We start from the raw sequence: 55,557 nt of genomic DNA, 5'->3' as shown, positions 1-55,557 counted from the left end.
TTGCGCGGTCTGCGCGCACTGCGCCGGACGTCATAGCCGATGGTGATCGTCTTCCTGCTGCTCGCGCTGACCGTGCTGGTCGGCGCCAACTGGTATCTGTGGCGGCGTCTGTTCCGCGACACCACCCGCGGCCCCGGCTGGGCGCGCCGCGCCGGCGCCGTACTGATCGCGGGCGGCTGGGCCCTGGCGATCGGCGCCCTCGTCGCCGAACGCACCGGCGCCCCCTTCTGGCTCCAGCGCACCCTGGCCTGGCCGGGCTTCCTGTGGCTGGCCCTGTCGGTCTACCTGCTGCTCGGGACCGTCGCGGGGGAGGCCGTACGACCACTGCTGCGCCGGTTCCTGGAACGGCGGGAGAAGCGGACCCGGCCGGTCGAGGAGCCCGTGGCCGTCGGGGCCGCCGTGCCGGCCGGGGTGCCCGCCGAGGAACGGCCGGAATCCGCCGAGGCGCCCGAACCGCCGTCCACCCCCTCCCGCCGTCTCTTCGTCTCCCGGGTCGTCGGAGGCGCGGCCGCGACCGTCGCCGTCGGGACCGTCGGCCAGGGCACCTACGGCGTCCTGCGCGGCCCGCGGGTCAAGCGGGTGACCGTCCCGCTGGCCAAGCTCCCGCGCGCCGCCCACGGCTACCGGATCGCGGTCGTCAGCGACATCCACCTCGGCCCGGTCCTCGGCCGGGGCTTCGCGCAGAAGGTCGTCGACACGATCAACGCGACGCAGCCCGACCTGATCGCGGTCGTCGGCGACCTGGTCGACGGCAGCGTGAAGGACCTGGGTCCGGCGGCCGCACCGCTGTCCCGACTGCGGGCCCGCCACGGCAGCTTCTTCGTCACCGGCAACCACGAGTACTTCTCCGGCGCCGAACAGTGGGTCGAGGAGGTGCGCCGGCTGGGCATCGACCCCCTGGAGAACGCCCGCACCGAACTCCCCTGGTTCGACCTGGCCGGCGTCAACGACATCGCGGGCGAGAGCGAGGGCCAGGGCCCCGACTTCAGCCGGGCACTGGGCGACCGGGACACCACGCGCGCGTGCGTGCTCCTCGCCCACCAGCCCGTCCAGATCCACGACGCCGTACGCCACGGTGTCGACCTCCAGCTCTCCGGCCACACCCACGGCGGCCAGCTCTGGCCCGGCAGCCTGATCGCCGAGGCCGCGAACCCGACCGTGGCCGGCCTGGAGCGCTACGGCGACACCCAGCTGTACGTCTCCCGGGGCGCCGGCGCCTGGGGCCCGCCCACGCGTGTGGGCGCCCCGTCGGACATCACGGTGATCGAGCTGGCCGCACGGAAAACCTGAGAAGGAGCGGAAAACCGAGAAGGAGCGGAAAACCTGAGAATGCGCTGTGAAACCCGGCCGAAACAGCGCGTCGGTAAGTTCTTTCTCATCTCCCCGGAATCCCTTCCCCCGCCTCAAACGCCTGTGATTAGGTGAGCCGCGCCACCAAGGGGGGTGGCTCGCTGCGTAGTTGTGGGAAGTACTGGGGCCTTTTGGGCCTGGGGAGGGCAGGACATCACCATGCGATCAGTTCGCATGCGGATCCTCGTGACGCTGTTGGTTCTCGCGATTGTCGGAGTGGGCGGCTGGCAATTGCTGCCGTCCGACGACAACAGCGGCGCCACCATCACGGTGGGTACGACGGACACCATCACCTCACTCGATCCGGCAGGCGCCTACGACGCCGGTTCCTGGGCGCTGTTCAGCAACGTCTTCCAGTCGCTGCTGACGTACGCGCCGGGCGGCGTCTCGCCCGTGCCGGACGCGGCCAAGAGCTGCTCCTTCGCGAAGGGCGGGCTGACGACGTATACGTGCGAACTGCGCGACGACCTCACCTTCCCCAGCGGCAACAAGGTCACCGCCGAGGACGTGAAGTTCTCCTTCGACCGGGTCAGGAAGATCAACTCCGATGTCGGTCCGGCCTCGCTGTTCTCCACGCTGAAGTCGGTCGACGCCAACGGCCTGAAGGTCACCTTCCACCTGTCCACGCCGGACGCCACCTTCCCGTTCAAGGTGGCCACCGGCGCCGGTTCGATCGTCGACCACACCCGCTATCCGGCGGACGGCCTGCGCACCGGGAACTCCGTCGACGGCACCGGCCCGTACACGCTGACCTCGTACAAGAAGGGCAAGCAGGTCCGCCTCGAGCCCAACTCGCGCTACAAGGGCGCGGTGAAGACCGGCTCGCCGATCGCGCTGCGCTACTACTCCGACCCGGACGCGCTGGAGAAGGCGTGGAAGGCCAAGAAGGTCGACGCGGCCACCCGCCAGCTGCCGCCCGCGACCCTCGCCGCCCTCAACGCCAGCGACCCCGACCAGCGCGTCAGCGAGGCCGACAGCTCCGAGACCCGCAACCTGTACTTCGACACCCGGGCCTCCTCGCCGCTGCACTCCACGAACGTGCGCAAGGCGATGGCCTGGCTGATCGACCGTGAACAGCTCGCCGCGACCGTGTACGACGGCACCGTCGACCCGCTGTACTCGCTGATCCCGGCCGGCCTCACCGGCCACACGACCTCGTTCTTCGACACCTACCCGGACCAGAACTCCGAGAAGGCCCGCAAGCTCCTGGAGGAGGCCGGCGTCAGCATCCCGGTCCGCTTCACCTACGGCTACGGCCTGGGCAGCGGCGCGGCCGCCGCCGAGGCGAAGGAGCTCAAGCGGCAGCTGGAGGCCAGCGGCCTGTTCAAGGTGAACGTCAAGGGTTACGAGTGGACCGATTTCCAGAAGCGCTGGGCCACCGGCAAGCTCGACGCGTACGCCGTCGGCTGGGTCGCCGACTATCCCGATCCGGACACCTACGCGGGCCCGCTCGTCGGCAGCGGCTCCACCATGAACACCGGCTACAGCAACAAGACCGTCGACCGGTACATCACCGACAGCCAGCGGTACGCCGACCGCAGCCAGGTCTCCGACGACTTCAAGAACCTCCAGCAGCTCATCGCCGACGACGTGCCGGTGATCCCGCTGTGGCAGCGCAAGGAGTACGTCGTCACCACCTCGGACATCGGCGGCGGCCAGTACCTGGCGGACGGCAACGGCGTGTTCCGCCTGTGGGCCCTGGACTGGATCTGAACCGCGGGGCATGCGCCCCTCCCACACCGGGCAGTCACCCGACAGGGTGAGTGACGGAGGTGTGCACGGGGTGAGGAGCAGATGTGCTGAGACGCAACTCCTTTCGGCTGCCCCGGCATCCGGCGTCCGTCGGCCTGGCCCGGCACCGGGTGCGGGACCACCTGACGGAGTGGGGCCACGGCCCGGACGACCGGGCGCTGGCCGACGCGGTGCTCGTGGTGTCCGAGCTGGCCACCAACGTCATACGCCACGGGCCCCTGCGGGAGCGGGAGTTCGAGGTCGCGGTCACCGCGCTCGCGGACGGCTCCTGTCTCATCGAGGTCTCCGACGAGGGCCGGCACGAACCCCGGCTGCGGGCGGTCGACGAAGGGGACGAACACGGCCGCGGCCTGCACCTCGTGGAACACCTGGCCACCGCGTGGGGCGTATGGAGCAGGGGGCGGCACGGCAAGACGGTGTGGGCCCTGGTCGTGACCGCTTGAGAGGCGACGACGCTTCGAGAGGCGGCAACATGTGAAAGGCAGCCCCCACCTTCGCAGTTCGGCGCCTGGCAGCGGCATCGCAACCCGCCGACGGGCATCAACTCATGCGCGGGGGCAGTCCGCGGCCAGGACTCGGCTCAGCCCGGCTCCTCGCCGCTGACCGCGGCCTCGTAAGCGAGCAGCGTGTCGAGGAAAATCTGCCGCTGACCCGGTGTCAGGGGGGCCAGTGCCTTGCGCCATGCAGCCGCGCCTGGGGCGAGCCAGGAAGCGATTGCGTCTTGTTGGTCGGCCGCGATGCCGATGATCCGCCGGCGCCGGTCCGCCTTGTCCTCGCGTCGCTCCAGGATTCCCTGCCGACTCAGGTCGCCGACCAGCAAGCTCACCGTCGTTGGGGCGACCTGGAGCCGAGCGGCCAGCTCGTTCACGGTCATCGGACCGTCAAAGAGCAGGTAGGAGAGCAGAGAAAGGTGGCGCGGCGCCAGCGACAGAACACCTAGACGCACGCCTTCGGCCGCGTCGGCAGTTCCACCGTCACCCCCAGCCCCTCGCCCGGCGCCGTCCGTACGCTCACCTCGCCGCCGTGCGCCCGCACCACCCCCTGCACGATCGCCAGCCCCAGCCCGCTGCCCGCGCCACCGCCCGCCCGGAAGAAGCGGTCGAAGACCCGCGCCGCGTCCTCCGCGTTAAGCCCCGGCCCCTTGTCCTCCACCGACAGCCGTACGACCCCGTCCGCACGCTCCGCCCCCAGCCGCACCGGCACATCGGCGGGCGTGTGCGTCCGGACGTTGGCCACCAGATTGCCCAGCACCTGCCGCAGCCCCGACTCGTCGGCCCGCACCAGCAGCGCCCCGTCCGCGTCGACCGTGACCGGCCGCCCCGGCTGCTGCGCCCGCAGGTCCTCGGCCGCGTCCCGCACCAGCCGGCTCACGTCCACGTTCCGCAGCCGCAGTTCGGGCCGCTGGTCGAGCCGGGCCAGGGTGAGCAGCTCGTCGACGAGCCGGCCCATCCGGTCCACCTCGCCGTTCATCCGGTCCCAGGCCCGCCTGCGCTCCTCCGGCTCGCGCAGCATCCCCTGGTCGTACAGCTGGAGATAGCCGCGGATCGCGGACAGCGGAGTGCGCAGCTCGTGCGAGGCGTCGGCGACGAAACGGCGCAGCTGGGTCGCGCTGCGCTCACGTGTCCGGTACGCCGTCTCCACCTGGTGGAGCATGGAGTTCAGGGCGACCCGCAGCTGCTCGACCTCCAGGGTGGCCTCCCGGCTGGAGGGCACCCGCCGGGTCAGATCGCCCTCCGCTATCGCCGACGACGTCTCCACCATGTCCTCCAGCGGCCGCATCCGCCGTCGCACGCTGAACAGGGTGAGACAGGCGAGCAGCGCCAGCAGCAGTGTGCCGACCGCGAGATCCAGCCTGAGGGCCTTGGCTATACCCCGGTGCAGGGCCTCGGTGGAGGTCGCCAGCAGCACATAGGGGCCGTCGGCGAGCCGGCTCGCGGTCACCCGGTACGGCGCCCCGTGCACGCTGACCTCGCGCGGGTCGGGGTCGGCGGCGAGGGCGCGCGGGTCGTCCACCGCGTCCGCCAGCCCGCGCTGGGCGTCGGTGGGCTTGATGTCGAACAGGGTCAGCGCCTCACCCCGCCCGTCGACGGCGGCGAAGATCGAGTCCGGGGTCGGCCGGTCGTCCGAGCCGGTGGGCACGATCCGGTCGCGGACCACACCGAGCACGCTCAGCGAGTCGATCTGCCGCAGCGTGAGCCGCGAACTGCCCAGCGAGTCACGCATCTTGGTCAGCTCGGCGTCGATCTGGCCGATCAGGTAGTGCCGCATGCCCATCAGGCTCACCGCGGTCGCCGCGACGATGCCGATGGCGAGCAGCGCCACGTTCGCCAGCGTCAGCCGCGCCCGCAGGGAGCGCGTCCCGCGTCCCCACCGCAAGGCCCGTGGCCTCCTCATGTCAGCCCGTATCCCACGCCCCGCCGCGTGGTGATCACCGGCGGTCCCAGGGCCTCCAGCTTGCGCCGCAGATAGCTGATGTAGGTCTCGACGACCGTCGACTCCGGCGGCGTGTGCTCGTACTGCCAGACATGGCGCAGGAGCTGCTCCTTGGGCACGATCCGGCCGCCGTTGCGCACCAGGAACCGCAGCAGCGCGTACTCCGTCGGGGTCAGCTCGACCGAGCGGCCCGCGCGGTGCGCGCTGTACGTCGTCTCGTCCAGCTCCAGGTCGCCGTAGCGCAGTGGCGGCCGCTGCGGCAGGACGTCCGCCGGGCGGGTCCGCCGCAGGACCGCCGTGATCCGGGCGACGACCACGTCGATGTCGAACGGCTTGGTGATGTAGTCGTCGCCGAAGCCGAGCGCGCCGACGATCTCGGCGGGCGCGTCCCGGGCGGTGAGGAACACCACCGCCAGGTCGGGCCGCCGCTCGCGCAGTTCCCGCCCGAGCGCCCGTCCGTCCCCGTCCGGGAGCATCACGTCGAGCAGCGCCACGTCGGGCCGGGTGCGCCCGGCGAGGGCGAGGGCCTCGCGCACCGTGCCCGCGATCATGACCTCGAAGCGGTGGAAGCGCAGCGCGATGGCGAGGACGTCCGCGATGCTCGGCTCGTCCTCCACGACCAGCACGGTGCCGGAAGCCGTCGACATGCCCCCAGTATCGACGGGCCCACCGACAATCCGGTCCGGTTCCCGCTTTGGAGTTCCTTGAGAGTCATGGCCGCGCGATGTCCACGCGCGCGTGCCGCCGCCAATCCTTGGTCCAGGACCTGGGGGACCCGTCGACTGTGTGTGAGGAGTTGCGAACGTGGCGGCATTGGCACGCTGGTGCTACCGGCATCGGCTGGTGGTCCTGTTGCTCTGGGTGGGGGCGCTGTTCGGCCTGGGATTCTCGGCCTCGACGGCGGGCACGGACTACGCGAACGTCTTCTCCCTCCCCGACACGGACTCCAAGAAGGCGTACGACCTGATGGAGAAGGCGTTCCCCGCGCGCGCGGGCGACACCGACACGGTCGTCTGGAAGGTCGACGAGGGCACGGTCCGCGACCAGGACGTACGGTCCCGGATCCAGCCCGCGCTCGACGAGATGGCGAGGATGAAGGGCGTCGGCGGGGTCACCGGCCCCTACTCGGACCAGGGCGCGTCGCAGATCAGCGGCGACGGGAAGATCGCGTACGCCCAGATCACCTTCGCCGACCAGGCGAACGCCGTGCCCAAGGAACTCGTCCAGGACGTCGTCGACACCGCGCGGGGCGCCGAACGGGACGGCCTGGAGGTCGAACTGGGCGGCCAGGCCATCCAGCGCGTGCAGGAACCGCCCACCGGTCTCGCCGAGATGGTCGGCCTCGCGGCCGCGGCGGTCGTCCTGTTCCTGGCCTTCGGCTCCCTCTTCGCGATGCTGCTGCCGCTCGCCGTGGCGGTCTTCGGCGTCGGCACGGGCCTGTTCTCCACCCAGTTGCTGAGCCACGTGACCGACATCCCAGACCTGGCCCCGCTGCTGTCCTCCCTCATCGGCCTGGGCGTCGGCATCGACTACGCCCTGTTCATCGTCACCCGCCACCGCAAGGGCATCCTGCGCGGGGTCGCCCCGGAGGAGTCCGCGGTCACCGCCCTGAACACCTCGGGGCGGGCGGTGCTGTTCGCGGGCGGCACGGTCTGCATCGCCCTCGCCGGCATGCTGGTGACGAACCTGCGCTTCCTCGACGGCGTCGTCATCGGCACCTCGCTGACGGTGGTCCTCAGCGTCCTCGCCGCCACCACCCTGCTGCCCGCCCTCCTCGGCTTCCTCGGCCCGCGTGTGCTGAGCCGCAGGCAGCGCAGGCGGCTGGCCGCCGAGGGACCCGAGGTGGAGAAGGCGAGCGGTCTCGCGGCCCGCTGGTCGGCGAGCGTGCAGCGCCGCCCCCGTACGATCGCCGCGCTCGCGCTGGTCGTCATGGCCGTCCTCGCGCTGCCCGTGCTGTCGCTGCGCCTGGGCGCCACCGACCAGGGCAACGACGACGCCTCCACCACCACCCGCAAGGCCTACGACCTGCTCGCCGAGGGCTTCGGGCCGGGCTTCAACGGGCCGCTCCAGGTGGTCGTGGACGGCGGCGACGCCACCGCGCTCGTCAAGGACATCGAGGCGACCTCCGGCGTCGCCCAGGTGGCCGCCCTGCCGCCCGCGCAGGGCGTCACCGTCATCCAGGTGGTGCCCACGACCTCGCCCCAGTCCGAGGAGACGGACACCCTGATCGACCGTCTGCGCGACGACGTCATCCCGAAGGCCGGGGCCGAGGCGCACGTCGGCGGGGTCACCGCGGTCTCCAAGGACTTCGCGACCGTCACGGGCGACCGGCTGCCCCTCTTCATCGCGACCATCATCGGCCTGGGCTTCCTGCTCCTGCTGATCGCCTTCCGCTCCCTGGTGGTGCCGCTGACGGCCGCCGTGATGAACCTGGTCGCGGCCGCGGCCTCCTTCGGCGTCCTCGTCGCCGTCTTCCAGTGGGGCTGGGGCCTGGACCTGCTCGGCCTCGGCAAGGAGGGCCCCATCAACGCCTTCCTGCCGGTCATCATGCTGTCCCTGCTCTTCGGTCTGTCGATGGACTACCAGGTGTTCCTGGTCAGCCGGATGCACGAGGAGTGGGTGCACACCAAGGACAACGCGCGCGCGGTGCGGGTCGGGCTGGCCGAGACCAGCAGGGTGATCAACTCCGCGGCCCTGATCATGGTCTGCGTGTTCCTCGCGTTCGTCCTGAGCGGCGACTCGGGCGGCGCGATGGCGGGCGTCGGCCTCGCGGCGGCGGTCGCCCTGGACGCCTTCCTCCTGCGCACGGCCCTGGTGCCGGCCGCGATGCACCTCCTCGGCGCGTCCAACTGGTGGCTGCCGGTCTGGCTGGAGAAGCGGCTGCCGCATCTGGCGGTGGAGCCGAAGGAGGAGGGGCAGGAAACGGTGACCGCGAACGGTGAGGGTCCCTCCTCGGTCGTCCACGGCTTCGTACGGGACGTCACCGGTGACCCCGTCGAGGGCGCCGAGGTCACCCTGATGTCCAAGGGCGGCCGTCGGCTGGACCATGTCACGTCCCTCGCCGACGGCTCCTACATCCTCACCGTCCCGTCGCCGGGGACCTACCTGCTGGCGACGACGGCACCGACGTACGCCTCCCACGCCCGGCAGGTGACGGTCGCGGACGAGCCGCTGGCGCACGACGTGGAGCTGACGGACGTACCGGAGTCGACCGAGGTGAACTGAGGCCGGGGGCCTGAACGGTTACTCGCGCTTGGCGTCCTTGTCGCCCTTCTTCCGCGGGTCCGGCAGGGCGTTGGTCATGCCGGGCAGGAAGTCCGTGAACAGCTCGTGGATCTCCAGCACGAGGGGACGCAGCACGCGGAACCGGGCGAGCGCCACACCCCGCGCGGTGAGGCGCGCGCCCCGTTCCGCGAGGCGGTAGCTGCGCTCGCGGCCCTCCGTACGGTCGTAGATCCAGTACATGACGAGGCCCATCTGCGAGAGCCACATCAACTCGGGGAGCACGTCCCGCAGTTCCTCCGGAACCTTCGCCTTCGAACCCGCGAGCACCTCCTTGTGGACGGCGATCGCCTCCACGCGCGCGTGCTCCGACTCCGCCGAGAACGGGCTGAGGGGGCTGTCCGGGTCGGCGGCGTTCTTGAAGAACTGCACCGCGAACTCGTGGTAGGGCGTCGCCACGTCCAGCCAGACCCGCAGGACGCCCGCCATCCGGGCCTCCAGGCTCGTCTCCCGGGCCAGGATCTCCCGGACCGCCTCGCGGTGTTCGGCCGCGAGACGGTCGTAGAAGCCCTGGATCAGCCACTCCTTGCCGGCGAAGTAGTAGTAGGCGTTCCCCACGGAGACGCCGGCCTCCTGGGCGATGGCCCGCATCGTCGTCTTGTCGTAGCCGCGTTCCTGGAACAGCCGCATCGCCGTCTCCAGGATCAGCGCGCGGGTCTGCTCCGACTTGCTGGCGGGCGGGACGTCCTCGCCGGGGTTCTCGATGTTCGCAGGCACGGGAGGGAGCCTAACGAGTGGCGCAGCTGCCGTCGGTACAGCCGGGCGGGGTGTAGGTCCAGCCCCCGTGCGGGTCGTAGGACCAGCCGTCGGCCGCGTAGTACGCGCCGCCGCCCCAGCCGGTGCCCTTGCGCTGCGCCCCGCGCCACTTCGCGGCGGCCAGGACCGCGCCCTTGGCGAGTTTCGCCCCGGCGGGGGTGCTCAGCCGGTGGGCGAGCGGCCGGTGCTCGCGCAGCGCCCACAGGGTGACGATCCAGGCGGCGGCACCCCGGTAGATCTGGCCGCCGTCGCCGACGACGGTGATCTCCTCGAGGGTGGTGGCGTGGTCGAGCCCGGGGAAGCGGGCGGCGGCCTCGGCGGATCCGGCCGCGACCAGCTCCAGCGGGACGAGCTGCGGCTGACGGTCCAGCCAGTCGCGGACGAAGGCGCACAGGGCGCAGTCGGCGTCGTAGAAGACGGTGAGCCGGCGGACCGGGACGCCGACGGCGTCCCGGTGACCGTTCGCTTCCGCGGTGGGCACGGGGGTCACGCCCCGGCCGAGGGAGCGGCCCAGCCCTGCGGGGAGACCGGCGGGACCTGCTCCCGCTCCATGACCCCGCGCCGCCGGATCTTGTTGAGCACGTACACGTTGCCCAGGTGCATCACGCCGAGCACCAGCAGCACCACGCCCAGCTTGGTCGACAGGGCCTCGAAGATGCCGCGGGTGTCCTCGATGGTGTCGTCGCCGCTCAGGTAGAGGGCGACGAAACCGAGGTTGACGAGGTAGAAGCCGACCACCAGGAGGTGGTTGACGGCGTCGGCGAGCTTCTCGTTCCCCTGCAGCACGTCGGCGAGGAAGACCCGGCCGTTGTGGCTGAGGGTCCGGGCGACCCAGACGGTCAGACCGATGCTGACGACCAGGTAGATGACGTAGGCGATGACCGTGCGGTCCATGTTCCCCACCCCTTCAAGGCGGACTTGAACGCGTTCAAAACGCTGTGGGGATGACTGTAGGGCTTCTTTTGAACGTGTTCAACTTTCTTGCGGCGGGGGTGGATGGGACCTGTGTCACACCCTCCGGCCGAGCTCGGGCCGCTTGGTGTAGTCGGTGAACCCCAGGACGTTCCCCCATGGATCCGCGACCTCGACCGTCCATCCCGTCGCCACGGAGAACGGCGGGTCGAGCGGCGTGATCCCGGCCTCGGTCAGCCTCCGGGCCGCCACGCGCGCGTCGGGCACCTCCAGCCACACCCGCGGCGACGCCCACGGCGGCGGCCGGTGCCTCAGCGCCTCCTCCTGTCGCAGCAGGACCCCCGGCGTCTCGCCCCCGACCTTCAGCAGCGCGATCCCGCCCTCGTCGAACCGGAACGCCACCGCGAACCCGGCCCGCTCGTAGAAACCCACGGCCTCGCCGAGGTCGCCGACGGGGAGCAGGACGTTGTCGAACCCGAGCAGTTCGTAGGACTCGTCATCTGACATACCGTCAGAATAGGTGGAGGGTCGGCACGGACCGGTGATTGTCGGTGCCGGCTCGTACGGTTGGGGCATCGAACGCCGTGCCGGATGCCTGCCGTCGAGACCGCCAACCCCACCCCGGCTTCTCCGGGGTTGGTTTTCTGCTGCAAGATGGCATCCACCCTCCTTGCACGCAGATAGTCCGCTCATCCGCTCATCCGCTCATCCGCTCATCCGCCCATCCGAACGGGGAGAACACGCCGTGACCGAACAGCCGCAGCACCCGCAGCAGCCCCAGCAGCCGCCCCAGCCCGGGTACGGCTACCCCAACGCCGGCGGCCCCGGCCCGTACGCCGGCCAGCCCGGCGGCCAGGCCGGCCCCTACGGGTACCCGCAGCAGGGCGCCCCCCAGCCGGGCTACCAGCAGGGCTACCCGCAGGGCGGTTACGCCGCCCCCGGTTACGTGCCGCCGGGCACCTTCACCGGTGACCCCAACGCGCCCTACGGCTACGACCCCTACGGCCGTCCCTACTCCGACAAGTCGAAGGTCGTCGCGGGCGTCCTTCAGCTCGCCCTGGGCAGCCTCGGCGTCGGCCGGTTCTACATCGGCCACGTCGGCATCGGCCTCGCCCAGCTCTTCACCTGCGGCGGCCTCGGCATCTGGGCCCTGGTCGACGGCATCATGATCCTGACGAGCAACGACAAGACCGACTCCAACGGACGGGTCCTGCGTGGCTGAAGCGGAGCGCCCGCTCGCGCTGCGACACCCGGCGGCAGCACCCCTCGCGGTGCTGGCCGCCGGCGCGGCGGGCTCCGCCTACCTCTACGGCACCAACCCCCACGACCCCGGCCACATCCTCCCGCAGTGCCCGTTCCGCCTGGTCACCGGCCTGCTCTGCCCGGCCTGCGGCGGCACACGCATGGCGTACGACCTGATGCACGGCCACTTCGACCAGGCCTGGCTGGACAACCGCGTCCTGCTCCTCGCCTCCCCCTACGCCCTCGCGCTCCTGGCCCGCTGGATCTGGGAGGGCCTGCACGGCCGCAGCTGGCATCCCCGTCTCGGCGGGCGGGCGACTGCCGTCGTCCTCGGTATCGCGGTCACGTGGACGGTGGTTCGGAACATCTTCTGAGCAGTTGACGTGTTTTGATCACGGAACAGGAACGATCCCTCCCGACTACTCCCATTCGCGCCACCGGTCTCTCTAGGCTCACGGGACACAGGGGGGACGTCCGCGCGTGGTCGGCGCCAGGCATGGACGTGGTCGTCGGCGACGGTCGACGCAGGTGAACATCTCGTCGCATCCCTCCTGGTTTTCGTCCGGAGCAAGCCGGCTCCGGTCACTCGAAGTCATCCCAGGAGCAGTTCTCATGACCGTCCCCACCCCCGAGGCCCCCTACGGCGTCGACCCGCTGGGCCGCCCGTACTCCGACAAGTCCAAGATCGTCGCCGGTATCCTCCAGCTCTTCCTGGGCACCCTCGGCATCGGCCGCTTCTACGTCGGCTCCGTCGGCGTCGGCATCGCCCAGCTCCTCACCTGCGGCGGCCTCGGCATCTGGGCCCTGATCGACGGCATCCTGTTCCTCACGAGCAACGACCGCACCGACAAGGACGGCCGCATCCTCCGCGGCTGACCCCCAGGCACCACCACGGCGGGCCCCACTCCTCGGAGGAGCGGGGCCCTCGCCGTCGCCGCTGCGGGACAGGGCCCGAACCCCATCGGCGTCCGGGCCAATGCCGGGCGTTGTCCCGCCCCTCTCAGCCGATCGCCATGCGTGTCGTCCAGTTGGCGTTCTTCCCGATGATCTCCGTTCCGGAGCCCGACAACGCGGTCTTGCTGCCGGGGTACAACCGCACGGAACCGTCGGCTCGTACGGTCCAGATGTCCGGGACGCCGTCGCCGTTGACGTCGGGCGTACCCATGATGTGCGGGATGTTGGTGCTGTTCCAGCCCGAGGCGCCGTACACGCTGTCGGCGCCGTCGCCGGAGTTCGCGGCCGAGGACAGGGATGTGAGGTCAACGCCGCCGGTGCTTGCGGCGATGCCCTTGCGCAGCAGCAGCTGGTTGGTGTCGTCACTGCGGTAGACCAGGTCGGCGACCTTGTCGCCGGTGACGTCCATGACGGTGACGAGGTCGCGCTTCGCCCAGGGGGACGAGGTCAGGCGCGTGGCCTGGTCGACGGTGGCCCCGTGGTAGCCGGTGAACGCCCACAGGGCCTCGCCGACAGTTGCCAGGAAGTCGGTGCGACCGTCACCGGTGATGTCACCTGCGGCGACGATCTGAGTGATCGTGTCAGGACTGGGGGCATTGGACGGCAGCAGGATCTGCTGACGCTTGTCGATGTTGACCGCGCCGTAGCCGTCGCCGGGATAGATCCAGAGTCTGTCCTTGATGCGGACTACGAGGTCCTGAAGGCCGTCGCCGCCGTAGACGTCGCCGTTGTGGGAGATCAGAGCGCCGTTGAAGTGACCCCTGGGCGCGGCTGTGTACGGAGGCAGGTCGTCCCCGTTGGGATCCTTGTCGGGGTTGGCCTGGTAGGCGCCCGCCATGGAGTAGTCCAGGTCGCCGGTGCCCTTGGCGAGGTCGTCCTTGTCCGCTTGCGACGGGTACAGGGCGAGGGTGCCGGCGGAGGTGACCACCATCATGTCGGGCAGCCCGTCGCCGGTGAAGTCGCCGGCCTTGTCGGCCTGGTCGCGCGGGGTGAGGGTGTGTCAATTTAACGGCTGATCTTGGTTGTTGAGTGGTCAGTTGTTGCTCGGGGTCAGGCGGCCCTCGAAGGCGATCTGGAACGCGTTGAGTGGTGCCTTCCAGCGCATGGTCCACCTTTTGCGGCCCTTGCCCGTCGGGTCCAGGCTCATCAGTGCCATGTAGATGCACTTGAGGGCGGCCGCCTCGTTGGGGAAGTGTCCGCGGGCGCGGACGGCCCTGCGGATGCGGGCGTTGACGCTCTCGATCGCGTTCGTGCTGCAGATGACCTTGCGGATCTCGACGTCGAAGGAGAGGAAGGGCACGAACTCGGCCCAGGCGTCCGACCACAGCTTCACGATCGCCGGGTACTTCTTCCCCCACGCCTCCTGGAACTCCAGGAACCGCTCGGTCGCCGCGTCCTCGCTGGGTGCGGTGTAGACGGGCTTGAGGGCCTTGGCGAACTTGTCCCAGTCCTGACGGGCGGCGTATCGGAACGAGTTCCGCAGGAGGTGAACCACGCACGTCTGGACAATCGTGCGAGGCCAGACGGCTTCCACTGCCTCGGGTAGGCCCTTGAGCCCGTCGCAGACCAGCATGAGCACGTCGTTAAGGCCGCGGTTCTTCAGCTCGGTGAATACGTGCAGCCAGTACTTGGCGCCCTCGCCGCCGTCGCCGGCCCAGATGCCGAGGATGTCGCGGGTGCCGTCCACGGTCACCGCCACCACGACGTAGATGGGACGGTTGGCGACCTGCCCGTCCCTGATCTTGACGTTGATGGCGTCCACGAACAGGACCGGGTAGACCCGGTCCAGCGGCCGGTTCTGCCATTCGGCCGTGCCCTCCATCACGGTGTCGGTGATGGTGGAGATGGTCTGTTTGGACACCTCCGCGCCGTAGACCTCGGCCAGGTGAGCGGCGATCTCGCCGTGCGTGAGTCACTTCGCGGACAGCGACAGCACCATCTCGTCGACTCCGGCCAGCCGCCGCTGCCGCTTCCTGACGATCTGCGGCTCGAACGTGCCCGAGGTGTCACGCGGGACCTTGACCTCGACCGGACCGACGTCGGTCAGCACGGTCTTGGCCCGGCTCCCGTTGCGGGAGTTGCCGCTGCCCCGGCCGCCGGCATCGTGCTTCTCATAGCCGAGGTGATCGGTGATCTCACCTTCCAGGGCAGATTCCAAGACCCGCTTGGTCAGCTGCTGCAGCAGCCCACCCTGCCCGGTCAGCTGCAGCCCCTCCGACCGGTCCCGCTCCACCAGCATCGCGACCAGCTGCTCATCGGACAAGGGCGCAGGCTGCCCGGACTGGGCACTCTCGAAAGGCTCTACGGTCTCCAACTCCACGACGGCGTCAGTCACTTGACGTCTCTCCCATGATCGTCGGATCCGCCGTTAGATTTACACTCCCAATTCCAGTTGCCCCAAGTGCCCCCGATGGTGAGCGTTTGAGCAGGCTGCTAGCGAAGAAACTGGGAGGCTTCCCGGAATTCGTTCGGCGGACGACATTTTCGACACTCCCTCAGCCCTTAGGAGGGGAGGACGAAACGCTGGGGGTAGGTTGGGTGATTCGTGAATACTCGGGTCGCGGAGATCCAACCGGTCGGATGCTCAGGTGGAATCTGGCGGGGGCCATCATAGCGAGGGTGCCTATTGTGGGTCGTAGCCCCTGAAGGAGATCTGGGAGGAATCATTCGGTGACCAGCGGTCGGAAGTTGACGGACTTTCGTCGGTGGACCCTTGACACGCTGGGCCTGCTCAGCGCGGATCCCAAAAAGCAAGTGGAGTACTTGCGGGCTTCAGGGGTGCAAGCAGAAGAAATCTTGCTTCAGTTCGACGACGTGTTTCACGTGGCTCGCGCCAGAGTGGCTGACGGTTCACTGAACCCGAAGGTTACCTCTTGCTTCATGCGGTCAGCTGCCCCGTGTCAAGATCCATGGAGAGTGACTGAAGTCGGCGAATGTACGGTTGGTCGTGAGTTCGCCCTTCGGGCGTGCTCGCCGACGGAGAGATCCGTTCGCTGCGGCACCTGATGGCAGGATTGAACGAGGCTTTCTATGCGCGCTGTTTGAGAGTGGCTATCAGCGCGCTTATCTGGCGGGGCGTGGTGGTGAGGATGGTTGTGGGGGTGTCACTTTCCCGGAGGAGGATCGTGCCGGTGGGGGTGGTGGCGAGGTAGACGCAGGAGGAGCCTTCTTCGCTGTAGGTCGACTTCTGCCAGTTCAGTTCGGTCATGGCTCGCCCTTCAGATGTCCTGGGTGATGCGGTGGATGAGGTCGCGAGAGGCGGCGGGTTTCTGCGCGACCGCCTCCATGCGGTCCAGGACGAGACGGTACTTCTCCAACTGTCCCGCTGCATCGACGAGTTCACTACCGTGTGCGGTGTCGACCTCCACGGTGTCCAGCGTCGGAACCGGACCGTGGAAGTAGTCGACGGCGTGTCCCGTGGTGGGGAACGAGGTGCCGTTGAACGGGATCACGCGGACGGTGATGTTGGGCAGCTCACTGGCCTCGGACAGGTGCGTCAGTTGAGCCTTGGCCACCTTCCGGCCGCCGAACTGCATACGCAGAGCCGCCTCGTGAACGATCGCCGTGTATGGCGGTGGTTGCTCGCGGTGTAGGAGGGCCTGGCGCTTGATGCGGTGGGAGACGCGGTATTCGATCTCATGCGGACGCAGAGCCGGGACGGCTTCCCGAAACAGCGCGCGGGCGTGTTCCGGCGTCTGGAGCAGTCCGGGGATGTTGATGACCTGGGTGACGCGCAGGGCCGTGGCGTGGTGTTCCAGCTCGGACAGGTCGAGTAGGCGGGGCGGCAGAGTGTCCCGGTACTCCTCCCACCAGCCACGTGTCCGGTCTGCCGCCATGTCGGCGAGGGCGTCGACGTGGGGTTCGTCCGTGCAGCCGTAGATGTGGGCCAGGGTGCGTACGCGTTCCGCGCTGATGCCGAAGCGGTTGGCCTCGATGTTGCTGACCTGTGCCTGAGTGGTGCCAAGGGAACGGGCTGCCTCGGCGGCAGTCATACCCGCCCGTTCCCGCAGGCGGCGAAGTTCGATGCCGATGCGGAGGCGGCGTGCGGTGGGGGCGCTTCGTGGTGCCATGTCCTCGCTCCGATCCGTACACCTGGTGTGGTGGTCACTCACATGAGGTAAATAACTGAACCTTTTGCAGTATTGAGCAAAAGGTTCAGTATTTGCACTCTACGGTGAGCCCCGAACCGCTCAACCGGACTAGCCAGCAAGCCGGAAGCGCACCGCGTCGCGGCACTGCCACCGCACGGCCGAGCCGTTGAGCGATCCAACACCCCCACCGCAGGAGGCGTTCATGGTCACCGTAGCCCCGTCCGAGTGCGAAGCGTCACCAACTTGGGCGTACGCCCTTCAACTGCCCCACGATCCCAGGGCCGCCCGCATCGCGCGCGTTACCCTGCGTGCCGTCCTTGCCGGACACGACATGTCCCAACTTCTGGACGCCGCCGAACTGCTGGCGACGGAACTCGTCACCAACGCCTATCGCTACTCCAACGGGCCTGCGACCCTTCGCCTGCGCGGAGTCGGCCGTTCCCGGCTCCGGGTGAGCGTCTGGGATGCCAATCCGTACATCCCACCACCCTTCGACAAGCGGTCCGGGCCGGTCGGGATCGTCCCGGCGGAGGCTGATCGCGGGCGAGGGCTGTTCCTTGTGTGCCACTACGCGGAGGCGTGGGGTGGGTATCCGCTCGGGGGCGACCTCTCCGGGGCGGGCGGGAAGCTGCTGTGGTGCGAGGTCGGGGCTCCGGCCGGCGGTTGGATCACTCGTTGAGGTGAGGCGGCCGGAATTCCTGCTGGGTACGCTGAATCGACAGGTGAGACTCCGTCCCTATGGGAGCACTGATGAGCGCCGCATCCGATGACGGGCTGGACGACGAGGCGGCGTACCGCTGGCCGATTCCGCCGCCCGAGGGATGGACTGCGGACGACCTCGACCGGATTCCGGGCCTCCCGCCGCACACGGAGTTGATCGACGGGAGTCTCGTTTTCATGAGTCCGCAGACCGCGTTCCACGCACGGTGTATGCGTCTGTTGGAGAACCGTCTCCTGGAACTGGCGCCGGATCACCTTGATGTCATGCGGGAGATGACGATCCGGCTGGATGCGAAGAACCGGCCTGAGCCCGACATCATCGTCTTCCGGCTGGAAGCGAACACGGGGACGAAGCAGACCTGGTACGAGCCCGAGGATGTTCTCCTCGCTGTCGAGGTTGTCTCCGCCGACTCGCGAGAGCGCGACCGTGACGTCAAGCCCCGTAAGTACGCGGCAGCAGGCGTCCCGAATTACTGGCGGGTAGAGGAGGGCGACGACAAGGGGTTGCCCGTCGTCTACGTTTATGAGCTGGACCCCGCCACGAAGTCCTACGGCCTCGCGGGCATCTTCCACAACCGCCTCGAGGTCACCCTCCCCTTCGACATCGAGATCGACCTGACGGCGATCGATCGGCGCAGGACCGGGGCCTGAGACAGAGGCGCGTGCGTGTGAATGTGTCCTTGTTTCCTCTGTCCGTGCAGGACATCGAGTCCGGGTTCAGTGAGGTGGTCGCACGCTTCCGGGCTCTGGAGGTGGATCCTTCCGCACTCGTCTGCGATGTGGGTGGGGAAGGGGACTGCTCGAGGAGTTGCTGCAGCATGCGCATGAGGGCGGCAAGCCGGAGCTGCCGGTATCCGGCGGGGTGCTCTCGGTGACGACGGTTTCGGAACGGTTTGTGGCTACTCAACTTGATTGGGTGATGTCGGATAGCATGGGCCCGGTCACCTGCGCCGATGGCCGCCGACCCAAATGGACCGGCCCTCGGTGTGCATGCTGTGACCGGCAGAGAGGCTGTCGTCCGACTGAACGGCGATGGGCGGGGCCGATAGGCCACGGGCTGAGCCGGACGATCAAGGAGCCCAGCGATGGATGTCAAGGAAAGCTTGCGCCGCTACGGGCTTCGCCCCGTCGGCGCGGATCTCGACGAGGTCCGCGCACTCCTCAGAGAGCACACGGCGCGTGAGCAACGCGCCCAGGGCGAGGGCGACACCGAGCTGATGAGGCTCTGCTGCTTCCAGCTGTTCAGCAGCGGCGACGTCGACGACGTGCTCCTGGTCTGGAGTGCGAAGCAAGCCAGCTTCGACGCAGCGTGCTCGATCGACATCGAATTCCTGCTTGGACACGGGCTCGACGCGACGAAGGCCCACCTCTCGGCCAACCGTGCACCTGCTGCGGCGGCGGCGCTAGACCGACTGCGCGAGCTCGAGGCGGACGGTGCATTCGAGAGCTTTTCAGTGGAGGAGCGCTCCGCCTCCTAGACCGGTACTACGGCGACTGACGATTCTCAGCGCAGCGCCGCTCAGTCGTCCGTGATGAGGCCGGTGCCCGCAAGGCAGCTGCCGACGAAGTCCGGGCGGTACTGGATCTGCTTGAGCCTGCGCTTCACGGCCCTGGTGATCTGGCCCGCGGCCAGACCTCCTTCTTTCACAGCTCAACCGCCGCATCGTCGCGCTCGATCGCCGGCGGGTGGGCTGCTGCCACGATCAGCCGTGCCGCTTCAGCAGCCGCCACGTGCCTCCACCGTGTACGAAACGTGGAACAGTCGACCGATCAGCATCTTGACCCGCGCCAGCGTCCACCGCTGATCGGCCCAGCCGTGGACGAGCGGTCCACGCTCCAACTCCCGCTCTAGTCTCGCAATCTGAGTCGGGTTGAGCCGGGGGCGTCCCGGAGATCCCTTCGACAGGATCCCGGTCTCGCCTCGCTCGCGCCAGGCCCGACGTCACCGCTCCACCGACCGCTCGCTCACCCGCAGCGCGGCAGCAATCTCTCGGTTCTTCACCCCGCCCTCGAAGCGTTCCACGGCCTGCAGCCGGATCCGCTCCCGCGCGGCCCTCTCGGTGTCGGTCAGCCCGCCGCCCTGCGCTTACCTCACAGCCCCATAGCTACCGCAGCCGACAGGCCGGCGTCAGGCAAACATCCCCGACATCACCCAATCAAGTTCAGTACCTGCCGGTCGATGAAGTCGCCCTCGTTGCCGGATTCCTCGTCGCCGTAGCGGTCGGGGAACTCACGAGTCGGGCTTCAGAGGTTCTCTCAGGGGTCATTCGTGGTGGGATCCCCGTCGGTTAGAGGGTTGTGTGTGGCGTGGATTCATGAAGGATGACCCTATGTGGATCGAGCTCATCTCCTCGCTGTCGGGTGACCTGGAACTCGCGGGGCAACCCGGTTGTGAGGAGGAGATGCGGGTGGCGGAAGTGGTGTTGGGGCATTCCCTGCCCGACGCGCTGAAGGATTTCTGGCGGGCGGCGGACGGCGTCCGGGACAAGTACGGGGCCGGAGTCGTGTGTTCCGTCGGTGAGGTCGTGGATCGGAATCTCGAATTCCGGAGTTCCGCGGACTTTCGGGGGCTCTATATGCCGTTCGACCCGCTGTTGCTGTTCGGGGAGAACGGCGGGGGCGACCTGTTCGCTTTCGTCGTCAAGCCCGAGCGGCCCGACATCTTCGTCTGGGAGCACGAGAGCGACAGCCGTCGGTGGGTGGCGAACAACCTGGAGGACTACCTGCGGCGCCGGCTCGGCAGCGGCGATCCCGAGTGGTACGCCTCGTGGTGAGAGCGGCTCAGTCGCTCGTCCTCGGCCGGCCCGCCGCGAGGATCTCGGTCGCGTTCAGTGTGACCTTGGCTCCGATGGAGTCCGGGAGGGTGAGGGACTGGCCGGGGGCGTAGAACTGGTGGCCTTCGTAGCCGCCCACGGTCGGCTGGGTGAGAACGTGCACGCGCTGGTGCTTGCGGTCGACGACGACATAGACCGGCACCCTGGCCTGGGCGTACGCGGCGACCTTGGTCTTGAGGTCGTCCTTCCAGTTGCCGGAGGTCACCTCCAGGACCAGACGGAAGGGGGCCGGATCGTACGCGTTGTTCTCCACCAGGTGGTCGTCGATGTCGGAGTCCACGATCACCAGGCCGGGGATGGCGTAGTCCTCCTCGCCGGTCGGCAGCCACAGGCCGACGTTCTGCAGGACCTCGGTTTCCCCGTCGTCCAGTCCGGCTGCGATGAAGGGGCGCATGAGCTTCGTCAGCACGCGGGCGTGCGGGGCATCCGGGGACGGGGTCACGAGGAGGTGGCCTCCGATGATCTCGACGCGGTACCCCGGATGGCGCTCCATGATCTCGTCGGCGATGGCCGTCAGTGAGAACGGCTCGTCGGTGTGGGGCTGCTCGACGGATGCAGCGGACATCGCGTGCCTCCTTGGGGCTGGTGCCGAGAGCATCATCGTAGGCCGGACTCCGCCCCGGTGTCCCTCTTGATCACGTTCACCCGATCGTGGCGCCGCAACGCCCGTGGGCCCCGCTTCCACGAGGAAACGGGGCCCACGACGACCTACTGGAACGACCTCAGAAGCGGCGCGTGATCAGCGCCTTCTTCACCTCGGCGATCGCCTTCGTCACCTCGATGCCGCGCGGGCAGGCGTCCGTGCAGTTGAACGTGGTGCGGCAGCGCCAGACGCCGTCGCGGTCGTTCAGGATCTCCAGGCGCTGCTCGCCCGCCTCGTCACGGCTGTCGAAGATGAAGCGGTGGGCGTTCACGATGGCCGCCGGGCCGAAGTACTGGCCGTCGTTCCAGAACACCGGGCAGGAGGAGGTGCAGGCCGCGCAGAGGATGCACTTCGTGGTGTCGTCGAAGCGCTCGCGGTCCTCGGCGGTCTGGAGACGCTCGCGCGTCGGCTCGTTCGTGTCCTTCGTGATGAGGAAGGGCATGACGTCGCGGTACGCCTGGAAGAACGGGTCCATGTCGACCACGAGGTCCTTCAGGACCGTCAGGCCCTTTATGGCCTCGACCGTGATCGGCTTCTCGGGGTTGATGTCCTTGATCAGCGTCTTGCAGGCGAGGCGGTTCTTGCCGTTGATCCGCATCGCGTCCGAGCCGCAGATGCCGTGGGCGCAGGAGCGGCGGAAGGTCAGGGTGCCGTCCTGGTCCCACTTGATCTTGTGGAGGGCGTCGAGGACGCGCTCCTTCGGGTCGATCTCCAGCTGGAAGTCTTCCCAGGTCGCCTCCGCCGAGACCTCGGGGTTGAAGCGGCGGATGCGGAAGGTGGCCGTGATGTACGGGGAGTCGGCGAAGCCGGGCTCGGGGGCGCCGGCCGCGTCCGCCTTGTCGAGAGTCGGGGTTGCCATCAGTACTTACGCTCCATCGGCTGGTAGCGGGTCTGGACGACCGGCTTGTAGTCGAGACGGACGGTCTCGCTGCCGTCGTCGCCCACCTCGCGGTACGCCATGGTGTGGCGCATGAAGTTGACGTCGTCGCGGTTGGGGTAGTCCTCGCGGTAGTGACCGCCGCGGGACTCCTTGCGGGCGAGGGCCGACACGGCCATGACCTCGGCCAGGTCGAGCAGGTTGCCCAGCTCGATCGCCTCGAGGAGGTCGGTGTTGAACCGCTTGCCCTTGTCCTGGATCGCGACGTTCCGGTAGCGCTCGCGCAGCTCCGCGATCTTCTCGACGGCCGTCTTGATCGTCTGCTCGGTGCGGAACACCATGACGTTCGCGTCCATGGTCTCCTGCAGCTCGCGGCGGAGGACCGACACGCGCTCCGTGCCCGTCGACGACCGCAGCCTCTCCACCTGGTCGATCACGAGCTCCGCCGGGTTCTCCGGGAGCTCGACGAAGTCCGCCTTCTGGGAGTACTCGGCAGCCGCGATACCCGCCCGGCGGCCGAAGACGTTGATGTCCAGGAGGCTGTTCGTGCCCAGGCGGTTCGCGCCGTGGACCGAGACGCAGGCGACCTCGCCGGCCGCGTACAGGCCCGGGACGACCGTGGTGTTGTCCGCCAGGACCTCACCCTCGACGTTCGTCGGGATGCCGCCCATGGCGTAGTGCGCGGTGGGCTGGATCGGGATCGGGTCCGTGTACGGCTCGATACCGAGGTAGGTGCGCGCGAACTCGGTGATGTCCGGGAGCTTGGCGTCCAGCTGCTCCGGCGGGAGGTGGGTGAGGTCCAGGTAGACGTGGTCGCCCTCGGGACCGCAGCCACGGCCCTCGCGGATCTCCGTGTAGATGGAGCGGGACACCACGTCCCGGGACGCGAGGTCCTTCATGACCGGCGCGTACTTCTCCATGAAGCGCTCGCCGTCCTTGTTGCGGAGGATGCCGCCCTCACCACGGGCGCCCTCCGTCAGCAGGATGCCCATGCGCCAGATGCCGGTCGGGTGGAACTGGAAGAACTCCATGTCCTCCAGCGGCAGACCCCGGCGGTAGACCGCCGCCTGGCCGTCGCCCGTCAGCGTGTGCGCGTTCGACGTCACCTTGAAGAACTTGCCGCAGCCGCCGGACGCGTAGATCACGGCCTTCGCCTGGAAGACGTGGATCTCGCCGGTCGCCAGCTCGTACGCGACCACGCCCGCCGACCGCTTGACGCCGTCCACCTCGGTGATCAGCTGGTCGAGGACGTAGAACTCGTTGAAGAACTCCACGCCCTCCTTCACGCAGTTCTGGTACAGCGTCTGGAGGATCATGTGGCCGGTGCGGTCCGCCGCGTAGCAGGACCGGCGGACCGGGGCCTCGCCGTGGTTGCGGCTGTGACCGCCGAAGCGGCGCTGGTCGATCGTGCCGTTCGGGGTGCGGTTGAACGGCAGGCCCATCTTCTCCAGGTCGAGGACGGAGTCGATGGCCTCCTTCGCCAGGATCTCGGCGGCGTCCTGGTCGACCAGGTAGTCACCGCCCTTGACCGTGTCGAAGGTGTGCCACTCCCAGTTGTCCTCCTCCACGTTGGCCAGCGCGGCGGCCATGCCGCCCTGCGCGGCGCCCGTGTGGGAGCGGGTGGGGTAGAGCTTGGTGAGCACCGCGGTGCGGCTGCGCTTCGTCGACTCGATGGCCGCGCGCATGCCCGCGCCACCGGCGCCGACGATGACGGTGTCGTACTTGTGGATCTTCATGATTCTCGCAGCCCCGTGCCTAGCGGATGTTCGGGTCGAAGGTGAAGATCACCAGCGTGCCCAGCAGGATGGTGAACACCGTGGCGGTGTAGAGCAGGCCCTTGAGCCACAGCCGGGTGTTCGCGCGCTCCGCGTAGTCGTTGATGACCGTGCGCAGGCCGTTGGCCCCGTGCAGCATCGCGAGCCAGAGCATGAGGAGGTCCCAGACCTGCCAGAAGGGGGAGGCCCAGCGGCCCGCGACGAACGCGAAGCCGATCTTCGACACGCCGCCGTCCAGCACCAGCTGGATCAGCAGGTGGCCGATGACCAGGACGACCAGCACGATGCCGGACAGTCGCATGAACAGCCACGCGGCCATCTCGAAGTTGCCCCGGGTGGACTTGGGGGACTTCTTCGTGCGCTTGCGCGGGGCCTCGATGAGGGGCGCCGGGTTGTCGACGTTGTAGACCGGGCCGCCCTCTACGGGGCCGATCCCGGACGCGGTGGTTTCAGTGGTGGCCATCGGTGTCAGCTCCCGAACAGTTCACGAGCGGCGTGGCCGAGGACGGGGTAGATCGCCCCGAGCATCAGCACGACCCAGACGCCTGCGACGGCCCAGAACATCTGCTTCTGGTAGCGCGGGCCCTTGGACCAGAAGTCGACGGCGATGACGCGCAGACCGTTGAGCGCGTGGAAGAGGATGGCGGCGACGAGGCCGTACTCCAGCAGCGCGACGATCGGCGTCTTGTACGTGGCTACGACCTTGTCGTAGTCCTCGGGGGAGACACGCACGAGAGCGGTGTCCAGCACGTGTACGAACAGGAAGAAGAAGATGAGGACGCCGGTGACTCGATGAGCCACCCAGGACCACATTCCTTCCCGGCCGCGGTACAGCGTTCCAGCCGGCACGGAAGAACCCTCCGGGAGCGGGGATTGGGGCCTGCCGGCTTCGGTGTCGGACGGGCCCGGCCGGGTACGGTCCACCGGCCCCCAGCATCGTAGCCACGCGTCGGCGCCGGGCTTACAGCGGGCCTACCGGTGTGATCAAAGTGGCACGCGTATGGGTGAGCATCCGCGGCATCTGTGCAGAGTTGTGCCGCTATGCACCGGGTGCGGGGCCGTTCGGGCTGGTCGCGGGCATGCGGGGGTGGCCGCACATGGATTACGGTCTCGCGCCCCTCAGGTGAGAAACCAGCCGCCCTCGTGCGAGGCGCCGGAGTTCCTCCGCGGCGACGACCCGTTCCTCCTCGGGATCGTTTGTCAATCGTGACCGGATGCTTTCCAGAGCGAAATCCAGCGTCTCGTCCGGGGGAACGCCGTCCAGGCATATGACGAACACGTGTCCGAAGCGGGTGAGGTACGCCGCCTGGGCCGCCCCCAGCGCCATGTGCGCCGCCTCGTACGCGTCGTCCGGCAGGGCCGGAAGGGCCTCGCTCGCCAGGGCCTCCGCCAGATCTGCCGCCGTCAGGTCGTAGGCCGCCTCGTCGGACGCGGCCAGGAGGGCTTCCACCGTCGGGTAGGGGCGGTGGTCACTCACGCGACGGGCCCAGCGGGGGCTGTGGAGACAGGCGAGGAGGGTGGTGTGGGCCTCTTCGGCGGGAAGCGTGTTGAAGGCGTCCAGCAGGGGTGCAGTGGACGTCCGGGTCTGCGCCGGTATCGGCAGGCGGCCGGTGAGCTGGGGGAGGCGGTGCGCAGGCAGCGTGGGTCCTATGTCACATGTGGTGTGGCAGGGGATGTGGTGAAAGGTGTGGCGCAACGTTATCGGTAGTGGTCATCACGTGTCCGACGCTTGCCCGAATTTCACCCGAACGGGAGAGTTTCAGAAAGGGTGCTGGACTCGTTCGGCGCGCTTCGGTCACCCGGGGGTCGTACGGTTGGCGGGGTGAGCAGGCACAGGCATCGGCGCCCGGCGCCACGGAGGAAGCAGGAGCGGAAGTCGCAGCGGAGCCCGCACCGGCGGGTCGCGCTGCGGGCGCTGACGGCCGGCGGGCTGGTCGCGGCCCTCGGGGTCGGCGTGGGGCTGTGGGCCTCGGACGGGGACGACAGCGCGCCGGCCGGATCGGCAGCGGGACAGCAGACCTCCCAGGGCGTCTCCACCGGCGACCGGCGGACCGTCGCGGCCGCCACCCCCTCCGCCAGTCCCACCCCCACCCGCAGCTACCCGCTCTCCACCGCCCCACGGACCATCCCGGCCGTGCGGACCCACACCGCGGCCCGCGGACCCGGGTGGCGTCCCGCCTCCCGGTACCGGGTGGTCGTCAGCGACCCGCGCCTCGCCGACGAGGGGCGGCTGATCGCCGGTGAGCTGGGGATGACGTACGCGGGGCAGCAGGGCGACTCCCGGATCGGGGACCTGCGGCTGACGCTGGGCGGAAGCGGCGATGCGGAGTCGTACGCCATGACGGTGCGGCAGGGGCGGATCACCGTCAGCGGGCCCTCCGACGCCGGGGTCTTCTACGGCACCCGCACCCTCAAGCAGGAGGTGCGTCAGGGAGGGACGGCGCCCGAGGGTGTCGTGCGGGACGCGCCCGCCAAGCCGCAGCGGGCCTTCTCGCTGGACATCGCCCGCAAGTACTTCTCGCCGGGGTGGATCGAGGACCGGGTGCGGGAGCTCGGCGACCTGAAGTACAACCAGCTCGCGCTGCACTTCTCCGACGACCAGGCCTTCCGGATCGAGTCCGCCACCCATCCGGAGATCGTCGCCCGGGAACACCTCACCAAGGCGCAGGTGAAGGAGATCGTCGCGCTGGCGGCCGAGCGGCACATCACCGTCGTCCCCGAGATCGACTCGCCGGGGCACCTCGGGGCCGTCCTCGCCGCGCACCCCGAGCTGCAGTTGCGCAATGTGAACGGGGTCGCCACCCGCGGGGCGATCGACATCTCCAAGGACGCCTCCGCGAAGCTGGTCGACGACCTGCTGGGCGAGTACGCGGGCCTCTTCCCCGGCGGGCAGTGGCACCTCGGCGGCGACGAGTACCAGGCGCTGACCGTGTCCAGCCCGGCCGCCTCCTACCCGCAACTCGCCAACGCCGCACGACAGCGGTACGGCCCCGGCGCGGGCGTCGCCGACCTCGCCACGGGCTGGCTCAACGACCGCGCCGAGACCGTCCGCGCCCACGACCGGACCATGCGGGTGTGGAACGACGGCTTCTTCCGCGATACGACGGTGAAGCCGGCCTCCGACCTGGTGGTCGCGTACTGGACGGGCAAGGAGATCGGGGCGCGCACGCCGGACGAGTATCTGAGCGCCGGGCGCAAGGTGCTCAACTACAACGACGAGTACCTGTACTACGTCCTCGGCGAGCCGCAGACCTTCGTCTACCCGACCGGACAGCGGATCTACGAGCAGTGGACCCCGCGGGTGCTGCGCCACACGACGGCGGTGTCCTCGCGGTACGACGCCCAGATACTCGGCGGGTCCTTCTCGGTCTGGTGCGACCTCGCGAACTCCCAGACCCAGGAGCAGGTCGCCGCCGGCATCCGGATGCCGCTGCGGGCGACCGCGCAGAAACTGTGGGACGCGCGGACGCCGTCGATGTCCTGGACGCAGTTCAAGACGCTGGCGGGGCGGCTGGGCTGACGCAGGACGCGCAGGCGCCCCCGGGGTCGCCCGCCGAGCCCATCGGTGGGGTGGCTGAAAACCCCCTCTGTGACACTCCCGGCCCGTCGCGCGCAGTAAGGGGAAGTGTGGGCTCCGTAAGGTAGGCGCCCTGGCGAGGGAGGCGTGGATGAGCCTGGTGGAACTGATCGCTCAGGCCGACGAACGCGGACTGGCCGCCAGTGGGCTGGCTTGTTTGGATCGGTGTGTGCCCCTGCTCGGCGGTGACGACGAGATCCTGCGGCCGCTGTGGGCCGCCCTCGCGGACTCCGGTGACTGGGGCGAGGGGCTGGAGGTCGCGCGCGGCAAGCTGGCCTCGGGCGAGGAGGGCGGCGAGGCCGCGCTGCTCGCCCGGCGGATGCTCGAAGCGGCCCCGGCCGACCGGTCCGCCGCCGGGCTGCGGGTGTGGGCCGACGCCTGCTCCGTCGCCTCCCTCCAGATCCACCGTCTCCTCGACCCGGCCGCGGACGCCTTCCCGGTCGACTCGCGCCGCGAAGGCCGTACGGAGGGCATGTCGCCGCTCGTAGCCGCCGAGCTGCGCCGCCAGGTCGCCGTGCTGGAAGTCCTCGCGAGCCACGGCGCGGGCGGGCTGCGCCGGGCGCTGGAGGTGTCCACGGAGGGACGCCGGGTCCTGCGCGCGGTGGTGTCACGGCGGGCGCGGGGGCGGGGCTGAGCCCTCGGCTCAGCGCGCCAGCCACTTCACCACCGCGTCCTGGTGGAGCGCGGTCGCGGTGTAGAAGGCGGTCAGGTCGCGGTGTGCCGCGGCGAACGCGGCCCGGGTGCGGGGTTCCTCGTCGGGGCCGCCGTGGCGGGGCAGCAGCTCCGCCCGGGCCGAAGGCCACAGCTCGTCGAAGTCGGCGGCCGCCAGGAACGCGGCGACCCGGGCCGTCTGGGCCGCGGTGAGCAGCAGGAACGGCGGTTCCTTGGGGCCGGCCCCGTACACCCGTCCGCCGCCGAGGACCGCGTAGGCCCCTGGGCCGGCGTCCGCGTGCTCCGGGGGAGTGTCGGAGTAGAGGATCTGCTGGTCACGGTCCACCCGGCTCATCCGGTCGCAGACCGTGTCGTGGTCGTCGTCGAACAGCCTTCGCAGCCACATCGCGCTGTTGCGCACTGCCGAAGGCGGCACGGCGCGGAAGTCGAGGTACGCGCTCATCACTCACAGAGCGCACGGGGACGCGGAACCGTCACTCCTGTGAGGTTTCCGCACCGGTTCCGGGGAGGCCCCCGAATCCGGGTGACGGATCATGGTCGCGGGGCGCTCTCCCGTATGTGACCAGTACGACTCGTGGAACCAGTACGACCCAGCAGACCCAGCAGACTCAGCAGCCCCCGGCCCGGCCACAGGCCGCCGCCAAGCCGGTGCGGTGGGCGGCCGACGTCGTGGCCACGCTGCGGGAGGGGGCCCGGCTCCATCTGGACTACTCGGCGCAGAGCCTGTGGCGTGTCGACCGGCTGATCGAGCAGCTGCGCGCCGAGGGCACGCCGTACCCGGCCGTGGAGAACGTGCTGCGCGGCCTCGGCGCCTACGCCGGTGAGGTGATCGTCCGCCAGACCGGCGCCGAGTGGTGGGCGAGCGGCGGCGACCACTGGGTGCGCACCCCCGACGGCCGCCTCTGGGACCCCGTCGAGGAGGCCCGCCGCTGCTTCGGCGGCCACGGCTCCCTGCGGTTGCTGTGCCGGGACGCGCTGCGCGCGAAGTGACGGGGGTCCGCACCGCTCTGTGACGCACGACACGTGTGGGACCTGTGATGTTCGGGCGCCGCCGTCCGCTGGGACAGCGGGGAGCCGAGCCGGTTCCCCCGGGTCGAGCAGAGGGGTGGAGACCCATGAACAGCGGGGCGGACACGTACACGCCGGACGCGCGGGACATGCGGGCGTGCGCCACGGCGTTCGTCACCCGGGTCACCGCACGGCATCGGCTGCCCCTCGACTACTCCGTGGCCAGCCTGCGCGTTGTCGACTTCCTCGTCGACGGACTGCGCAAGGGCGGTGCCGACCGGGAACGCGCCCACGACACGCTCGTGGGCCTCGGGGCGTACGTCGGCGAGGTGATGGTCCGCCGGGCGGGCGCGGTCTGGGTGGATCTCGACGAGCGGCAGCGTGCCTGGTTCGGGCAGCCGGTCGGGGTGCGGATGCCGGACGGCCGGGTCTGGAACCCGCTCGGCAAGGTCGTCAACCGGTTCGCGTCGGGCGGTCCCGAGGACTCTCTGCGGACCTTCTACCTGACCCTGCACGGCCGGGCCCGAGGGGCGGCGGCCTGAACGCGACCGCGCGCCCGCGCTGTGACACTTCCGTGCGGCCCGGCGCTGATGACCGTGGGGGCGCGGCCCCGCCCGGACCCGATGTCCGGCCGCAGAGCGAGGCGCCCGCAAGGAACTCCGTACGAACGCGGACAGTCTTGGGCCAGGGAGGGGAACCCCGGCGCGCACAGGCGTACGACGGGGAACTGGGCGCGGCCGTGGCGCGGGCCCAGGACGGCGACGAGACCGCGTTCGCCGTCGCGTACCGGATCGTGCAGCCGGGGTTGCTCGGCTACCTGCGCGGGATCGTCGGCGACGACGCCGAGGACGTGGCCTCCGACGCCTGGCTGGAGATCGCCCGGGACCTGGGGCGTTTCAAGGGGGACGGCGCGGGCTTCCGCGGCTGGACCGCGACGATCGCCCGGCACCGCGCCCTGGACCATCTGCGTCGGCTACGGGTGCGGCCGCGATCGGCGGCGCTGGAGCAGGACGCCGTACTGGACCTGCCGGGACCGCACACCACGCACGACCAGGCGCTGGAGTCCCTGTCCACCGAGCGGGCGCTGGAACTGGTCCGGGGGCTGCCGCGGGACCAGGCCGAGGCCGTGCTGCTGAGGGTCGTGGTGGGGCTGGACGGTCCGGCCGCGGCCCGTGTCCTCGGCAAGCGCCCCGGCGCGGTCCGCACGGCCGCGCACCGGGGCCTGAAGCGGCTGGCCCGGCAGCTGGGCGTCATGGACGCGAACGGCGAGGGTGTGACGGATGGCGGACCCCGCACGCTGGGGGAGTCGAAATGAACGGCGACGGCCACGGACCGTATGAACGGTGTGGGCCGAACAGGCGGCATCGGTCGGGCGGACCGTCCGGGTGGGACGGACCGGTGATCGTGGCATGGACGGGACAGAGGCGGAATCGGACATGGGTGAACGGCTGAACGACGGCGGAAAGCCGGTCCGACCGCGTGCACACCCTGTCGAGACGGGCTCGGCGGTGGACGCGGAGCTGGCGGCGCTGCTCGCCGAGGCCCTGCGCGGGCCCGGCGGTCATGGCGCGTCCGAGGCGGGCGGCCAGGGCGAGCTGCGGGCCGTGGCCGCGTTCCGGGCCGCACGGGACGCGGGCGAGCACCGGGTGCGTACCCGGCGCCGGGACGACTGGCGGCCCCGGACGCGCCGGCGCACGGCGCGCTCGCTGCGGGCCACGCTCTCCGTCGCGGTCGCGAGCCTCGCGCTGGGCGGGGTCGCCTTCGCCGCGATCGGGTCCGCCACGCACGACTCCGGCTCCGGCTCCGCGGACCGGGCGAAGCAGTCCGCGAGCGCCTCCGGGAGCGGCTCCGTCACGCCCTCCCTCACCCCGTCCCCGACCGCCTCGGCGGACCGTGACCGTCCGGCGAGTGCCCAGGAAACCGAGGCCCACTGCCGTGCGTACGAGCAGGTCGAGGGCCGGGGCAAGGCGCTGGACGCCACGGTCTGGCAGCGGCTGGTGCGGGCGGCGGGCGGTGAGGAGAACGTCGACGCGTACTGTGCGGCGCGGACCACGTCGGCCTCGGCGTCGGCCGGGAACGGGAACGGGAACGGCAACGGTCAGCAGAAGACCGAGAAGACCCCGGGAGCCGAGAACCCCGCCACGGGCAAGGGCAAGGGCAGGAATCAGTGACCCCTGCCGAGGCAACGGCCGGGGCCGCCACCCCCCACAGGAGAGGCCCCGGCCGTCGCGCGGCACGGGCCGCGCGGCGGCCCGTATTTTCTACAGCGCCTCGGGTGGGTTTTCTGTCACACCCCCACGGGTCACTTTTCGCAGTCGTTCCGGCGGTCACGAGTTAGTTGCATATTGTACGGACATGGACGACCGATGGTTTCAGGTCGTAACGTGCCTTTCGCGCCGGACGGCCAAGCGGCAGACCACCGCAACGACCTGCGGTCTCCGAACCGCGACCATCGACCGACCGAGGAACCACGACGTGGGGGACGACGCGGAGCTGACAGCCGCGGTGCTTGCGGCACAGGACGGAGACGAGACCGCGTTCCGGGCTGTGTACCGCACGGTGCACCCGCGGCTGCTCGGGTACGTGCGCACGCTCGTCGGTGACCTGGACGCCGAGGACGTGGCCTCCGAGGCCTGGCTGCAGATCGCCCGTGACCTGGAGCGGTTCAGCGGCGACGCGGACCGCTTCCGCGGCTGGGCCGCCCGGATCGCCCGCAACCGCGCGCTCGACCACATCCGCATGCGCGGGCGGCGTCCCGCGATCGGCGGCGACGAGACCGAGCTGACCGGCCGGGCCGCCGAGTCCGACACCGCCGGCGAGGCCATCGAGGCGCTGGCCACCGGCCGCACCCTCGACCTGATCGCCCGGCTGCCCCAGGACCAGGCCGAGGCGGTCGTGCTCCGGGTCGTGATGGGCCTGGACGCCAAGTCCGCCGCCGAGACACTCGGAAAGCGGCCCGGTGCCGTGCGGACGGCCGCGCACCGCGGGCTGAAGAAGCTCGCCGAACTGCTCGGCGAGGACCCTGAGGCGGCCGGTGTGCTCGACGCGCTGCCGCCACAGCGAGGGCCGCGTTCGCGCCCGGTAACGTCCGCGAGTGTGACGCAAAGTTGCGCGCGGACGCAGAAGGACATGTGATGGCCGACAAGCAGGACAGGTGGCTCGACCGCGAGACGACGGAGCGTCTGCTGCGCGGTGAGTCACCCACGGACGCTGTCGCCCCCGCAGCCCGGGAGGAGGCCGAACGCCTCGCCCGCACCCTGGGCGCGCTGGCCGCGCTGGGCGCCGAACCGTTCCCGGCCGACGAGGAGCTTCCCGGCGAGGCCGCGGCGCTGAAGGCCTTCAGCGAGGCTCGCGCGGCGCGCCCGGTGGCGGAGGGGCGGGCCGCTCTCTCCGGTGCCGGGGCGGTGGACGCCGGACTGGTCCGCATCGGCGGCCGTTTCCGTCAGAAGGGCCACGGCGGTTCCCGCTGGGGTCGCCCCGTACGGTTCGGGCTGGCCGCCGCGCTGGCCGCCGGCATGGTGGGCGGGGTCGCGGTGGCGGCCGGAACCGGGGTGCTGCCGAGCCCCTTCGACGGGGCCGAACCGGTGCCCGGGGTCTCCGTCTCGGCGGCCGCGAGCCCCGACCGCCCGTTGCTCTCGCCCTCGCCGGGCGCGTCCGGTGACGGGACGGAGGCCGTGAAGCCCGACGGCGGTACCGGCGGCCGGGACACCACCGGGAAGGCGAAGGGGAGCGAGGACTCCACCGCCGCCCCCGGCGCCGGCGGCGACTGGCCGGAGGGCGTGGCCTCGTCCTGCCGCGCCGTGCGCGACGGCAGGACGCTGGACAGCGGCCGCCGCCGGATCCTGGAGGGACTGGCGGGCGGTTCGTCGCATGTCTCGGCGTACTGCGCGGACGTCCTCGGCACCGACTCCGGCACGGGCGACCGCGAGGGCTGGGACGCGGGCAGCGACACGGACGTCACCGGCGGCTCCTGGGGCCGCGACGGTGACGGCGGGTCGGGCGGTCTGCCGGCCGGCCAGAGCGCCGGTTCGACCGGGACGGGCCTCGGCCAGGGCGGCACGTCCACCGGCAGCGGCTGGGGCGACGACGGCGGCAAGAACGGCGGCAAGGGCGACAACGGCAAGGGCGGCGGCCGGGGCGACAGCTCCTCCGGCGGCACCGGCCATCACTGACCCGGGCTTCCACCAGCACCCGCCGACCTGCGATTTCACGATTCCGGGAAATTTTTTCGCGACGGGTGTGACGTTTTCGGCGGCCCGGGCGCAGTAAGAAGTGAGCCGACTGGTCATCGGCCCTCGCACTGAGCCGGGGTTCCCCCCGTACCTACGGCTCGTGCACCTGGCGCGGGCGGGACACGTTCCCCCGGTCCCGCCCGCGCCCCGAACTCACCAGGACACCACCACCTTGTCGCCGGTGCGCACCTGCGCGAAGAGCGCCGAGATCGCCGCCTCGTCCCGTACGTTCACACAGCCGTGCGAGGCACCGGCGTACCCGCGGGCCGCGAAGTCGGCCGAGTAGTGCACGGCCTGTCCGCCGCTGAAGAACATCGCGTACGGCATCGGCGTGTGGTAGAGCGTCGAGACGTGGTCGCGGGACTTCCAGTAGACGTGGAACACCCCCTCGCGGGTGGGCGTGTACTGGGAGCCGAAGCGGACGGACACCGTCGAGAGGGTCCGTCCGTCGATCATCCAGCGCAGGGTGCGGCTGGTCTTGTCGATGCACAGCACCCGCCCGGTCCGACACCGGGCGTCGGGCGCGGCAGCCGGCTGACCGCCCATCACGTACAGCTCCCACTGCGCGGGTTCCCGGGTCATCCCCAGCAGCCGCCGCCAGGTGACGCTGTCCGTCTTCCCGGTCTGCGGCAGCCCGCGCTTGCCCTGGAACCCCCGTACCGCCTGCTCGGTGGCCGGGCCGTACGTCCCGGTGGGCCCCTCGAAGAGCCAGGCGACCTGCCGCAGCCTGGCCTGCAGCTCGCGCACGTCCCGCCCGGTGTCACCGCGCGACCACAGGACGGCCGGGGCGGGCGAGGGCGCGACGGTGGTGGGGGCCGCCCTCGGCTTGTCGTCGGGGGCGGTGGTCCCGGGGGCCGGCGCCGATGCCGTACCGGCGACGCCCGGGCGGGCGGGCGGGCGCGCCCGGCCGTCCTCCGCGTCGGGGGCCTGCACGGTACAGCCGCACACCGTCGCCAGGGCCGCCGTGCCGGCCAGGGCGGTGATCGATCTCCGCATCCGCATGCCTGAGATGTTCCCCCCGCGCGCCTCCGCGCGAACGGTCCGACGAGTAGCCGGACCGGCGAGTGACCGGCGACACTCGAACAGACGGAGCTCTTGCCCGTTCCTCAGTGCTCATCTGCTTGTTTGCTCATTTGCTCAGCGGGAGGCATCAGACCCATGGCGCGTGAGTCGGAGTCCGGACTGCCCATCGAGCCGGTGTACGGCCCTGACGCCCTGGCGGGCTGGGACCCCGCGGAGAAGCTGGGCGAACCGGGCGCGTACCCCTTCACCCGCGGTGTCTACCCGTCGATGTACACCGGCCGCCCCTGGACCGTGCGCCAGTACGCCGGCTTCGGTACGGCGACGGAGTCCAATGCCCGCTACCGGCAGTTGATCGCCCACGGCACGACGGGACTGTCGGTCGCCTTCGACCTGCCCACCCAGATGGGTCACGACTCCGACGCCCCGATCGCGCACGGCGAGGTCGGCAAGGTGGGTGTCGCCATCGACTCGATCGACGACATGCGGGTGCTGTTCGGCGGGATCCCGCTGGACAAGGTCTCGACGTCGATGACGATCAACGCGCCCGCCGCGCTGCTGCTGTTGCTGTACCAGCTGGTGGCCGAGGAGCAGGGCGTCGGCGCGGACCGGCTGACCGGGACGATCCAGAACGACGTGCTGAAGGAGTACATCGCGCGGGGGACGTACATCTTCCCGCCGAAGCCCTCCCTGCGCCTGATCGCCGACATCTTCAGGTACTGCAGGGCCGAGATCCCGAAGTGGAACACGATCTCGATCTCCGGCTACCACATGGCGGAGGCGGGCGCGTCCCCGGCGCAGGAGATCGCGTTCACCCTGGCGGACGGTATCGAATACGTCCGCACGGCGGTGGCGGCCGGTATGGACGTCGACGACTTCGCCCCCCGCCTCTCCTTCTTCTTCGTCGCCCGGACGACGATCCTCGAGGAGGTCGCCAAGTTCCGGGCGGCCCGCCGGATCTGGGCACGGGTGATGAAGGAGGAGTTCGGCGCGCAGAACCCGAAGTCGCTGATGCTGCGGTTCCACACGCAGACGGCGGGCGTGCAGCTGACGGCCCAGCAGCCGGAGGTGAACCTGGTGCGGGTGGCGGTCCAGGGACTGGCCGCCGTGCTGGGCGGCACTCAGTCCCTGCACACCAACTCCTTCGACGAGGCGATCGCGTTGCCGACGGAGCGGAGCGCGCGGCTGGCGCTGCGGACGCAGCAGGTGCTGGCCCACGAGACGGACGTGACGGCGACGGTGGACCCCTTCGCCGGGTCGTACGCCGTCGAGCGGATGACCGACGACGTCGAGGAGGCGGCGGTCGCCCTGATGCGGAAGGTGGAGGAACTGGGCGGTGCGGTCGCCGCGATCGAGCACGGCTTCCAGAAGGGCGAGATCGAGCGCTGCGCGTACCGCATCGCGCGGGAGACCGATTCGGGGGAGCGGGTGGTCGTGGGCGTCAACCGCTTCCGGCTGGATGAGCCGGACGACGAGGAGCCGTACGAGCCGCTCCGGGTGGACCCGGCGATCGAGACCCGGCAGGTCGAACGCCTCGCGCGCCTACGCGCGGAACGGGACGGGGCGGCGGTGACCTCGGCCCTGGACGCCCTGCGGACGGCGGCGGAGGGGACGGGCAACGTCCTGTACCCGATGAAGGAGGCGCTGCGGGCCCGGGCGACGGTGGGGGAGGTGTGCGACGCCCTCCGGGGGGTCTGGGGGGTGTATGAACCGTCGGAGGTGTTCTGAGCTGGGCGATTCCTCCGAACGAATGATCGGGGACGAAAGTCACGCGCTCCCGGTCACGCTCGTGAAGAGTGAGCGCCGAAAAGGAGGAGCAGGGGCTCGGAAGGCCGGGCTCCGGTATGCGCGGGCATCGGCCTGTGGCTGCCCACACTGGCTGACGACTTCGCGATCCCCGACTTCTCGGTCGTGGACGCGGACCGGACACTCTCCTGGACGACGGCGAATGACCATGTGACCGGGCGGGAACTCGTCACCCGGGAATCGCGGCGCGATACGGAGTTTCCTGAGAATCGTGCCGCAATTCACCGGGAATTCATCCGCGCGGGGCCGCCAGCGCCTTCCGCAGCCTCGGCGTGAGCCGTTCCTCCACCAGTTTGTTCATCAGCCAGGCCAGCGTCAGCATCGATGCGATCGTCAGCGGGAACGTGCCGTACGAGGGCACCCCGAGCCGGCGGTGCAGGGTCTCGACCACGACCCAGCCCAGGTGCTCGTGCACCAGGTAGAAGGGGTACGTCAGCGCCCCGGCGACCGTCAGCCAGCGCCAGTTCACCCGGTCCAGCCGGCCCAGCGCGATCGCGCCGACCGCGACGAAACCGAAGGCGACGACGGCGATGATGCCCCAGGACGTGCGGTGGGCGAAGGCGTTCGGGTCGGAGACGTTCCACAGGGAGCGGACCGCGTAGTGCTGGCCGAGCAGGAAGCTGACGCCGACGATCCCCCAGGCGTAGGGGTCCCGGCGGTCGCGGTGGACCAGATACAGGCCGACCCCGCCGACGAAGAACGGGGCGTACTCCGGCATCAGCACGATGTCGAGCAGTGGCTGGTGCGCGCCCTGCGCGATCGCCGCCGCCAGGATCCAGCCCATGCAGAACATGATCACGCGGCGGCGGCTCGCGCCCGGCAGGACCACGCACAGCGCGAACAGGGCGTAGAAGCGGACCTCGGCCCACAGCGTCCAGTCCACGCCCAGCACCCGCTCCACGCCCAGTGGCTGCTGAAGCAGGGTCAGGTTCACCAGGACGTCACTGGGTGAGACCGCCTCGTACACCACCACCGGCAGTGCGAAGACCGCCGTCACCAGCAGCACCGCCACCCAGTACGCGGGCAGCAGCCGGGCCGCGCGGGAGGCGAAGAACGAGCGCAGGGTGCGGCCCCAGCCGCTCATGCAGATGACGAAACCGCTGATGACGAAGAAGACCTGGACGCCGAGGCAGCCGTAGGCGAACGGGGTGTGCAGGGTCGGGAAGACCTTCGCCGCCGAGGCGCCCCAGGCGTGGGTGATCTCGCCGCCCCGGCCGCCGTAGTGGTAGCAGGCCACCATGAGGGCCGCGATCAGGCGGAGGCCGTCCAGGGCGCGCAGTCGCCCGCCGGACGAAGCCGCCTTCAGGGGGGCCACCACGGCGGTGCTCCCCTGTGCCGTGTTCACGACCGTCTGTGTCACGCCGGTGTCCCTCGGAATTCGAATGAGTGCCGTCCATGTGGACCCTATGGCGTCACCCGCGAAACTTCTGTTCGACGGCATCAGCATTCGCTTCGCTGTTTCGAGGGGTTCACCTGGGCGTCGTTTTCCTTTCTTACGTTCTCCCAACCTCCCATCGACGAGCAGTAGTTCCGTGTCATTTTCATACGTCAGTTCAGATGCCAGGAGAACCATGACGAGGGTCCGCAGCAAAGGGTCAGACACCAGGCCGGGAAGGCCCTCGTCAGCGCCTTCCCCGGTCACGCTGGACGACTGCCTGCGCGCGTGCTCGGCGCACAGCGGCAAGCTGGTCGGCAGCCTCGACCCCCGCCGTATCGCCCTCGCCGAGGCACTGCGCCAGCTCCTCGCCCTGTGGGCGACCCAGGAGACGGCCGCGCCGCCGGTCACGGCCACCAGTCTGCTCAGGCGCACCAAGGCCGCCGCCACCGGCGGCGGCAACCTCGGCAACGACGTCCTCGACGCGCTGCTCAACGTCGGCAACAAGGCGGTCGTCTGCGCCTACGACGACGAGCTGAACCTGACGCTCGCCATCACCGACACCATCCTCCACCAGCGCCGCAACTCCCGCGCCGGCTGGCGGCTGCGCGGCCGGCTGCTCGAGGCGATGGGCCTGCCCCAGGCCGCCGCCGAGGCCTACGAGCGCTACCTCGAGCTCACCAAGGAGGACGGCTTCGGCGTCCGCGCCCGCGTCGACGGCATCCACGCCGCCACCGAGGCCCGCACCGAACTGCTCACCCTCCTGGAGCGCACGGTCCCGGAGTCCGCCCGCTTCCGCGACGCCCCCGCCACCGACGTCTGGGCCGAGGGCCTCGCCGCGCACGCCGTCGGCGACCAGCCCGGCGCCCAGGCCCGCCTGGTCGGCGCGCTGCTCGCGATGGACCGCCAGGGCAGCCCCGAGCAGGAGGTCCAGGAGGCGCTCGCCCACTACCTCGACCTGGCCACCTCCCAGCAGCCCCGGCCCACCGCCGAGCTCACCCGGGCCCTCGCCCTGTACGCGGACACCCGCCGTAACCGGATGCGCGGCCCGGTCCCCGACCCCCTGTTCGGGGGCGTGCAGTGGCTCAGCCTCGGCGAGTTCCGCAACCGGATCGCCGGCAAGTCGATCTGCCTCGTCGCCAACTCCGGCACGGTCGGCGAGAGCTCGCTCGGCTCGCAGATCGACGGCTACGACCTCGTCGTGCGCTTCAACTCGTACCGCATCGACCCGGCGCACACGGGCAGGAAGACCGACATCCACGTCACCATCCACAAGCACAACTACAACTGGGACAAGCAGGTCGACACCCGGCTCGTCTTCAGCGGCAGCTCGCCCGACTGGAAGTACTCGGTCCGCAACAAGCTGATCCCGGGCGCCCAGACCCACGTCAACGACGAGTCGCTGCGCTGGCCGGTGCGCACCATCGGCGGCTGGACCACCGAGCAGTTCGCGGCCATCCCCACCTCCGGCTTCAACATGCTCTGGCTGCTCGACTTCCTCGACGTCAGCCCCACCCTCGACCTGATCGGCTTCGACTTCTACGAGAGCGGCGCCTACCGCCTCCCCGAGGCGATGAAGCTGGCCATCACCAACGTGCACGAATACGGCAGCGAGAAGGCGTGGGTCATGGAACGGGCCCAGAGCGTCTCCGGCATGAGGATTTCCCTGCGATGACCACTTCCATATCCGCCCCGGCGGCCCCCGTCACCGACGCCGCCGCCCTGACCGGCAAGCGCCGTATCGCCTTCGCGAGCTTCGTCGACGAGAACTACCTCCCCGGCTTCCTGGTCCTGCTGCGCTCCCTCGCGCTGTCCAACCCGGACGTCTGCGAGGACTTCCTCGTCCTCCACGACGACCTGCGCCCCGCCTCCGTCGCCGCCATCCGCGCCCTGCACCCGCGTGTGCGGTTCCGCCGCGTGGACGCCGACCACTACGACTCCTACGTCAAGGGCGACCAGGACAACTACCTCGTCCGCAAGGCGTACTTCATCCTCGACGTCTTCCGGATCCGCGACTACGACACCGTGATCACCCTGGACACCGACATGGTGGTCCTCGGCCCGATCACCGAACTCCTCACCCTGCGCCACGGCCTCGCCGCCGTCCCGCAGTTCTTCTACGGCGACAAGACCCGCATGCTCAACAGCGGGCTCCTCGTCATCCAGAAGGAGTACCTCACCGACGAGTTCTGCGCGAAGATCGACGCGATCGGCCGCGCAGGCACCTACGAGCTCGACAAGCACGACCAGGGCATCCTCAACGCCCTTCTCGACGGCGACTTCGTCGATCTCGACCCCAGGTACAACTTCGTCAAGCGCCGCCTCTCCGGCGATCTCCCCGTCCCCGAGGAGACGGCCGTCCTGCACTTCACCGGCCGCCACAAGCCCTGGCAGGGCGGCGAGGCCGGCTACGGCCAGGCGCAGGAGCGCTGGTCCGAGTTCGAGCTGACCGACGCCGAACTCCACGCCGCCTACCTGGAGGCCGGCGACACCCTCCACCACGACCTGCTCGTCCACTACGGCACCCCGCACGTCGAGCGCACCGGCGACGTCGACACCGCCCGCAAGGTGGCCCTCGCCCACATCGGCGCCGGCGACTTCCAGGCCGCCGTCGAGATCCTGGAGCGCGTGCACCTGCCGGTCGACGAGGCCTGGCCGCACGAGGTGTACGGCAACGCCCTGATGAGCGTCTCCCGCTACGAGGAGGCCAGGGCGCAGCTCCACCTCGCCACCGCCGCCCCCAACCGGGCCGCCACCGCCTTCTCCCGGCTCGCGCAGATCGCCTGGGTGCACGGCGACGACACGAAGGCCCGCGAGTACGCCACCGCCGGCCTCACCGTCGACCCCACCCACCGCGCCAGCCGCATCTGGCACCAGCGCACCACCGGCATCCCGGCCCAGTCGGCCGGCCGCCCCGAGGACCAGCTCGCGCACGTCGCGTTCTACATGGACCGCCAGGGCAACGCCGGCGACAAGCTGCTCCCGGAGAGCGTCCGGCTCGCCTTGGGCAAGGACACCACCTCCCGCCGCTGGCACTCCGTCCACGCCCACCGTCTCTTCGACGAGGCCGCCCTGGAGCGCGTCAACGCCCGCAAGGGCCTGGTCATCGGCGGCGGCGGGCTCTTCATCCCCGACACCATGCCCAACGGCAACAGCGCCTGGCAGTGGAACGTCCCCGACGACCTGCTCAGCCGCATCGACGTGCCGATCGCGGTCTACGCCGTCGGCTTCAACGCCTTCGACGGCCAGTCCTACCGCGCCAACCGCTTCAGCGAGTCGCTGCGCCTGCTCGTCGAGCGCTCCTCCTTCTTCGGCCTGCGCAACCACGGCTCCATCGAGAAGGTGCGGGCGATGCTCCCCGCCCACCTCCACGACAAGGTCCGCTTCCAGCCCTGCCCGACCACCGTCACCCGCCAGCTGGTCGACGGCTGGAAGGACCCGGCCTCCCGCGACGACACGATCCTCGTCAACGCGGCCTACGACCGCGCGGGCCTGCGCTTCGGCCACGACTACGGCCACTTCCTCGCCCAGATGGCGAAGGCCGTCAAGGACCTGGGCGCGCTGGCCGAGGTGCGGTGCGTGGCGCACTCCCTCGACGACGAGAAGATCGCCTTCGACCTGCGCCGCGAACACGGCGTCTCGCTGCCCGTCATCCCGATGTACGACTTCGACAACGACGAGATCCGCGAGCTGTACGCCCGCACCAAGCTGGTCATCGGCATGCGCGGCCACGCCGGGATGATCCCGTTCGGCTGCGGCACGCCGATCATCAGCCTCATCTCGCACCCGAAGATGGCCTACTTCCTGCGCGACATCGACCGCCCCGAGTGGGGTGTCTCGGTGCACGACCGCGACCTCGCCGCCGTCCTCGTGGAACGCTCCCGCGACCTGCTCGCCGACCACGACCGCACGGTCGCCGATGTGCACGGCCGCCAGCAGGAGCTGTGGAAGACCACCGAGGCGAACGCGGCCGACCTGCGCACCATCCTGGGCGGCTGATCGCATGGCGACGACGACCGTCCCGGTCGGCGCGCCGCCCGCCCCCCGCGCCCGCCGGTCACCCCTCTGGTGGCCGGTGGTCGCGGTACCGGCCGCGGCGGCCGTCGTGTACACCGTGCTCACGCGGCGCCTCACGGGCGATCTGCAGTACGTGCTGGCCGCCCTGCGCCTGGGCGGCGAGGCCGGCTACTCGCCGTCCGAGGTGTTCACCCACCGCCCGTTCTTCTACCGGTGGTTCATCGCCCTGCTGGACATGCCCACCTCCGGCGGCGTGGTCGTACGGGAGACGATCATCGAAGCCGAGGGCGCGGTCGTCGTGGCCGCGGCGGCCCTCGCCCTGTACACGGCGCTCCTGCGCCGGGCCGCCCCCCGCGAGGCGGCCCTCACGGCGGGCGCCACCGGACTCGTCCTGGTCCTGGCACCGCGCACGGACTTCCTGCAGCCCGAGTGGACCGCCGTGGTGCTGACGGTCTTCGGCATCGCGGCCGCGCTCGGCGTCCGCAGGCCCTGGCCGGCCGCCCTCCTCGCCGCGGTCCCCCTGGGGCTCGCGGTGATGATGAAGTACTCCACCGCCTCCACGGCCGCCTTCGGCGTCCTCCTCCTCTGGGCCGTCGACCGCGGCCGCGCGGTACGCGTCGCCCTGGTCGCCGCACCGGGCGCGATCGCGCTGTTCGGACTGAGCGTCCTCGTCGGCTCCCACGAGCTGCAGTGGACCGAGGACATGCCGCGGATCAACCAGTCGGCCCTCAGCCGCACCGGCATCCGCCCCGGCTTCATCCTCCACCGCTCCTTCGAGTTCCTCGGCGACCGGGCCCTCCTCACCCCGGTGCTGCTGCTCCTGCCCGGCGCGCTGCTGCTGCTCCTCAGCCGGGTGCCCGGCCGCGCCCGTCGCCTGGAACTGCTGACGATCGCCCTGCTCATCGGCTTGGGCTCGCTGGCCGTGGTGATCGTCCAGGGCAACTGGTTCCCGTACCACGCCGTCCAGCTGACCGTCTTCGCCGCCGCCGTGTGGGGCCTCGCGGTGGGCGGTGCGCCGAAACCCCCGTGGTGCTTCGGCGCGGTGTCCCTGCTGTACGGCACCCTGCTCGCGCTCTACACCCACTTGCCCAAGGGGGTACAGCGCCCGGCGACGATGTGGGTGCTCGGGCTGATCGCCCTGCTCGCCGCGGTGGCCGACGTCCGGCTGCGGGGCCGGCCCGGCCGGTCCGCCGCCCTGGTCGCGCTCGCCGGCGTCGTCCTGCTGGCCGGACCGATGTGGCCCAGCTCGCCGCACCTGGCCCAGTACGGCAAGGTGTCGCTGACCAACGCGGGGTTCCACCGGAACTCGGAGATCAAGAAGGAGGACGCCGACCGGCTGCGCGCGCGGCTCCCGGCCGGCGCCAGGGTGCTCTACCTGGCCTTCGGCGACACGGTGTACTACGTCGACCACCCGGCCCAGTGCCGCTACCCGATCGCCACCTTCCTCCAGCGCACCCGCTTCATCCCGGACGTGGCCGACCTGGAGTCGTTCAAGGAGAACGCGGACTGCGTCGACCACGATCCGGCGCCGTACGCGATCCTCGACCGGGCCTGGTTCCGGCTGGCGAACGTCGACGCCGGACTGCGCCTCCGCGTCCGGGCGACGTACGACTGCCCGCCGCTGGAGCCGAGGACACCGCTGGTGGTGTGCAAGCGGAAGTGACCACGAGGAAGGGGCCCCGGTCGACCGACCGGGGCCCCTTCCTCGTGCGGTGCGTCAGCGCAGTCCGAGGGACGCGGTCACCTTGCGCGCCATCTCCACCGAGTAGCTCTGCCCCCGGTCCTGCGGGTAGATCTGGGCCATCGTGGCCAGCGTGACCCGGCTCATCGGGGTCTCGTGCGGCGGGATCAGCGCCCGGTACCGTGGCGTCACGACGGGCTGGGCGAAGCCGGCCTTCGAGAAGTGCCAGTCCTTGATCCAGGACGGGTCGAAGGCGGGGTTGATCCGCTTCAGGTACGGCACGAACGCGTTCAGCAGCTCGCCGGGGTCGGTGGTGAAGCGCCAGTCCTCGCGCTCGACGTAGTTGCCGACGTAGAGGATGTGCCGTCCGCCGTACACGGCCGGGTCGATCATCTTGGTGTGCTCGACCACCGCGAGGAACGGGAAGTCCGGCTCGTTGATGTTGAGCCAGTAGTAGGGGATCACGCTGCGGTCCATCTCCAGCACGAAGCAGGTCGCGCCCAGGTACTGGTTCTTCCACACCGTGTCCTCGGCGGGCAGCCCGGCCGCCTTGGCGAAGGCGGGCTGCGGGGTGGTGACGATCAGGTGGTCGAAGACGTACGACGACCCGTCCACGCAGGTCACGACCGGGGTGTCGGCCTCCTGCCGGATCGTCTCGACGGCCTTGCCGAACTCGACCTTCCCGCCGCGCTCCTCGATCCCGTCCCGCAGGGCGGCGTAGACCCGCTCGAATCCTCCGTCCACATAGCCCAGTTCGAAGGTCCGGCAGTGGATACGGGCCCACAGCCACGCCATCGACACCTGCTCGGCGCGCTCGCCGAACTTGCCCTTCAGCAGCGGCTCCCAGATTGCCGCGGTGGCCTTCTTCCCGGCGTTCCTGCGCAGCCAGGCGAGGGCGGTGAGGTCGCTGTAGCGCTCGCCGTTCCGAACAGCCTTCAGCACCGCCGAGGAACCCGCGAAGCGCACCGCGTCCAGCGGGGAGAACTCCGGGAAACGCAGCATGTCGAAGGGGGTGGTGAAGTCGATCAGCTTCCCGCCGCGGTAGATGCCGGTCGTCGGCTTGTGGAAGCGCAGCGCGTCACCGAGACCGAGCTCCTCGATGAGGGAGATCATCGCCTTGTCGCTGCGGAAGATGTGGTGGTAGTAGCGCTCCAGCGGGACTCCGCCCACTTCCAGGGAGGCGGCCAGACCGCCGAGTTCGGCCGCCGCCTCCAGGATGGTCACCTGGTGGCCGGCGCGTACGGCGTCCCAGGCGGCGGTGAGGCCGGTGGCGCCGGCGCCGATGATGCCGAGGTTCACGCGAAACTCCATTTTTTGTTGAGCACGAACTGCAGCGCGAGGACCAGGGGCATCGAGCCCAGCTTCACGAGGTTCGCGCTGACCCCGAGGCCGTCGGTGAAGGCGAGGAAGAGCAGGTTCGTCAGGGCGATGCCGCTCAGGCCGACGGCGTAGAAGCGCAGGAAGCGGACGACGATCCGGTCCCGGGCCTCGAAGGTGAACCGTGCGTTGAGGACGAAGTTGTTGGTGATGGCGAGCGTGGTGCTGATCGCGTTGGCGAACTGCTCGTTCAGCCCCGCCCCGTTGTGCAGCAGCAGGAAGACGACGAGGTCGAGGACGACACCGCTGCCGCCGATGAAGGTGTAACGGACCAGTTGGCGCACGGTCCTCGACTCGGGCGCCTGGATCCTGGCCGTGGTCTCAGTCATCTGCCCCGGGCCCGCCGATCACCTCGCGCACCAGATACAGCGGACGCCCCTGCGCCTCGCTGTAGATGCGCCCGACGTAAGTGCCGATCACGCCCAGCGACAGCATCTGGACGCCGCCCAGGAACAGCACGACGACCATCAGCATCGTCCAGCCGGAGACGGTGATGTCGGGCCGGAAGAACTTCATCGCCAGCGCGTAGACGATGCCGAGCAGCGAGAGCGCCAGGACGATGAAGCCCAGCCGGGTGATCATCTTCAGCGGCACGGTGGAGAAGCTGGTCACGCCGTCGATGGCGAGCTTGGCCATCTTGCGCAGCGGGTACTTCGTCTCGCCCGCGAAGCGCTCGTCGCGGTCGAAGGACACCTCGGTCTGCCGGTAGCCCATCGAGGCGACGATCCCGCGCACGAACCGGCTCTTCTCGCGGTACTTGCGCAGCTCGTCGGCGACCCGCCGGTCAAGGAGGCGGAAGTCCCCGGTGTCCAGCGGGATGTCCACCTCGGTGGAGGAGCGCAGGACGCGGTAGTACAGGTGCGCGGTGGTCCGCTTGAACACCGTGTCCTGGCGGCTGCGCCGGCGCGCGTGCACGATCTCGGCGCCCTCGCGCCAGGCGTCCACCAGTTCCAGGCTCACCCGGGGCGGGTCCTGGAGGTCGGTGTCCATGACGATCACCGCGTCGCCCCGGGCGACGTCCAGACCGGCGGTGATGGCGATCTGGTGACCGAAGTTGCGGGCGAAGTCGACGATCCGGACCCGGTCGTCCTTCTCGGCGAGGGCCTTGAGGATCTCGAGCGAGCCGTCGGCGGAGCCGTCGTTGACGTACACCATCTCGAAGTCGAGCTCGGGGCGGCCGGCCAGAGCGGCGGTCAGCTCGGTGTGGAAGGCGGCGATGCCGTCCCGCTCGTTGTAGACCGGCAGGACGTACGAGATCAGGGGCCGGTCCTGCGGGGCCGCGGCGGCGGCCAGGGTGAGCGCGGCGGAAGCGGGCGGGCGTATGTCCTGCTGGGTCATGTCTGCCCGCCCGCCATCCTGAACGGGGCTTGGGAGAACGCTATGTGCAGCATTCCGGGAAGCTATGGAGCCAGGGTTAACACCTCCCCAACTCCTCACGTCCGAGGAGCAGCTTCCCCATTGCTCTTCAGCTTTTCAGGTTTATCCGGTCGGCTCGTGACACATCAGCGCTTGATCGCCTTCCGCAGTGCCTTGGCCCGCCGTGCGACCCGCCGGGCCGTCGAGTTGTGCGGAAGGAACGACAGCCGCTCCGGGATACCGCCGGGAAGCCCCAGCGAGGTCAGCCGCTTGCGCTTGAAGTAACGCTGGGTGCGCGGGCCGAGTTGGCCGCGCAGATAATCCTCGGCCGCCGGACGGAGACCGGAAAGGATCTGCGGCTGCATGACGAATCCGACGGCGGAGACCAGCCCGGTCAGCGTGTCGGCCGGAATGGTCCCGTCCTTCTCCGCGAGATCCGGCAGCAGCGCGTCCGCGAGCACCACCGGCACCCGGTTGCTGTTCTGGAACGGGGTGAGCCGTTCCAGCAGCGGTTCCGTGCCGATCCGGGCGACCGGAAGCTCGTAGAACGCGGAGGCGGTGAACAGCGCGGTGGAGAAACAGCCGACGACCAGCGCGGGCCGCGCCTTCTCGAACAGCACCTCGGCGAGCACCGGCGTGTCCAGGACGGTGAGCCCGACGCCCAGCTTCTCCGCCTCCGCCTCCAGCAGGCGGCTGTAGCGGGCGGGCGCGCTCGGATGCGGTTTGAAGACGACCGTGCGGTGCCCCCGGGCCACCGCGCCCCGCATCATCCGGACATGCAGGTCCTCCTCCTCCTGCGCGGAGAGGATGCCCAGCGCGGACAGATACTGGCCGAGCAGCAGCGCCGAGTCGTCGGGCAGCGGCGGCAGTTCCGGTACGGCGTCGGCGACCTGTCCGAGCACCTTCAGGAACGCGCTCGTCGGCACCGTACGGGCGGGCACCTCGAACTCGGTCAGCAGGAGCGGGACGAGCCCCGGCACCAGGTCCAGGTGGAGCAGCCGGCGCACCCGGGTCCCGATCAGCGGGTCGAGCTTGTTGCGGGTCGGGCCGTAGCTCATCAGGCCGTCGGCGTACACCTCGATCGGCGCGCCCGGGAACACCTGGGCGACGGCCTGGGCGGGGTTGACCTGGATGGACTCCAGGACGATCTCCACCCGGTCCTCGCCGAGGCCCCACAGCAGCCGCAGGTACCGCTCGAACAGCGGGACGTCGTCGGGGCGGGGCGACCAGGCGCCCGGGTGGAAGGGGCTGATGGCGTCGTTCCAGGACAGCACCGCGTCGAAGCGGTCCCGCAGCGGCTCGAAGCCCGGCATCTCGTCGACCGCCGGGGTGGTCTCCGGGTTCGTCGCGTTGTTGCACACCAGCAGCAGCCGCCGGTCCGCCGCCGGGAAGGAGTCGGCGTCGAGGGCGGCGGCCAGGGTGGCCGCGCCGTACAGCGTGGAGGCGCAGAAGATCTGCGTCGTCGTGGGTGCCATCAGGCGGCCGCCTTCGCGCTGGTGATCTGTCGCCTCAGCCGCCGCAGCTTGGCCGAGCGGCGCAGGTCCATGGTGTCGAGAACGTCGGTGAGCAGCTCCTGCGGCATCCGCTTTATGGCCGCCGAGCTCATCGTCCGCAGCTGCTTGGCCACGGCCGGCTCGAACTTGTCGATCTCCGCGAGGTGGTGGGCGATGATCGCGCAGTAGGTGCGCACCGCCTTCGGCAGCAGCCGGTCCGCCTCCCGGTCCTTCGCGGTCTCCTCGATCACCTGGTCGAAGGCTCGGATGAAGTCCAGCTGGCGGACGTCACCGATCTGGGTGAGGGAGGAGGCGACTCCCCGGCGGTAGAACACGCCGTGCAGGTTCAGCACCGCGAACGACTCCGCCTCCCGGTGCAGCCGCCAGATCCACGGCCGGTCCTCGGCGGTCCGCAGCCCGTGCGTGAAGTGCAGCAGACCGCGGTCGAGCAGCCGGCGATGGTAGGCGCCGGCCCAGGCGTAGGCGTAGTCGACGGACGTGGAGCGGTCGACGGGCAGGATCGCCTCGCGGGGGCTGAGCACCTCGTCGCGCCGCCCGAGCGGATGCCGTACGACGGTCCGGGTGCGATCGGTGGCCTGCACGTGGTCGGTCCGTACGAAGTCGCAGCCCAGCGACTCGATCGCGGTGACCAGCTCGGTCAGATGGCCGCGGGCGAGCCAGTCGTCGCCGTCCAGGAACGTCAGATACTCGCCCGTCGCCGCGTCCAGCCCGGTATTGCGGGCGGTGGCGAGTCCCCCGTTCTCCTCATGGCGGACATAACGAACCTGGGCGACCTCGGAAAGCTCCTCGACCGCACGCTGAAGAACGGCCGGAGTTTCGTCCTTCGATTTGTCGTCCACCAGTACGAACTCGAAGTCCGGCCGGGCGTTGAAGCGAAGGCTTCTGAGGGTGTCCGGTGCGTATTGCTGGACGTTGTAGAACGGCACGATCACGGAAAGCTTTGGCACGGCGAAATCCTAGGAGGGCCGCCGACAGCGGAACTTTCCGTTGGGGAGACAGGGGGTGAACTCAATGTGTCGGAACGGTGCATCCCGTGTGCGTGACCGTTTCCGGCGAGCCAGTTCGGTGTCCGGTGGGCTGCTGTTAACTTTTCGTTGAGTCGCGGTTGGGGCAACCCTGGGTTTTGCTTTCTAGCGTCTTCGGCGTGCCAGCAAGTACTGCGAACCCCCCACGGATTGCCGTCCTGGCGGACTCCGACACCCGCTGGAAATGGGGTGCGCTGACCGCCTCCAGGATCGTGCCCGGATCCCCGAGCGGGGTGCAACCCGCCCCCGTCCTCGACGGCTTCCTCCTGCGCGGCCGTGCCACCCCCACCCCGCGCCAGCTCGCGGAGGTGGGCGTGCGTGCCGACTCCCTGCGCGAGGTGACCGCCGTGGAGTTCCTGCGCGCCATGGCACAGACCTCGTACGACGTCCTCGTCCTCGCTCTGGTCGGTGGCGGCGTCCAGGCGGTCCTGCACGGCCTGAAGCGGGTCTGGGAGGGCGACGCCGACCGGCCCGTCGTCGTCACCGGGTACGTCGGCGTCGTCTACGAGAAGCTCGCCGACGGACTGCTGCTGCGGCACGGCGCCGACCTCGTCCTCGCCAACTCCCGCCAGGACGCCGACCGTTTCCGCGCGGTGTACGACGGCGTCGGCGCCGACTCCTCCTCGGTGACCGAGGTCGCCCTGCCGTTCCTCGGCGGCGCGCCCTACACCGGGGAGCACGACCCGTACACGGTCGTCTTCGCCGCCCAGCCCTCCGTACCGGAGAGCCGCAAGGACCGCACGTACCTCCTCGACCGGCTGGTCCGGCACGCCCGGCTGCACCCCGAGCGCGAGGTGCTGCTGAAGCTGCGCTCCAAGCCCGGCGAACACACCACCCACATCGAGGAGCTGCCGTACCAGAAGCTGGCGCAGCGGCTCGACCCGCCGCCCAACTTCCGCCTGGTGTACGGCAACATGGGCGAGGTCCTCGACCGCACCGACCTCATGGTGACGATCAGCTCCACCGCGGCCCTGGAGTCCCTCCACCGCCGTATCCCCACCGTCGTCCTCAGCGACCTCGGGGTGCGCGAGGCGCTCGGCAACCACCACTTCGTCGGCTCCGGCTGCCTCGCCTCCTGGGACCAGCTCGACGCCGGCCACCGCCCCACGCCCGACGAGGAGTGGGTGTCCCGGCAGGGCGTCGCCGCCGGGGGTGCCCCCTCCGGGGGAGGTTCGTACGCCTCCTCATGGGACGTGGCCCGTGAACGCATCGCCAAACTGCTCGACCGGCCCGGCGGACTGCCGCCCCTCACCCCCTACTACACGCCCGCCACCGCGCCCGGCTATCTGCCCGGCATCCTCGCCCGCCACCACCTCGGCCCCGACGGCAGCCCGCTGCCCGGCGCGCCCGCCGCCGACAGGGAGCCCGGCCCGGTCCGGCAGATCGTGCGCCGGGCGGCGCGCGGCGCCTACCGGCACGGGGTGCAGCGGGTGGCGCCCGTCATCCGGCGGATGGGGGAGCTGTGAGCGGTTTTCCGGAGTTCCTAGGAGAGAAGCCCATGACCGACTCACCAGCGAGGGTGCGCCGCGTCCTCGCCGTGATCCCCGCGCGCGGCGGCTCCAAGGGAGTGCCCGCGAAGAACCTGGCTCCGGTGGGCGGTGTCCCGCTGGTGGCGCGGGCGGTCCGCGCATGCCGGGCGAGCCGTCTCGTCACGGACGTGGTGGTGTCGACCGACGACCAGGCCATCGCGGCCGCGGCGCGCGAGGCGGGCGCCGAGGTGGTGCTGCGCCCGGCCGCCATCGCCGGCGACACCGCCACCTCCGAGGCGGCCGTCCTGCACGCCATGGACGCCCACGAGGCCCTGCACGGCTCCCCGGCCGACGTGGTCCTGCTCGTGCAGTGCACCAGCCCGTTCCTCCTCCGCGAGGACGTCGACGGGGTGGCGGCCGCCGTCGTGGAGCAGGGCGCCGACACGGCCGTGACCGTCGCGCCGTTCCACGGTTTCGTCTGGCGCCACTCGGACGAGGCGAGCGAGGGCGGCTTCGGCGTCAACCATGACAAGTCCTACCGTCCGCGCCGCCAGGACCGCCCCCAGGACTTCCTGGAGACCGGCGCCGCGTACGCGATGGACGCGGCCGGCTTCCGCAAGCACCAGCACCGCTTCTTCGGCCGCACCGAACTGGTACGGACGGACCCGGCGCGCGTGCTGGAGATCGACGACCCGCACGACCTGGCGCGCGCACGGGCGCTGGCTCCGCACTTCGACGCGGACCTCCCCGGCTCCCTTCCCGCCTTCGAGGACGTCGACGCCGTCGTCCTCGACTTCGACGGCACCCAGACCGACGACCGGGTGCTGATCGACTCCGACGGACGGGAGTTCGTCTCCGTCCACCGCGGGGACGGCCTCGGTATCGCCGCCCTGCGCAGGTCGGGGCTGCGGATGCTGATCCTCTCCACCGAACGGAACCCCGTCGTGGCCGCCCGCGCCCGGAAGCTCGAGCTCCCGGTCCTGCACGGCATCGACCGCAAGGACCTCGCGCTCAAGCAGTGGTGCGAGGAACAGGGCATCGCGCCGGAGCGCGTGCTCTACGTCGGCAACGACGTCAACGACCTCCCCTGCTTCGCCCTGGTCGGCTGGCCGGTGGCGGTCGCGAGCGCCCACGACGTCGTACGCGGCGCCGCACGCGCGGTCACCACCCTCCCCGGGGGCGACGGCGCGATCCGGGAGATCGCCGGCTGGATCCTCGGACCTTCTCTCGACACCCTCACCAAGTAAGGAACGTACTGCCATGAGCACCAACTTCCGTCTGCGCAACTTCGGTTCGCGCGAGGTGGGCCCCGGCAAGCCCGTCTACATCTGCGGCGAGATCGGCATCAACCACAACGGTGAGCTGGAGAACGCCCTCAAGCTCATCGACGTGGCCGCCGAGGCCGGCTGCGACGCCGTCAAGTTCCAGAAGCGCACCCCCGAGATCTGCACCCCGCGCGACCAGTGGGACATCGAGCGCGACACCCCCTGGGGCCGGATGACCTACATCGACTACCGCCACCGCGTGGAGTTCGGCGAGGACGAGTACCGCCGGATCGACGAGTACTGCAAGGAGAAGGGGATCGACTGGTTCGCCTCCCCGTGGGACACCGAGGCCGTCGCGTTCCTCGAGAAGTTCGACCTGCCCGCCCACAAGGTCGCCTCCGCGTCCCTGACGGACGACGAGCTGCTGCGCGCGCTCCGCGCCACCGGCCGCACGGTCATCCTGTCCACGGGCATGTCGACCCCGCGGCAGATCCGCCACGCGGTCGAGGTCCTCGGCTCGGACAACATCCTCATGTGCCACGCCACCTCGACCTACCCGGCCAAGGCCGAGGAGCTCAACCTCCGCGTGATCAACACGCTGGAGATGGAGTACCCGAACGTCCCGATCGGCTACTCCGGCCACGAGACCGGCCTGCAGACCACCCTCGCCGCGGTCGCCCTCGGCGCCACCTTCGTCGAGCGCCACATCACCCTCGACCGCGCGATGTGGGGCTCCGACCAGGCCGCCTCCGTGGAGCCGCAGGGCCTCACGCGCCTGGTGCGCGACATCCGCACCATCGAGGCCTCCCTCGGTGACGGCGTCAAGAAGGTCTACGACTCCGAGCTCGGCCCCATGAAGAAGCTGCGCCGTGTCTCCGGCGTCGTCGCGGAGGCGGAGATCGCCGCGGCGGCGGGCGAGCCGGTAGCGGTCTGAGCGGCCAGTCACGACAACGGGACGGTCATACGAGGATGAGCCCCCGCGCCGGCAAGAACACCGGCACCACCCCCCACACCCTCGCGTTCGTCGAGAGTCCGGTGCAGCTCCTGAACCTGCTCGAATGGGCGCACGCGCGGCATCCGCAGCCCGCTCAGGAGGAGCCCGGCGCGGAGCTCACCCTCGTCGTCCTGTCCCCGAACGACCCGATGACCCGCGGCCAGTTGCGGCGCATGGCCGAACTGGCCCGCGACGAGGGGCACACGGTCCGCTGGGAGGAGGCGCGGGGCGGTACGACGGCGCCCTTCCGCACGATCGGCGGACTGATGTCGCTGCTGCGGCGGGCGGAACGGGTGGTGATGGGGGACCCGTTCTCACGTTATGTGCAGTTGCTGCTCACCATCACCAAGGCCGCCGACCTGGTCGTGGTGGACGACGGCACGGCGACCATGGAGTTCGTGGAACAACTCGCCCGTGGCGAACGCCTGGTGCGCTGGCACCGCAAGGGCGGCCGCCCCGGCCCCCGCGACCTCCTCTTCGCCCCGGTGTCGTCCGCGGCCAGGCGCCGGCTGACGCCGACCGAGGGGCGGCGGGTGGAGGTGTTCTCCTCCATGCCGATAAAGGAGAGCCCCGAGGGCGTCACGGTGACGGCCAACGCCTTCACCTGGACCCGAGCCCGGTTCGGGCCGCCGCGGGTCACCAAGGGCGCGGACATGGTGGGGACGTCGCTGGTGGAGACGGGGGTGGTGGACGCGGACCGGTATCTGGAGGCGGTGCGGGGCCTGGCCGCTGCGCATGGCGCGACGCGCTACTTCGCCCATCGGCGGGAGAGCGCGGAGAAACTCCATCGGCTGGCCGTGGAGACGGGGCTCGAGGTGGTCCGGCCGGACCTTCCGCTGGAACTGATCGCCCGGCGGGGGCCGATCGGCCGTACGGTGCTCAGTTTTCCGTCGACGGTGGTGCACACGCTTCCGCTGGCCCTGTCCGGTACGGACGTCCGGGTGGCGGTGTGCGACATCGATCCGGGCTGGCTCACCGAGCACGCCTCACCGAGGGCGCAGGGGTTCTTGTCGGGAGTGACGGGGACGGCACGGGATGTGCATCGGCTGGCGGCGGTGAGCGTGGTCTGAGGGCCGCTCACGGGGACGGTTTGCGGGCCAGGAGGAAGGCGCGGGGACGTCGGGTGCCCTCGTCCGGCTCCAGTACGACACGGGCCTGGACCTCCAGGCCGGTTGCGGCGAGCCGGTCGGCGACGGCTTCCGGCTCCCGGAAGCAGTAGCGCAGCGAGACGCTGTGCCCGAAACGCTCAGTGATGTGCACCTCCTCGCCGTGGCCCGTCTGGAACGCCAGGAGCAGATAGCCGCCCGGGGCCAGGACGCGGTGGAACTCCCTGACGGTGGTGGGCACTTCGCGGTCGGGGACGTGGATGAGCGAGTACAGGGCCAGCAGACCCGCGAGGGAGCGGTCCGGCAGGTCGAGAGCGGTCATCGAGCCGACGTGGAAACGCAGGTGCGGGTGGGCCCGGGACGCCAGTGCCACCATGCGGGGGGAGACGTCGACTCCGAACACCGGTACGCCGAGGCCGGCGAGCCGGCGGGTCACATGACCGGGGCCGCACCCGACGTCGGCGACGGGCTCGCCGCCCTCGCGCGCCTTGACCAGGTCGACGAACCCGGAGACCAGCGCTCTGTCCAGGTGACGACGGCCGAGGCCGTCGGGGAACTCCTCGGCGTACGCGTCCGCGATGGCGTCGTACGAGGTTCGGGTGGCGTGGAGGAAGTCGACGTCCAGGTCGGTCATGGGGGCGCAGACTACCGGGGACGCGCCCTCGTCCTCCTACCAACGGCCGAACCCGTCGAAGGCCCCGATCCCGGGGCGGTCCTCGCCGGGACGGGTCCGGAACGTGGACAGGGGCGGCGTGGTCGTGGTGGGTCGTGGTATGCGTGGGGGAAGGAAGAGGGCGGGTGACAGGCAAAAGTGAGCGAGTTTACCCACCCCCTTCAGCAGCCATGCGTCGCGCGGCCAACTTTTCTTCCGCCAACGGGTTGAAATTTTGTTGATCGGGTCAGTTGACCGCCTCGGCGTCCTACCCTTCAGAGGGTGAACCGACTGATGTCCCGAGAGTCCGAGGCCGATCCTTCGAAGCGCGCCCTGCCCGGCACGCTGCCGGAAGCCCTGCGCGCAGAGCTTGTCGCCTTCCGCCGCGACATGCACATGCACCCCGAGCTCGGCAACCAGGAGTTCCGTACCACGGCCGCGATCAAGGCCCGCCTGGAGAAGGCGGGGCTCAAGCCGCGCGTCCTCACCATCGGAACCGGCCTCATCTGTGACATCGGGATCGAGGAGGGGGAGCCGGTCGTCGGCGCGCCCATCCTCGCCATGCGGGCCGACATCGACGCCCTGCCCATCCCGGACACCAAGACCGAGTGCGCGTACCGGTCCACCGTGCCGGACCGGGCCCACGCCTGTGGTCACGACGTGCACACCGCCGTCGTCCTGGGGGCCGGCCTCGTCCTCGCCGAGCTGCACCGGCAGGGTCGTCTGCCGCGGCCCGTGCGGCTGATCTTCCAGCCCGCCGAGGAGGTGCTGCCCGGCGGTGCCGCCGACGCCATCGAGTGCGGCGCGCTGGACGGGGTCGGGCGGATCATCGCCGTGCACTGCGATCCGCGCGTCGACGCCGGGATCATCGGCCTGCGGGAAGGGGCCATCACCTCCGCCTGCGATCGCCTGGAGATCACGCTGGACGGTCCCGGCGGGCACACCGCCCGCCCCCATCTGACGACGGACCTCGTCACCGCGGTCGCGCGGGTCGTCACCGACGTGCCCGCGCTCGTGGGGCGGCGGGTCGACACCCGGGCCGGGCTGGCCGTCACCTGGGGACGTATCGAGAGCGGGCACGCCCCGAATGTGATTCCGCAGCATGCCGAGCTGGCCGGCACCGTCCGCTGCCTGGACATCGACGCCTGGCGGCAGGCCCCGGACATCGTCGTCGCGGCGATCGACGAGGTCGCCAACCTGCACCGCGCCAAGTCCGAGATCAACTACGTGCGGGGGGTTCCGCCCGTCGTCAACAACGCCGAGGTGACCGGGCTGCTGCGCGACGCGATGGTCGCCCGGCGCGGTGAGGAGTCCGTGGAGGGCACCGAGCAGAGCCTCGGCGGGGAGGACTTCTCCTGGTACCTGGAGCGGGTGCCCGGAGCCATGGCCCGGCTCGGGGTCCGGCCGCCGGGTGAGCGCACCGTCCGTGATCTGCACCAGGGCGACTTCGACGCCGACGAGTTCGCGATCACCGTAGGCGTGGAGCTGTTCACGGCCGCCGCGCTGCTGGACGCGGAGACCCGCCTCACCTGACGGTCACCACAGCGAAGGGGTGACCGAAAGGCGCCCCTTCGTCCCCTTGTGTCACCGACCCGTAACCGCCAGGACGCGCTTGTAACCCGGGGTCGGCACGAATCGATAACGGGAGCGAGGAACCCCGTTCCCCTCCTCGTCTACGCGCGTTACTGTCCGACCCATCGCCACCGCGAACGGCTTGTTGGGGAGCCTTCACGGACGGCTCCACCAGGGGAAAGCGGGCCGGGTCACGGTGCCGTGGGGATTCGAAGGGG

Annotated in this window: 53 protein-coding genes and 4 pseudogenes (1 of these 57 running past the window's edge); 29 read left to right on the top strand and 28 right to left on the bottom strand. The window is 70.3% G+C overall.

The annotated features are described in order from the left end of the window. The 4 genes from ACIBVL_RS17805 to ACIBVL_RS17790 form a co-directional block, all read left to right on the top strand. A protein-coding gene (locus tag ACIBVL_RS17805; protein ID WP_399098097.1) for an SCO4848 family membrane protein crosses the window boundary here: on the top strand, positions 1-36 show its final stretch. Its footprint begins 204 nt before the window's first position; 36 of the gene's 240 nt are visible here — the last part of the coding sequence; the start codon falls outside the window, past its left edge; the stop codon is at positions 34-36. Between the two features lie 3 nt (positions 37-39). Next, positions 40-1,290: a metallophosphoesterase gene (locus ACIBVL_RS17800; RefSeq protein ID WP_399098095.1), complete on the top strand. Its 1,251-nt coding sequence runs from the start codon at positions 40-42 to the stop codon at positions 1,288-1,290. A gap of 219 nt (positions 1,291-1,509) precedes the next feature. Beyond that, a complete protein-coding gene (locus ACIBVL_RS17795) occupies positions 1,510-3,063 on the top strand; it encodes an ABC transporter substrate-binding protein (protein WP_399098094.1) in 1,554 nt (517 codons plus the stop codon). A gap of 83 nt (positions 3,064-3,146) precedes the next feature. Beyond that, the gene (locus ACIBVL_RS17790) at positions 3,147-3,545 is read left to right on the top strand and encodes an ATP-binding protein (RefSeq protein WP_399098093.1); all 399 of its coding nucleotides are present in this window, start codon (positions 3,147-3,149) and stop codon (positions 3,543-3,545) included. Positions 3,546-3,682: 137 nt separating this feature from the next. Here ACIBVL_RS17790 and ACIBVL_RS17785 read toward each other — a convergent pair. From ACIBVL_RS17785 to ACIBVL_RS17775, 3 genes and pseudogenes are all read right to left on the bottom strand, one after another. Continuing rightward, positions 3,683-4,033: pseudogene (locus ACIBVL_RS17785) on the bottom strand (MarR family winged helix-turn-helix transcriptional regulator); the annotation flags it as partial. Positions 4,034-4,038: 5 nt separating this feature from the next. Beyond that, positions 4,039-5,496, bottom strand: coding sequence for an ATP-binding protein (locus tag ACIBVL_RS17780; RefSeq protein WP_399098092.1), 1,458 nt, complete (start codon positions 5,494-5,496; stop codon positions 4,039-4,041). Then, positions 5,493-6,182 carry a response regulator transcription factor gene (locus ACIBVL_RS17775; protein WP_399098091.1) on the bottom strand — a complete coding sequence of 230 codons (690 nt, stop codon included), beginning with the start codon at positions 6,180-6,182 and terminating at the stop codon, positions 5,493-5,495. The genes ACIBVL_RS17780 and ACIBVL_RS17775 overlap by 4 nt, the downstream gene beginning before the upstream one ends. Before the next feature lie 166 nt (positions 6,183-6,348). On the opposite strand from ACIBVL_RS17775, the gene ACIBVL_RS17770 reads away from it, so the two are divergent. Further along, on the top strand, positions 6,349-8,760 hold the full coding sequence (locus tag ACIBVL_RS17770; RefSeq protein ID WP_399098437.1) for an MMPL family transporter: 2,412 nt from the start codon (positions 6,349-6,351) through the stop codon (positions 8,758-8,760). An 18-nt stretch (positions 8,761-8,778) separates the two neighbouring features. On the opposite strand, the gene ACIBVL_RS17765 is transcribed toward ACIBVL_RS17770, so the two are convergent. The 4 genes from ACIBVL_RS17765 to ACIBVL_RS17750 form a co-directional block, all read right to left on the bottom strand. Beyond that, the gene (locus ACIBVL_RS17765) at positions 8,779-9,534 is read right to left on the bottom strand and encodes a TetR family transcriptional regulator (protein ID WP_399098090.1); all 756 of its coding nucleotides are present in this window, start codon (positions 9,532-9,534) and stop codon (positions 8,779-8,781) included. 10 nt (positions 9,535-9,544) lie between these two features. Next, the gene (locus ACIBVL_RS17760; RefSeq protein ID WP_399098089.1) at positions 9,545-10,063 is read right to left on the bottom strand and encodes a thiol-disulfide oxidoreductase DCC family protein; all 519 of its coding nucleotides are present in this window, start codon (positions 10,061-10,063) and stop codon (positions 9,545-9,547) included. Beyond that, positions 10,060-10,467, bottom strand: coding sequence for a hypothetical protein (locus ACIBVL_RS17755; RefSeq protein WP_399098088.1), 408 nt, complete (start codon positions 10,465-10,467; stop codon positions 10,060-10,062). Before ACIBVL_RS17755 ends, ACIBVL_RS17760 begins: the two co-directional genes overlap by 4 nt. Positions 10,468-10,581: 114 nt before the next feature. Further along, positions 10,582-10,992 (bottom strand): VOC family protein, encoded by a 411-nt coding sequence (locus ACIBVL_RS17750; RefSeq protein ID WP_399098087.1) that lies wholly within the window; start codon positions 10,990-10,992, stop codon positions 10,582-10,584. A gap of 238 nt (positions 10,993-11,230) precedes the next feature. On the opposite strand from ACIBVL_RS17750, the gene ACIBVL_RS17745 reads away from it, so the two are divergent. The 3 genes from ACIBVL_RS17745 (at position 11,231) to ACIBVL_RS17735 (ending at position 12,603) form a co-directional block, all read left to right on the top strand. Continuing rightward, the gene (locus ACIBVL_RS17745; RefSeq protein ID WP_399098085.1) at positions 11,231-11,707 is read left to right on the top strand and encodes a TM2 domain-containing protein; all 477 of its coding nucleotides are present in this window, start codon (positions 11,231-11,233) and stop codon (positions 11,705-11,707) included. Next, the gene (locus ACIBVL_RS17740; RefSeq protein WP_399098084.1) at positions 11,700-12,101 is read left to right on the top strand and encodes a DUF2752 domain-containing protein; all 402 of its coding nucleotides are present in this window, start codon (positions 11,700-11,702) and stop codon (positions 12,099-12,101) included. The genes ACIBVL_RS17745 and ACIBVL_RS17740 overlap by 8 nt, the downstream gene beginning before the upstream one ends. A gap of 238 nt (positions 12,102-12,339) precedes the next feature. Beyond that, the gene (locus ACIBVL_RS17735; protein ID WP_399098082.1) at positions 12,340-12,603 is read left to right on the top strand and encodes a TM2 domain-containing protein; all 264 of its coding nucleotides are present in this window, start codon (positions 12,340-12,342) and stop codon (positions 12,601-12,603) included. 124 nt (positions 12,604-12,727) lie between these two features. Here the strand turns inward: ACIBVL_RS17735 and ACIBVL_RS17730 are convergent. The 4 genes and pseudogenes from ACIBVL_RS17730 to ACIBVL_RS17715 form a co-directional block, all read right to left on the bottom strand. Further along, a pseudogene (locus ACIBVL_RS17730) lies at positions 12,728-13,675 on the bottom strand (hypothetical protein); the annotation flags it as partial. Between the two features lie 39 nt (positions 13,676-13,714). Further along, a pseudogene (locus ACIBVL_RS17725) lies at positions 13,715-14,920 on the bottom strand (IS256 family transposase). 789 nt (positions 14,921-15,709) lie between these two features. After that, a complete protein-coding gene (locus ACIBVL_RS17720) occupies positions 15,710-15,889 on the bottom strand; it encodes a DUF397 domain-containing protein (protein WP_399098081.1) in 180 nt (59 codons plus the stop codon). A 10-nt stretch (positions 15,890-15,899) separates the two neighbouring features. After that, complete coding sequence (locus ACIBVL_RS17715) at positions 15,900-16,751, bottom strand: helix-turn-helix domain-containing protein (RefSeq protein ID WP_399098080.1); 852 nt, start codon at positions 16,749-16,751, stop codon at positions 15,900-15,902. A 223-nt stretch (positions 16,752-16,974) separates the two neighbouring features. Between ACIBVL_RS17715 and ACIBVL_RS17710 the strand changes: the two genes are divergently transcribed. From ACIBVL_RS17710 to ACIBVL_RS17700, 3 genes are all read left to right on the top strand, one after another. Continuing rightward, entirely contained in the window at positions 16,975-17,451 is a 477-nt protein-coding gene (locus ACIBVL_RS17710) for an ATP-binding protein (RefSeq protein WP_399098079.1), read from the top strand. A 71-nt stretch (positions 17,452-17,522) separates the two neighbouring features. Further along, positions 17,523-18,143 (top strand): Uma2 family endonuclease, encoded by a 621-nt coding sequence (locus tag ACIBVL_RS17705; protein WP_399098078.1) that lies wholly within the window; start codon positions 17,523-17,525, stop codon positions 18,141-18,143. 434 nt (positions 18,144-18,577) lie between these two features. Then, complete coding sequence (locus tag ACIBVL_RS17700) at positions 18,578-18,970, top strand: hypothetical protein (protein WP_399098077.1); 393 nt, start codon at positions 18,578-18,580, stop codon at positions 18,968-18,970. A gap of 41 nt (positions 18,971-19,011) precedes the next feature. Here ACIBVL_RS17700 and ACIBVL_RS17695 read toward each other — a convergent pair whose 3' ends face one another. Then, positions 19,012-19,140: a hypothetical protein gene (locus ACIBVL_RS17695; protein ID WP_399098076.1), complete on the bottom strand. Its 129-nt coding sequence runs from the start codon at positions 19,138-19,140 to the stop codon at positions 19,012-19,014. After that, positions 19,140-19,524 (bottom strand): annotated as a pseudogene (locus tag ACIBVL_RS17690) (winged helix-turn-helix domain-containing protein); the annotation flags it as partial. The gene ACIBVL_RS17695 and the pseudogene ACIBVL_RS17690, both read right to left, overlap by 1 nt. Positions 19,525-19,807: 283 nt before the next feature. On the opposite strand from ACIBVL_RS17690, the gene ACIBVL_RS17685 reads away from it, so the two are divergent. Continuing rightward, entirely contained in the window at positions 19,808-20,266 is a 459-nt protein-coding gene (locus ACIBVL_RS17685) for an SMI1/KNR4 family protein (protein WP_399098075.1), read from the top strand. 7 nt (positions 20,267-20,273) lie between these two features. Here the strand turns inward: ACIBVL_RS17685 and ACIBVL_RS17680 are convergent, their stop codons facing one another. The 6 genes from ACIBVL_RS17680 to ACIBVL_RS17655 all read right to left on the bottom strand — a co-directional run bounded on the left by ACIBVL_RS17680 (position 20,274) and on the right by ACIBVL_RS17655 (position 25,272). Beyond that, positions 20,274-20,891 (bottom strand): Uma2 family endonuclease, encoded by a 618-nt coding sequence (locus ACIBVL_RS17680; protein ID WP_399098074.1) that lies wholly within the window; start codon positions 20,889-20,891, stop codon positions 20,274-20,276. Positions 20,892-21,048: 157 nt separating this feature from the next. Beyond that, the gene (locus tag ACIBVL_RS17675; RefSeq protein WP_399098073.1) at positions 21,049-21,828 is read right to left on the bottom strand and encodes a succinate dehydrogenase iron-sulfur subunit; all 780 of its coding nucleotides are present in this window, start codon (positions 21,826-21,828) and stop codon (positions 21,049-21,051) included. Then, positions 21,828-23,582, bottom strand: coding sequence for a succinate dehydrogenase flavoprotein subunit (gene sdhA, locus ACIBVL_RS17670; RefSeq protein ID WP_399098072.1), 1,755 nt, complete (start codon positions 23,580-23,582; stop codon positions 21,828-21,830). Before sdhA ends, ACIBVL_RS17675 begins: the two co-directional genes overlap by 1 nt. A gap of 19 nt (positions 23,583-23,601) precedes the next feature. After that, the gene (locus ACIBVL_RS17665) at positions 23,602-24,084 is read right to left on the bottom strand and encodes a succinate dehydrogenase hydrophobic membrane anchor subunit (protein ID WP_399098071.1); all 483 of its coding nucleotides are present in this window, start codon (positions 24,082-24,084) and stop codon (positions 23,602-23,604) included. Positions 24,085-24,089: 5 nt separating this feature from the next. Continuing rightward, positions 24,090-24,470, bottom strand: a complete 381-nt coding sequence (gene sdhC / locus ACIBVL_RS17660) for a succinate dehydrogenase, cytochrome b556 subunit (RefSeq protein WP_399098070.1) — start codon at positions 24,468-24,470, stop codon at positions 24,090-24,092. Positions 24,471-24,723: 253 nt separating this feature from the next. Then, positions 24,724-25,272, bottom strand: a complete 549-nt coding sequence (locus ACIBVL_RS17655; protein WP_399098436.1) for a 2-oxo-4-hydroxy-4-carboxy-5-ureidoimidazoline decarboxylase — start codon at positions 25,270-25,272, stop codon at positions 24,724-24,726. A 255-nt stretch (positions 25,273-25,527) separates the two neighbouring features. Here ACIBVL_RS17655 and ACIBVL_RS17650 point away from each other — a divergent pair, with 255 nt between their 5' ends. Then, a complete protein-coding gene (locus ACIBVL_RS17650) occupies positions 25,528-27,141 on the top strand; it encodes a glycoside hydrolase family 20 protein (protein ID WP_399098435.1) in 1,614 nt (537 codons plus the stop codon). A gap of 148 nt (positions 27,142-27,289) precedes the next feature. Further along, positions 27,290-27,832: a hypothetical protein gene (locus tag ACIBVL_RS17645; RefSeq protein ID WP_399098069.1), complete on the top strand. Its 543-nt coding sequence runs from the start codon at positions 27,290-27,292 to the stop codon at positions 27,830-27,832. A 9-nt stretch (positions 27,833-27,841) separates the two neighbouring features. Here the strand turns inward: ACIBVL_RS17645 and ACIBVL_RS17640 are convergent, their stop codons facing one another. After that, entirely contained in the window at positions 27,842-28,312 is a 471-nt protein-coding gene (locus ACIBVL_RS17640) for a DUF1877 family protein (protein WP_399098068.1), read from the bottom strand. Between the two features lie 206 nt (positions 28,313-28,518). Here ACIBVL_RS17640 and ACIBVL_RS17635 point away from each other — a divergent pair, with 206 nt between their 5' ends. The 6 genes from ACIBVL_RS17635 to ACIBVL_RS17610 all read left to right on the top strand — a co-directional run bounded on the left by ACIBVL_RS17635 (position 28,519) and on the right by ACIBVL_RS17610 (position 33,050). Then, the gene (locus tag ACIBVL_RS17635; RefSeq protein ID WP_399098434.1) at positions 28,519-28,860 is read left to right on the top strand and encodes a hypothetical protein; all 342 of its coding nucleotides are present in this window, start codon (positions 28,519-28,521) and stop codon (positions 28,858-28,860) included. Positions 28,861-28,985: 125 nt separating this feature from the next. Next, a complete protein-coding gene (locus ACIBVL_RS17630) occupies positions 28,986-29,420 on the top strand; it encodes a hypothetical protein (RefSeq protein ID WP_399098067.1) in 435 nt (144 codons plus the stop codon). 137 nt (positions 29,421-29,557) lie between these two features. Then, positions 29,558-30,193 carry an RNA polymerase sigma factor gene (locus ACIBVL_RS17625; RefSeq protein ID WP_399098066.1) on the top strand — a complete coding sequence of 212 codons (636 nt, stop codon included), beginning with the start codon at positions 29,558-29,560 and terminating at the stop codon, positions 30,191-30,193. Between the two features lie 121 nt (positions 30,194-30,314). Next, positions 30,315-31,049, top strand: coding sequence for a hypothetical protein (locus tag ACIBVL_RS17620; protein WP_399098065.1), 735 nt, complete (start codon positions 30,315-30,317; stop codon positions 31,047-31,049). 304 nt (positions 31,050-31,353) lie between these two features. Beyond that, positions 31,354-32,013: an RNA polymerase sigma factor gene (locus tag ACIBVL_RS17615; RefSeq protein WP_399098064.1), complete on the top strand. Its 660-nt coding sequence runs from the start codon at positions 31,354-31,356 to the stop codon at positions 32,011-32,013. Continuing rightward, a complete protein-coding gene (locus tag ACIBVL_RS17610; protein ID WP_399098063.1) occupies positions 32,013-33,050 on the top strand; it encodes a hypothetical protein in 1,038 nt (345 codons plus the stop codon). Before ACIBVL_RS17615 ends, ACIBVL_RS17610 begins: the two co-directional genes overlap by 1 nt. A gap of 213 nt (positions 33,051-33,263) precedes the next feature. On the opposite strand, the gene ACIBVL_RS17605 is transcribed toward ACIBVL_RS17610, so the two are convergent. Then, positions 33,264-34,112 carry a L,D-transpeptidase family protein gene (locus tag ACIBVL_RS17605; RefSeq protein ID WP_399098062.1) on the bottom strand — a complete coding sequence of 283 codons (849 nt, stop codon included), beginning with the start codon at positions 34,110-34,112 and terminating at the stop codon, positions 33,264-33,266. A gap of 156 nt (positions 34,113-34,268) precedes the next feature. On the opposite strand from ACIBVL_RS17605, the gene ACIBVL_RS17600 reads away from it, so the two are divergent. Continuing rightward, a complete protein-coding gene (locus tag ACIBVL_RS17600) occupies positions 34,269-35,858 on the top strand; it encodes a methylmalonyl-CoA mutase (protein ID WP_399098061.1) in 1,590 nt (529 codons plus the stop codon). A gap of 310 nt (positions 35,859-36,168) precedes the next feature. On the opposite strand, the gene ACIBVL_RS17595 is transcribed toward ACIBVL_RS17600, so the two are convergent. Further along, positions 36,169-37,254 (bottom strand): acyltransferase family protein, encoded by a 1,086-nt coding sequence (locus ACIBVL_RS17595; protein ID WP_399098433.1) that lies wholly within the window; start codon positions 37,252-37,254, stop codon positions 36,169-36,171. A 253-nt stretch (positions 37,255-37,507) separates the two neighbouring features. Here ACIBVL_RS17595 and ACIBVL_RS17590 point away from each other — a divergent pair, with 253 nt between their 5' ends. The 3 genes from ACIBVL_RS17590 to ACIBVL_RS17580 are packed head-to-tail and all read left to right on the top strand — an operon-like array spanning position 37,508 to position 42,991. Next, positions 37,508-38,986 (top strand): glycosyltransferase family 29 protein, encoded by a 1,479-nt coding sequence (locus tag ACIBVL_RS17590; RefSeq protein WP_399098060.1) that lies wholly within the window; start codon positions 37,508-37,510, stop codon positions 38,984-38,986. Continuing rightward, positions 38,983-41,310: a glycosyltransferase gene (locus ACIBVL_RS17585; RefSeq protein WP_399098058.1), complete on the top strand. Its 2,328-nt coding sequence runs from the start codon at positions 38,983-38,985 to the stop codon at positions 41,308-41,310. The genes ACIBVL_RS17590 and ACIBVL_RS17585 overlap by 4 nt, the downstream gene beginning before the upstream one ends. Before the next feature lie 4 nt (positions 41,311-41,314). Further along, positions 41,315-42,991: a hypothetical protein gene (locus ACIBVL_RS17580; RefSeq protein WP_399098057.1), complete on the top strand. Its 1,677-nt coding sequence runs from the start codon at positions 41,315-41,317 to the stop codon at positions 42,989-42,991. A 54-nt stretch (positions 42,992-43,045) separates the two neighbouring features. Here the strand turns inward: ACIBVL_RS17580 and ACIBVL_RS17575 are convergent, their stop codons facing one another. The 5 genes from ACIBVL_RS17575 to ACIBVL_RS17555 form a co-directional block, all read right to left on the bottom strand. Then, entirely contained in the window at positions 43,046-44,308 is a 1,263-nt protein-coding gene (locus tag ACIBVL_RS17575; RefSeq protein ID WP_399098056.1) for an NAD(P)/FAD-dependent oxidoreductase, read from the bottom strand. Then, positions 44,305-44,715, bottom strand: a complete 411-nt coding sequence (locus tag ACIBVL_RS17570; protein WP_399098055.1) for a GtrA family protein — start codon at positions 44,713-44,715, stop codon at positions 44,305-44,307. Before ACIBVL_RS17570 ends, ACIBVL_RS17575 begins: the two co-directional genes overlap by 4 nt. Beyond that, on the bottom strand, positions 44,708-45,724 hold the full coding sequence (locus ACIBVL_RS17565; protein ID WP_399098054.1) for a glycosyltransferase family 2 protein: 1,017 nt from the start codon (positions 45,722-45,724) through the stop codon (positions 44,708-44,710). The genes ACIBVL_RS17570 and ACIBVL_RS17565 overlap by 8 nt, the downstream gene beginning before the upstream one ends. Before the next feature lie 164 nt (positions 45,725-45,888). Then, positions 45,889-47,217 carry a polysialyltransferase family glycosyltransferase gene (locus ACIBVL_RS17560; RefSeq protein WP_399098053.1) on the bottom strand — a complete coding sequence of 443 codons (1,329 nt, stop codon included), beginning with the start codon at positions 47,215-47,217 and terminating at the stop codon, positions 45,889-45,891. After that, positions 47,217-48,203 (bottom strand): glycosyltransferase family 2 protein, encoded by a 987-nt coding sequence (locus ACIBVL_RS17555; protein WP_399098052.1) that lies wholly within the window; start codon positions 48,201-48,203, stop codon positions 47,217-47,219. Before ACIBVL_RS17555 ends, ACIBVL_RS17560 begins: the two co-directional genes overlap by 1 nt. A gap of 197 nt (positions 48,204-48,400) precedes the next feature. Here ACIBVL_RS17555 and ACIBVL_RS17550 point away from each other — a divergent pair, with 197 nt between their 5' ends. The 4 genes from ACIBVL_RS17550 to ACIBVL_RS17535 are packed head-to-tail and all read left to right on the top strand — an operon-like array spanning position 48,401 to position 53,079. Further along, complete coding sequence (locus tag ACIBVL_RS17550; RefSeq protein WP_399098051.1) at positions 48,401-49,747, top strand: DUF6716 putative glycosyltransferase; 1,347 nt, start codon at positions 48,401-48,403, stop codon at positions 49,745-49,747. 32 nt (positions 49,748-49,779) lie between these two features. Continuing rightward, positions 49,780-50,997 (top strand): cytidylyltransferase domain-containing protein, encoded by a 1,218-nt coding sequence (locus ACIBVL_RS17545; RefSeq protein WP_399098050.1) that lies wholly within the window; start codon positions 49,780-49,782, stop codon positions 50,995-50,997. Positions 50,998-51,010: 13 nt separating this feature from the next. Continuing rightward, complete coding sequence (locus ACIBVL_RS17540; protein ID WP_399098049.1) at positions 51,011-51,949, top strand: N-acetylneuraminate synthase family protein; 939 nt, start codon at positions 51,011-51,013, stop codon at positions 51,947-51,949. Positions 51,950-51,984: 35 nt separating this feature from the next. Beyond that, on the top strand, positions 51,985-53,079 hold the full coding sequence (locus tag ACIBVL_RS17535; RefSeq protein ID WP_399098048.1) for a hypothetical protein: 1,095 nt from the start codon (positions 51,985-51,987) through the stop codon (positions 53,077-53,079). A gap of 7 nt (positions 53,080-53,086) precedes the next feature. Here the strand turns inward: ACIBVL_RS17535 and ACIBVL_RS17530 are convergent, their stop codons facing one another. Continuing rightward, positions 53,087-53,749, bottom strand: coding sequence for a class I SAM-dependent DNA methyltransferase (locus tag ACIBVL_RS17530; RefSeq protein ID WP_399098047.1), 663 nt, complete (start codon positions 53,747-53,749; stop codon positions 53,087-53,089). Between the two features lie 312 nt (positions 53,750-54,061). On the opposite strand from ACIBVL_RS17530, the gene ACIBVL_RS17525 reads away from it, so the two are divergent. Continuing rightward, positions 54,062-55,300: an amidohydrolase gene (locus tag ACIBVL_RS17525; protein WP_399098432.1), complete on the top strand. Its 1,239-nt coding sequence runs from the start codon at positions 54,062-54,064 to the stop codon at positions 55,298-55,300. Positions 55,301-55,557: the final 257 nt, after the last annotated feature.

Origin of the sequence: Streptomyces sp. NPDC049687, assembly GCF_044465285.1 — a bacterium.
Lineage (GTDB): Bacteria > Actinomycetota > Actinomycetes > Streptomycetales > Streptomycetaceae > Streptomyces.
The sequence above is the reverse complement of the archived record's forward strand: the minus strand, read 5'-3'. Positions and strand labels throughout refer to the sequence as shown.

Coding starts and splice junctions, on each gene's coding strand:
- ACIBVL_RS17800 (WP_399098095.1), top strand. CDS start 40: ATGGTGATCGTCTTCCTGCTGCTCGCGCTGACCGTGCTGGTCGGCGCC.
- ACIBVL_RS17795 (WP_399098094.1), top strand. CDS start 1,510: ATGCGATCAGTTCGCATGCGGATCCTCGTGACGCTGTTGGTTCTCGCG.
- ACIBVL_RS17780 (WP_399098092.1), bottom strand. CDS start 5,496: ATGAGGAGGCCACGGGCCTTGCGGTGGGGACGCGGGACGCGCTCCCTG.
- ACIBVL_RS17775 (WP_399098091.1), bottom strand. CDS start 6,182: ATGTCGACGGCTTCCGGCACCGTGCTGGTCGTGGAGGACGAGCCGAGC.
- ACIBVL_RS17755 (WP_399098088.1), bottom strand. CDS start 10,467: ATGGACCGCACGGTCATCGCCTACGTCATCTACCTGGTCGTCAGCATC.
- ACIBVL_RS17750 (WP_399098087.1), bottom strand. CDS start 10,992: ATGTCAGATGACGAGTCCTACGAACTGCTCGGGTTCGACAACGTCCTG.
- ACIBVL_RS17735 (WP_399098082.1), top strand. CDS start 12,340: ATGACCGTCCCCACCCCCGAGGCCCCCTACGGCGTCGACCCGCTGGGC.
- ACIBVL_RS17720 (WP_399098081.1), bottom strand. CDS start 15,889: ATGACCGAACTGAACTGGCAGAAGTCGACCTACAGCGAAGAAGGCTCC.
- ACIBVL_RS17715 (WP_399098080.1), bottom strand. CDS start 16,751: ATGGCACCACGAAGCGCCCCCACCGCACGCCGCCTCCGCATCGGCATC.
- ACIBVL_RS17710 (WP_399098079.1), top strand. CDS start 16,975: ATGGTCACCGTAGCCCCGTCCGAGTGCGAAGCGTCACCAACTTGGGCG.
- ACIBVL_RS17705 (WP_399098078.1), top strand. CDS start 17,523: ATGAGCGCCGCATCCGATGACGGGCTGGACGACGAGGCGGCGTACCGC.
- ACIBVL_RS17700 (WP_399098077.1), top strand. CDS start 18,578: ATGGATGTCAAGGAAAGCTTGCGCCGCTACGGGCTTCGCCCCGTCGGC.
- ACIBVL_RS17685 (WP_399098075.1), top strand. CDS start 19,808: ATGAAGGATGACCCTATGTGGATCGAGCTCATCTCCTCGCTGTCGGGT.
- ACIBVL_RS17680 (WP_399098074.1), bottom strand. CDS start 20,891: ATGTCCGCTGCATCCGTCGAGCAGCCCCACACCGACGAGCCGTTCTCA.
- ACIBVL_RS17675 (WP_399098073.1), bottom strand. CDS start 21,828: ATGGCAACCCCGACTCTCGACAAGGCGGACGCGGCCGGCGCCCCCGAG.
- sdhA (WP_399098072.1), bottom strand. CDS start 23,582: ATGAAGATCCACAAGTACGACACCGTCATCGTCGGCGCCGGTGGCGCG.
- ACIBVL_RS17665 (WP_399098071.1), bottom strand. CDS start 24,084: ATGGCCACCACTGAAACCACCGCGTCCGGGATCGGCCCCGTAGAGGGC.
- ACIBVL_RS17645 (WP_399098069.1), top strand. CDS start 27,290: ATGAGCCTGGTGGAACTGATCGCTCAGGCCGACGAACGCGGACTGGCC.
- ACIBVL_RS17640 (WP_399098068.1), bottom strand. CDS start 28,312: ATGAGCGCGTACCTCGACTTCCGCGCCGTGCCGCCTTCGGCAGTGCGC.
- ACIBVL_RS17630 (WP_399098067.1), top strand. CDS start 28,986: ATGAACAGCGGGGCGGACACGTACACGCCGGACGCGCGGGACATGCGG.
- ACIBVL_RS17620 (WP_399098065.1), top strand. CDS start 30,315: ATGGGTGAACGGCTGAACGACGGCGGAAAGCCGGTCCGACCGCGTGCA.
- ACIBVL_RS17610 (WP_399098063.1), top strand. CDS start 32,013: ATGGCCGACAAGCAGGACAGGTGGCTCGACCGCGAGACGACGGAGCGT.
- ACIBVL_RS17605 (WP_399098062.1), bottom strand. CDS start 34,112: ATGCGGATGCGGAGATCGATCACCGCCCTGGCCGGCACGGCGGCCCTG.
- ACIBVL_RS17600 (WP_399098061.1), top strand. CDS start 34,269: ATGGCGCGTGAGTCGGAGTCCGGACTGCCCATCGAGCCGGTGTACGGC.
- ACIBVL_RS17590 (WP_399098060.1), top strand. CDS start 37,508: ATGACGAGGGTCCGCAGCAAAGGGTCAGACACCAGGCCGGGAAGGCCC.
- ACIBVL_RS17585 (WP_399098058.1), top strand. CDS start 38,983: ATGACCACTTCCATATCCGCCCCGGCGGCCCCCGTCACCGACGCCGCC.
- ACIBVL_RS17580 (WP_399098057.1), top strand. CDS start 41,315: ATGGCGACGACGACCGTCCCGGTCGGCGCGCCGCCCGCCCCCCGCGCC.
- ACIBVL_RS17570 (WP_399098055.1), bottom strand. CDS start 44,715: ATGACTGAGACCACGGCCAGGATCCAGGCGCCCGAGTCGAGGACCGTG.
- ACIBVL_RS17565 (WP_399098054.1), bottom strand. CDS start 45,724: ATGACCCAGCAGGACATACGCCCGCCCGCTTCCGCCGCGCTCACCCTG.
- ACIBVL_RS17560 (WP_399098053.1), bottom strand. CDS start 47,217: ATGGCACCCACGACGACGCAGATCTTCTGCGCCTCCACGCTGTACGGC.
- ACIBVL_RS17545 (WP_399098050.1), top strand. CDS start 49,780: ATGACCGACTCACCAGCGAGGGTGCGCCGCGTCCTCGCCGTGATCCCC.
- ACIBVL_RS17540 (WP_399098049.1), top strand. CDS start 51,011: ATGAGCACCAACTTCCGTCTGCGCAACTTCGGTTCGCGCGAGGTGGGC.
- ACIBVL_RS17535 (WP_399098048.1), top strand. CDS start 51,985: ATGAGCCCCCGCGCCGGCAAGAACACCGGCACCACCCCCCACACCCTC.
- ACIBVL_RS17530 (WP_399098047.1), bottom strand. CDS start 53,749: ATGACCGACCTGGACGTCGACTTCCTCCACGCCACCCGAACCTCGTAC.
- ACIBVL_RS17525 (WP_399098432.1), top strand. CDS start 54,062: ATGTCCCGAGAGTCCGAGGCCGATCCTTCGAAGCGCGCCCTGCCCGGC.